Genomic DNA, 56,767 nt, shown 5'->3' with positions numbered 1-56,767 from the left:
TCGCCGACATTGAGCCAGACCGGTTCCGGCTTGATGAACATTCCCACTCCCGGAGGCGTACCCGTTGAGATGATGTCGCCGGGTAGCAACGTCATGTAGCGACTCACATACGAGACCAACGTCTTCACACTGAAGATCATCGTCCGCGTATTACCGGTCTGCCTGCGGCGGCCGTTGACGTCGAGCCACAATCGAAGGTTTTGCGGATCGACGACCTCGTCGGCGGTTACCAGCCAGGATCCGACCGGTCCGAAGCTATCGCAGCCCTTACCCTTATCCCATTGCGACGACTGCATCTGAAACGCGCGTTCGGTGATGTCATTGAGGACGCAATATCCGGCAACGTGCGATAACGCATCCGCTTCAGCGACATTGTTCGCACGACTGCCGATGACGATACCAAGCTCCACCTCCCAGTCGAGCTTGGTCGACCCCAAGGGTTGGATCGTGTCGTCGTTCGGACCGCACAGCGCAGAGGTGGCCTTCAGAAAGACAATTGGTTCGGACGGCACCGCGAGCCCGGCTTCCACTGCGTGGTCTGAATAGTTCAACCCAATGCAAATGTATTTGGACGTACCTGTAAATGGCACACCAAAACGCTGGCTTTCGTTGACTACTGGCAGCGAAGCCGGATCGACCTTCGCAAGTCGCGTTAACCCTTGCGGCCCCAGCACCGTCGGATCGATGTCTCGACAAATACCAGAGAGATCACGCAAGCGTCCTTCCGCATCGATTAAACCGGGCTTTTCAGCGCCGGCCACTCCAAAGCGACAAAGCTTCATTTTGTATCCTCTACTCGTTGATCAGAGCGTCTCAAAAGACGCTTGAGCCAGCCAATATCTGGTCCACGTAGCGATCCGGGAGCGCCACGTAGCGATATGCACTGGCACGCATGTCGGCAATCGCCAACGAAAGGCGTTCGCTCAGGCCACTACCCTTCATGTGCCGCATCAGTTCGCACCGGGCCGGTGCACTCACCATTTTCTTGCAGCACTTCCTTGATGAACTCGTTCTCAAGCACCTGCTCGGCCAGCAACTTCTTCAGTCGCGCGTTCTCTGTCTCCAGGTCCTTCAGCCGGTCGGCTTTCGGTACGCTCACGCCGCCGAACTTGCTGCGCCACAGGTAATAGGAAGCTTTACTGAAGCCATGCAGCCAGCACAAATCCTTCACCTGCATACCGGCTTCCACCTCACGCAGGAAGCCGATGATCTGCTCATCGGTAAAACGCTTCTTCACGCCCAATCTTCTTTGGCCGGGGGATCGGACTTCAAATCGCCGTGCTACTCAAAACCGGGGCACGTCAACTTAATCTTCGAAGAACATGAAGAGCGGATCTTCGTGATAATAATTGGGCACGTCCGCAGCACCCGCTTGGCCTGCCGGCGACGCCATGGCGTCGATGGCGGCTTGGCGGCTTTCGAATTCGCCGGACCAATACCAGAAAAATTCGCCGAAGCCGCCGTCCAGTCCACAGACACGCCCATACTTAAAGTCGCCAATGCCATACAGTTTGGCGGTCATCGGCCCATGAATTGCCCGGTAATACTTCTCGAAATGTTCCGGATCTTTGGGTTGCTTATAAAGAACGATGAGGCGGGTCATGGATATCTCCTTCGAACACTAGACTTTCTTTGTCTTTGTAAGGTCGCGACACTCACTCACTTCCAAGGCAATCATTTTGAATGTCGCGTTGTGCAACGTGCACTAAGCCTTCGATTGTGCCGATCTTGTTGAGTCGGCCTCTTGTCGTGGGCGTATGTTAGAAATGTCGGAGGAAAGTCGCATGCACGTGCGCGCAGACTTTCTTGGATGCGGCTGCACAAACGCAAAGCCCCTCGGCAACGTTGGCAAAGCCTGCATCTCGCAACGGACTACCCAAGGATGCGAAATCGGCTGTTGAAGGCGTTGTTGCGGGTCGGGGCCAATGCCTGATACTCCGGCGAGTCATACCAAGCCAATGCCGCATCCTTATTGGGGAAGACGAGGACCGTGCCGGTCTCGAAGGCAGATCTTCCATGTAATAGGTGCCACGGCGCCGCACCCACCAAGAGTTCCCCACCGAAGCGCTTCAGCGTGGGGCCGACGCTTGCGCGATAGCGAGCGAGCGCTTCAACATCCTTCATGGTTAATTCGACAACGATATAGGCCGACACTTTCTTTTCCTCTGATGAGATGACGTACGCGACGCGATGCTTTCGCCGACGGTGGGTGGCTCGGATTGATGGAGTTCAGAGCTCGACGTCAGCGAAGTTGCGCGACAATGGCATCGACGAATTGCGGGATGTCGTAAATAAAGCGACTGGTGATGACGTTCTCATCGACCACCACAGGTTGGTCCAACACCGTCGCCCCCGCGTTGGCCATGTCTTCCATCATCGGCCAGTAACCCGTCGCCTTCCGGCCTTTCGTCAGCTTCGCACTGAGAAAAACCTGTGAGCCGTGACATATCGCGCCCATGGGTTTACCTGTCGCTTGAAATTTTTGTAGGAAGGACAAAACGGCGTGGTTGGCACGTAGCTGATCCGGATTCCATGCACCGCCAGGCACATAGATCGCGTCGTAGTCGTCGACGGCCACCTCTTCGACGCGGGCATCGATGGGGATCCAGCCGGAATTGGTGGTGAACTGGATGGCCAGGACATGGGTCTTGGCTATCTCGGGGAACTGGATGCCGAATGTCGGCGCATATTCGATGTGATTGGGAGAGACGAGGTGGCAAATGGCACTGCGCGCCTCGAACCATTTCCTTGGAATAGAAACTTCGGTTTCTTCGACACCGTGCGTCGCGATGATCCCGATGCGTTTGCCTTTGAACCGAGTTGGGTCGTCCGGCTTCTCGGTCATAAATTTCAGAAGATGTTCGTTGCCCTGGGCCGTCGCCAGAAAGTGGATATTTATTTTTGGGAAGGACGGCAAGTCATCGTATTGATGAAGCGTTTCGACGACTTCCCGCGGTGTTTGATGTGTCATGAAGAGGCCACCTCAGGTTGAAATGTGTCACCAAAAAATCGGTGATGAAGGACGAGTCGCAGCGAACGTTCGCGCGGCCCGTCTCTAAGATTCAAATTTCTTCCGATCTGCATTCATCGCGAGATCTCACCTCAGTCAGGTTGTTGATCCCCAGCTGCGCCATGCCGCGCAAGATGTCGTCTTTGAATATCGAAAGTGCCTTGCTTGCTCCAGCCGACCCAGCGGCCCCCGCCCCATACACGAAAGACCGACCCGAAAACACGAACTCGGCGCCGAGCGACAGGGCGCGTAGCACGTCTTCACCACTGCGTATTCCGCTGTCCAACATCACCGTTAGCTTGTTGCCGAAGGCCTGCGCGATGGCGGGCAGAACGTCGATCGAAGCCGGCGCTGCATCGAACTGGCGCCCGCCATGATTGGAAACGACGATGCCATCGGCACCGATATCGACGGCGGCCTGTGCGGCATGGCTGTCCATGACGCCCTTGATCACCAGCTTGCCAGGCCACGCATCGCGTACCCTCTTCAGTAATTCGGGGTCCAACTGATCGGTAATGTGATTGGCGACATAAGCGGCGAGTGAGGGTGCCGATGCACCCGTCGGCCCGTATTTGGTCAAGCTTTCGAAGCGCGGGTAACCCGCGAGTGCCGAGCCAAGAAGCCACGCGGGATGACTAAGGACGTCGACAATGGTCGCGAGATTCGGGCGTAGAGGAAGTTGGAAGCCGTTTCGGATATCGCGAACGCGTTTGCTTTGGATCGGCACGTCAACCGTGACGAGCAGAACTTTCACGCCCGCTGCATGAGCCCGACGGAGCAGGTCAAAGGTGACCTCCTGATCGCGCGCGACATAGAGCTGAAACCAGAGGTTGCCGCCCGCAATCGTGGCGATCTTCTCGATACTGGTCGTTCCGACGGTCGACAAACCGTACGGAACATTTGCGTTTGCGGCGGCCGCGGCCAGCATCTGGTCCGTGCCGGGCCAAATGGCATTGGCTAGTCCGACTGGGGAGATGCCAATGGGTAAATCGTAGGCCTGACCAAATACCGAGGTCGCAGCCGATCGCGACCGCACATCGCGCATGTATTGCGGCACGAGTGTGACCCGATCGAGCGCCTCGCGGTTTCGCCTTAACGCAACCTCCCCGCCCGTGCCGCTTTCGAGATAACCCAGCGTGATATCTGGAATGCGGCGCCGCGCAACGTCCGCCAAGTCTTCGATCGTGGCAATTCTGTCGAGTCGACCTCTTGTCATGGGTGCATGCTAGAAACGCCGAACCCAAGTCGCATGCACGTCCGTGCAGACTCTTTTGGATGTGACTGCACAGACAAAAAGCCTTCCGGCAACGTTGGCAAGGCTAGCTTCCGGCTATACAGTGACCCATTGGCCAAAGTGCGAAAAGGTGCTGCTCGAAGGACGTATCTGCCATGACAACCCTAGCTACCGCGACACGGCGTACGTATGTCGATCGGGAGTCTCTCAATCACGCCTTGAGTTCCGATCTGGTCGGCTGGACCGTTTCTGAGACGCGCGAAGTGCCTCTTCTCACGCACGTTGTGCCACATCGTCTGGGCGATATCCGCCTCATCGAGCTATCCGGCAATCCACTAGGAGCCATGCGCGGTCCCGCGGAGATATCCGGGGACGGCGACTCATATTTGGGCGTTTTATATCAACGATCCGGCTCGACCCTGTGCACGATAGACGACGATCGTGTGCTCGTCGCTCCTGGCGAAATCTGCGTCTGGCACAGTGAGCGCCCGGTGTCGTTCGAGATGCCTGAGGAATTCGACAAGCTGTGCATGATCGTCCCGATCGCACGTTTTGAAAGCGTGTTGTACAACGCAGAGACCTACGCTGGTTTGCGCTTGCCTGCTGACAGTAATCTAGCCACGCTTTTGGGTTCTTACTTGTCAACGCTGACCACTAGCGTGATGACACGAAACGGCGACACGTCTTCCGATGCTGTTGACGTGACACTGGAATTGTTGGGCGCGGCATTCAGGGCGCAACGCCGCTCGTCAGCCATATCACCCCGCGATCAGCTATTTGCCCGCATCAGCCGTTACATCGAATCGCACCTTGAGGATGCCCATCTATCGCCGACGAAGATTGCCGACGAGAATGGCATCTCGGTTCGTTATCTCTATACGCTCTTCAGCGCACGCGACCTTACCGTATCAGGGTGGGTGCAACAGCGACGTCTCCTGCGTTGCCGAGCGGACCTTGACGCAGCGGATAGCACGGCCTCCATCACCGAGATCGCCCATCGATGGGGTCTCAACGATTCGGCGCATTTCAGCCGATTGTTCAAAGCCTCTTTCGGAATGTCGCCGACACATTATCGGTCGTCGCGGCGGTTGGGCGCATTCGAGGAGTAATTGCACTCTTCGCCCTTGAAGCAACATTGTCGGCCTCCGTGGAAGGCGATCAGAAATCCTTTTCCTTCGCTCATTTACCGTTGGGGACCGATTGGCCGCTGGGTCGACGCAATTGAACGCGTGTCGCCGCAGCCCGGTGCGGCACCGATCTAAACAATAGCCTGGAATCCGGAAAATACGCCCACGCTCACCGGGGTTCTCGCCCACCCTCGCCAACCAACTCGATACGCCAACCCTCGGGGCTTGCAGCAGGACGCGGCAATGCTTTGCTGTGGGTACATAAGCAGCACCGCTCTTTAGCACTTCCAACGAGCACGACTTGGTGGTCGATTGCACAGACTATGGTGTTAGACCGGGCCAAATCTGCGACTTCGTCCGACCGGTAACCTATTGACTCGAAAGGATGTGCACAGACTATGCGATCTGTTAGCACGCATAGTTTGTGTCGGCAGCCCGCTAAACACACAAACTATGGGTTCCTAAAAGGTACGAACTATGGAGTTCTGTCCATCTGGGCGGAACTCCATAGTTTGTACCGATTGAATCAACTATGGAGTTCCTGTAGCGCACAAACTTTGGAGTACGCCGTGCCGTGGACAAAAGCCTGCTAAAGCATAAGCACCCAGGAGTCCTCGGAATCGATTTTGGTAGTTATCACTGCTAGGCACGCCCTTCAATTACGCTTCGAAAACGCTCGTTAACGCACGAATTGGCCGCCGGGTCCGGATTTCTTCAAAAGTCGATTGACAGCGTCCGCTGCGGGGAAATTGGATTCCAGGCAATTAGGCGCGGCCTGTGCAATCGATTCACCCGCGATTTGCTTCACAGGGGTTGCTAGAAAGGCGTGCATCTCGCCCTGCTGCGGCCCGCTGCATACGATTGCCATGCCTCCGATTTGTCCGCGGTTATTGATCTTGGCGGCGAAGGTCGCGAACAGGTTGGAACTGGCAGGGAACAGCGTGTTGAGGTCGGCCATCACGCCGTTCTGCCAGATGAAGGCGTGAGACCAGTAGAAGTTGGCGTTCCACTCACCTCCCACTACTTGGCCCTCGTTGTTGTTGCCGAAAGCTATGCCCGCGGCATCCCCCGGCAACAGTCCGAGCACTGTGGTGAGTTTGGTGGTGCCTGTGCCTTTGACAATCTGCCAAATCGCGCCAGTTTGGGTAGTTCCGTCAGCACTACCGACGGTTCCAACAATTTGGCCCTGGTTGTTGATGTTCTCAGCGAAGCCGCCGGTTCCGAGGTCCGCAAGCGCAGACGCAGTGCCGTTTTCCCACAATATGCCGTGAATGGGCCCGCTGCAGTTCCCCGAGTAGCCGACGGCCTGACCACGATCGTTGATCCAAAATGCGAACCCGTCTGGATCATGATCCACCGTAGGCAGAGCGTGGGCGTTGCCGTTTTCCCATAACACCGGCAATTGAACCCGATTATTGATGGTACCCGTCTGGCATGAGGGGTCCACGGCACCGTTTTCTGCCATTCCAACGATTTGTCCAAGGTTATTAATCGCGCTCGCCTCCCCGTTATTTCCGCCTAGTGTTGGGAGGGCGCTCATATGGAAGGACTGCCAAAGAAACGGAAGACACGTAAGGTGAGTGCCGAATCCGCAAATGTCTTCGCCGTTCGGGTCTGGGACAGCCGTTTCGGAATCACCCACTACCTGCGCGAGGTCGTTGATCTCGCCAAAGTTCATCCAACTGTTCGGTCCTCCAAGCGTGCCGAGATCGACATAGTGTCCGTCGACGTTTATCAGTGCGCGTCCGTTTAAAGGTACCCCGGATAACGAATCCCCCTGCCCCGGTAGAAAGTTCCCAGCCATGATCTCCGACCAGCCCTCATCGTTGACGGACATGATCATCGAATAATTGTCATTCTTCGGAACGCCCAGATCGGTAACTTGGTAGCTCACCTGAGCGAAGGCATTGCCAAAGCAAGTCAGAGCAAAAATCGTAGCGAACGGTTTCAAGATATTGCGTAGCTGCTTGAACATGTTCATATTTTTGCCTCCCACGAAGTTTCAGTCCCAACCCCCAGGTTCCTGACAACGCAGCGTTGCACGCGAGCGCCAGCTGGACGGATCTCGCCCACGGCAACCAGTACAGTGGTACAACTGGTTAGATTATGCAACTGGTTTTAAAGTCGTAGAATGGGGCGGGGATGTCCATTCAAGTTGGAAGCAGCGTGCGCACGAGCCATAGATCCGAATGCGTCATCAACCAAACGCTCGAAGTGCTTGGCGATCAATGGACTTTGCTCGTCATCCGCGACATCGTTTTCGTTAACCGAAGGCATTTCCGCGAACTCCTGACCAAATCTTTGGAGGGTGTCGCATCGAATATCCTTGCCGACCGACTTCGAAAGCTTGTCCAGCAAGGGATCATCACCAAGTCCGATGACCCGACCCATAAACAGAAAGCGATTTATAGCCTTACGGAGAAAGGCATCGCACTGGTTCCTCTTCTGTTGGAAATGGCTGCATGGGGACACGAGTATTTGCCCGAGTCTGAGTTATGCGGTCTGGCTCGCACCTTGAAAGAAGGTGGGCCTGAAATGCGCGCAGAATTTATGAATGAACTTCGGAAAGCACATCTTCCGGCATCAGGATGAGCTGCTGACCTACTGCCGGCTTCACAGACTGGTACGCCTCCGCTTTCGTAGGCGGCTATCTTCTTCCCCTTGATCCGCATACGTAGGCTGCGTCGCTTGGCGGCGGCTGATTGCACAAACTATGGTGCTAAATCTGGCCAAATTCGCGACTTCGCTCATGCGACAGTTATTGATCTGAAAGTCCATGCACAAATTATGGGGTGCTAAAACGTACGGACTATGGAGTTCGGTCCACGTGCGGGCAGAACTCCATGGTTTGTGCCGGACGTACAAACAATGGAGAACGGCCTATGTACAAACTTTGGGGCACGCCAAGGCACTCGCACCACTACTATCCTGAAGACTCTCGAGCGGAGGCTTCCCATGGCAAAGCTTGTGTTCGGATTGATGCAATCCCTGGATGGCTATGTCGACCATCTGAAATTAGGGCCTCCCGGGCCATTGGTCTCTCGCCACTTCATAGAGCACGTGCGCAACCTGACGGGCCTGGTGTACGGACGCCGTACGTACGAGATCATGCGTTATTGGGACGAGGACCAGCCTGATTGGGACACGGAGGATCACGACTTTGCGGCGGTGTGGCGAAGCCTACCGAAGTTGGTCGTGTCGCGCTCGCTGAAATCAGTCGGCCCCAACGCCATCCTTGTTACCGGTGACATCGAGGCGGCGATTCGGAGACTGAAGGCCGAGCGCTCCGGGGAGATCGATGTCGCCGGCCCGGACCTGGCGCGAAGCCTGGCCGACCTTGGTCTTATCGACGAGTATCGACTCTACCTCCGCCCTGTCGTGCTTGGTCATGGCAAGCCATTCTTCTCGGGCCCTCGGCCGGCGCTGCGCCTGGTGGCCAGCGATTTAATCGGCGAGGACGTAATCAGGTTGACATACGCTCCTGCTTAAAGGCGCAGCGCGTCCGACGGATGACGCCGACGCATCGGGTATCGCAAGAGCAAACACCCAGGCTTTCATAACCATCCCCCATGGCTAATGTCGTTTCTTAATTTGGCACCGAATTATCGCGAAATACGGGATGGCGGTATGTCCACCTCGGGTGGAAGTGGACATTAGTTTTCGTGCGATCAGAATGGCCTTGATGGTCTATGAGCGCAGGGTTCGACTCATTGATTTACAGACCATGAGGCCTTTTCAGGCTCCCGTTTCGCATTAGGCCATGCGATAACTGGCTGATTTCCAATAATGTGCGCAGACTATGCGATCTGTTCGCACGCATAGTTTGTGTCGGCTGCTTGCTATACACACCAACTATGGGTTCCTAAAAGGTACGGACTATGGAGCTCTGTCCAGTTGTGGACACAACGCTGTGGCTAAATCCCCAGCGTTCGCAGGAGCGATGCCGATACGCACCAAACTACGATCACCAGCGCAGGCCAGCGTGCTGCCACGAGCAAGGTAAAAGCAATCAATGCGATAGCAAAGTCTTTGGCATCCTTAATCGCGCTCACCCAAACGGGATCATAAAGCGCGTATGCCAAGAGGCCCACGACGGCGGCATTCACGCCAGCGAGCATGCGCGCCGCGCCATTTCTGTTTCCTAAAATTCGCCAGAACGGCAACGCTCCACTGACCAATAGAAGCCCAGGTAGAAAGATCGCCAATAGACTGACCGTTGCACCGATCCATCCGCCCGATCCGCCATTCAGGCGTTCACCCAGAAACGCGGACAGCGTGAACATCGGCCCGGGAACTGCCTGGGCTGCGCCATAGCCTGTCAGGAAAGTGTCGTTACTTACCCAGCCGGGATCGACGATTGCTTGTTTGAGGAGCGGCAGGACCACATGGCCACCTCCGAATACCAGCGCGCCCGTACGGTAAAAAGCCGCTGCCACTTGGCCCAGCGGCGGCAGGTACGATGTCGCGCTCAATACGACGGCGAGCAGCACTACGTAGGCTGCTATGCATACGCCTCCAAGCCGATGGCCGTAGTGCAATGCAAACGTTTCGCCTTGATGCGCTGTTACGCCACGACATAACCGAGGCCCCAATAGTGCACCTCCCGCAACAATGACGAGCTGCATCCATGCAGTACCGCTGACGGCGACCAAGCCTGCCGCCCCTGCCGCCATCAAAGCCCGTGGGCGATCCGGCGTCAGGGATTTCGCCATACCAGCGACGCCTTGAGCGACGACAGCGACCGCAACAAGCTTTAGTCCATGCACCAAGCCTTGCCCCCATGGCCCGGCGAGATGGCCGCTAAATGCGGCGAACACAAAAAGAAGCAAGGCGGACGGCAACGTAAAGCAGATGAAGGCGGCTATCGCTCCGAGCCACCCAGCTCGCAACAGACCAAGCGAAAAACCTAGTTGGCTGCTCGCCGGCCCAGGCAGGAACTGGCACAGCGCAAAGAGTTGACCGAAGTGTTCCTCGTCCAGCCAGCGGCGGCGCTCAACAAACTCACGACGGAAGTAGCCCACGTGCGCGATCGGACCACCAAACGAGGTGAGGCCTAATTTCAGGAAGGCGATAGCAACCTCGACCGCATGACCGGGACGCTTGTTATTCGATGGGGTGGCGACATTGGTGCGCAGCATGGACTGATCTGGCGCAGTCATACGCAGTCAAATAACGCCATGAATCCGAAATCCATGTGCAATTGCATGTGGCAATGAAACAGCGATAGACCTTTTTGAACCGCAGTGAAGTCAATGTCCATCGACTGATAACCACCCAGCATGGCGACGTCCTTGACGACGCCGCCCATGGGCAATCCGGCAATACGGGTAATCTCGAAGCTATGTCGATGCAGATGCATCGGGTGGATGTCGTCGCTCGCATTGTGCATGCGCAATCGATAACGCTTGCCTTGGTGAAGCTGGAACATCGCCTTCATCGTTTTCATGTCGAAGGCAACATCGTTGATTGTCCAGCGATTGAAGCCTTCGTCGGCTGCGTTCTGCTTGGCGAAGGTCATTTCGATCACTTCATCGGGGGTAGCTGCCACAGCAGCGTTCGGCAACGCGAAGCGTCGGTAATCCCACGCGAATGGTGAAGGCTTGACCCACTGCGGTTTGCCGCGATGTTCGGCGTACTCGACCACAATACCCATGCCACGACCGCGGTCATCGTCAGCCAGATCACCCAGTATCCATGTGCCCGGATGCTTCATCTCGACAATGGCGCTGATACGCTCGGCGGTGCCGAGCCACAACACAGGGACTTCTGCCGGATGCGGCACCGGGTTGCCATCAAGCGCGACCACCTTGAAGGTGTGACCGGGCAACGCGAGGCTGCGGATTTCAGTCGCGCTCCCATTAAGGATGTGGAATAACACGCGCTCGCCGGATTTCACCCGGATCGGATCGCCATGACCAAGCATGCGGCCATTGATCGTGAAAGCCTGATAACCCACTTCGTAGCCATGTGGCTGCCCCTGTGCCAGGGAGGCTTTCATCGCGGTCTCACCGCGCTCTTCTAGGGAACGATCACGATCGCTGGGATGGAGAAAGTCCATCGCCATATCACCGCCCTTGCTAAAGAACGGATCGAATTCCTTCAGCGTGAGAAACACCTCGCGATCGTACGCTCCCGGCTCATGACGAGACTCGATATAGACGGGACCGACGAGTCCGCTGTATTGCCCGATCGAGAGGTCACTGCCTGCGACAAGATGCGTGTGATAGAAGCGAAATCCGGAAGGCCCCGGAATGAACGATAGTCGGCGCATTCCTCGCGCAGGAATATAGGGCGTGCCTTCTTCCGCAGCGCCATCCATATCGGCCGAGAGGAACTGGCCATGCCAATGCAATTGCTCGTCTCTATCCGTGTTGTTGAACACATCGACCACGACACGCTGACCCTCTTTGAGCCTTACCAGAGGGCCCGGAAACTGGTCGTTATAAGTGGCGGTGGAGACGATGTGGTCCGGCGAGAGTTCAACCAGACTTCGGCCGATACGTAGCGTGTAGTCCGCCTTGCCGGCAAGCACCACTTGCTCTGCAGTGCTTTGCTCAGTGGTGGCCGGCAGCAATGAAGGCATAGCGCCGCCTAACGTGACCAGACTGCCCAGCTTCAGGAACTCGCGACGATCCATAGACATGGCCAGTCATTCTCAATGAAGTTTCGGTCGTTGAAACGTTGACGCGTGTGCGCTCTGTCATTCGTATCCACACGACGCATCGAGCAGGCGCTTCCCTAAGTCTCACCAGTAAGAAAGATGACACTACTCAACGGCAGCAGGACCGCTCCTGCTGTTTCGGTGGACATGGCACGGTGCCATAGGAACAGAACACACAACAGTCGCCCGGCTTTGGCCGCAGGAGTTCGCCGCACCCTTGGCAGTCATATAGAAACCAGCACGCGTCGGTGGGCATCGTTTCCATGGATCGATGCCCACAGAAGGGACACGTCACACTGCTTTGCAAAATCGGCTCGGACATGGATATTTTCTCTTAGCCTGTGAAACTGACCACGGCCGGCAGCCACACGGCCCATCCTCGCAAACTCGCTGTTACGCTCCGCATGCAACGGTTCGACATCTTATGCTGCACTTCTTAGCGAAGCGCAGCCGCCACTGCCTCATCAATCTGCAGCGCGAAGCGCGTTTCAACATCGGGCACCGCATAGCCAATCGACAGTTCCAGATATGCGTCGCCGAGCACCAAATTAATGAATGTCGCCGCCCGCAATGCAGCCGTCGATTCGTCAAATCGCTTTCGCAGAATTTTGGCAGCGAAGGCACGCACGACCTTTGCACCATTTTCGTAAAACACCTGGCCGAGTTCCGGAAGACGCTCGGCCTCAGCAACGATGGCCCGGTAAAGCCGCAGGTTATCCGGCGCGATAAGGATTTGCGCCAACAACCATCCCAACGCGCGCAATTCGACGTCGGGCGAGCCATCGGATTGCGCGTCCTGAGGGGCGGCAAGAAGTGCACCCACCTGAGCGCACATTGAGGTCACCAGACCAACGAAGAGTGCCTCCTTGGACCTGAAGTGGCGGTAGACCGTCTGTTTGCCGACGCCGGCGGCCGAGGCGACATCGTCCATCTTCGCCAGAGCGAAACTCTGGCGCAAAAAAACGGTTTTCGCGCCGTCGAGGATGGCAGACCGCTTGCGGCGTTGCAGCGGGCTAAGGCCGGGGGGAGAGGAAGCGTCCATAAGGGCTAATTAACAGATCGTCGCGGAGTTGACAAGACTGGCCAGTCTCGTTTAGATTCGCCAAAACGAGACTGATTGGTCTCGTTTGTGATTAATCAACTTCGCGAGCAATCGCTGGGAGAACGCTTTGAAACTATTCATTACAGGTGGTACTGGCTACATCGGCCAAGCCGTCGCGCGCAAGGCAATCAGCCTCGGCCATCAGGTGACGGCGCTGGTGCGCCAGGACAGGTCGGCGGCCGCCAGCGAGCTGGCACGTCTCGGTGTGAAACTGCATTCCGGCGACCTGCGTGAGCCACAGTCTTTCGCTGCGACTGCCGGTGCCGCTGATGGCGTGGTGCACACCGCGTCGACCGCCGATGCTTCCGCCGCGGCGGCTGATGAGGCTGCGGTTGTAGCGATGCTTACGCATCTGCATCCGGGCGCGGCGTTTGTCTATACGTCGGGCACCTGGGTCTATGGCAATACGGAGGGGGAGTCCGCGACTGAAACATCGGCGCTGAATCCGACACCACTCATCGCCTGGCGGCCGGCAGTGGAGCAGCATGTGCAGGCGTTGGCAGCAAGCCGTTCAATCGCCGCAGTGATCCTCAGGCCGGCGATGGTGCACGGCTACGGCGGCGGTGTTTTCGGCATGCTCGCCGGCATGGCCCGGCAAACCGGCAACGTGCGGGTCGTCGGCGATGGTCGCAATCACTGGCCCGCCGTTCACGTCGATGATCTCGCGACGGCTTACCTGAGCGCGGTGGTGCGGGCATTAAGCGGGGACGGTCAAGTTACAGGACAGATCTTCAACGTAGTCGCGGAAGATGCCGTTGCCGTTGCCGAAATGGGTGAAGCGATCCGGGCCTCGGTCGGCGCCGATCGCGTCGAACCTTGGCCGCTCGACGATGCTCGCCAATCGCTTGGACCGTTCGCTGATGCGCTGGCGCTCGACCAGAAAGTAAACGGCCAGCATGCCCGGCGAGTGCTTGCGTGGAAACCCCATGGCCCCGGCTTGATTGCGGACCTCTCCGCTCAAAACCACTTTCAGCAAATCAACGGAGCATGACGATGGCGTGGAACAGTGTGTCTTTCGAATTGATCCTCGCGATGATCGTAGCGGCTCTGTTCGCAGTTGCCGGGGTGATCAACCTCGCAAGACCCGGCGCGGTGAAGCGCGACTTCGCACGCTGGGGTTATCCGGCATGGTTTCAGTTGCTCTGTGGCGCTCTCGAGCTGCTCAGTGCGGCACTTCTTCTTGGACAACAAACCAGAGTCTTAGGCCTAACGCTGGCTGGCGCCATCATGATCGGCGCGCTCTTCACGTTGCTACGAAACCGGGAGCCGTTCGGGCATCTCGCTCCGGCGCTGATCTTCTCGGCTCTCATTGTGGTTACTGTGGTGGTTCGCTTTTTCTAGCGACGACTGGCCTTTGGTAGTGAACTGCCCACTGGGCAGATGAATGGCAAAGCTGGTCAGTTCATTCGCCCGAGTGGTTGCGCGCCCGAGATAGCAATTCCCGGCAACGGCAATAAATTTATCCAGCACAACTTGTGTGGCAACGACGCGGCGTCTGACTTAGCACTGGTCACTACCGATGGCCTGTTCAGCCCGAGCCGGAATCAACGTACAGCTCGACCGGGATCCGCAAGTAACCCGGTTCTTCCACCCGCAGTCGATCAGTCAACCCGTTTTGACGGATTTGTCAGGATGGCGCTCGCGATAACGTGAAAAAGATGATCGGCCCGCGGTGCGAATGCGGGTTGGCCCTCGAGCCAGCCGAGCGCCGACATCAGGGCGAACAGGTCGTCCCCATTCATATCGGCGCGCGCCGTGCCTTCGGCCTGAGCACGGAGCAGTAATCGCGCGCCCACTGCATGCACGGTTGCGCATGAAGCGAAAAGCGCAGAGTCCGGGTCCGCGTGGGCGCTCGCGATCAAATCGACGACGCCGCGATAGCTATGGACGAATGCCACCCCTTCGCGAAACCAGGACACGAGCGCTTCGTCTGGTGAATTCGACGTTTCGAGTTCGTCTGCCTTCTGCGCCAGTGCGTCCAGATTCGTACACATCAACGCTTCGAACAAAGCTTCTCGCGTCGGGAAATGACGAAGCAGCGTGGCCAACCCGACGTCGGCCCGGCGGGCGATATCTCGCATGGACGCATCGACGCCATGCTCGGTGACGATGTCACGCGCGACGGCAAGTAGATGACTGTAATTTTTTCTGGCGTCGGCTCGCATGGGTTGCCTTGACAAGCGGATCACTGATCCATATATTTGGATCAGTGATCCGCTTGCTGTGAATCAGGATCTGGATCGGTGATCCACAAGATACAGCGCCCTTGTCCCCATGGGAACAGAGACGCTGTCCGACGCGACGAAAGGTGAAAAGTCATGGGAAAGCTTGAAGGTAAGGTTGCAGTCATCACGGGCGGCTCGAGCGGCATGGCCCTGGCAAGCGCCAAGCGGTTCGTGGAAGAAGGCGCCTACGTTTTCATCACGGGCCGGAGGCAGGAGGCACTCGATGAGGCCGTCAAGCTGATTGGCCGGAACGTGACCGGCGTGCGCGGCGACGCGACCAATCTCGACGACCTCGACCGCCTGTTCGATACAGTCAAGCGGGAAAAGGGCAGGATCGACGTCCTGTACGCGAGCGCCGGCATCGGCGAAGCCGTCCCACTGGGCGAGATTACCGAGCAGCATTTCGATGCGACCTTCGGCCTGAATACGCGCGGCACGCTGTTTACAGTTCAGAAGGCGTTGCCGCTGTTCAACGATGGCGGATCGATCTTCATGACCGGGTCGGTTGCTTCGGTGAAAGGTTTTCCTGGCTACGGCGTGTATGCGGCGAGCAAGGCGGCATTGCGCTCATTCGCACGCACATGGCTCAACGAACTGAAGGGCAGAAATATCCGGGTGAACGTGCTGAGCCCGGGGCCGATCGCCACACCGATGCAGGACCAGGTTCTCACCGAGGAGGCGAAGCAGATGTTCGAATCCCTGATCCCGCGGGGAAAGATGGGGCGTCCTGAGGAAATTGCGGGGGCCGCGCTGTTTCTTGCTTCAGACGATTCGAGCTTCGTGAATGGGGTGGAGCTGTCTGTCGACGGCGGCTTCTCGGCCATCTGACATCGCGCCGAAAAGCGTGCGGGTGCCTCGCACTCCGGCAAGACGCCCATCACGCCTGGACCATTCCGGGCAACCCACTTCAACACCGATCGGAAAGGCAACATGAGCTACGCAATTGTAGGTTTCGGCACGGTCGGCCAGGCGCTCGCCCGCATGTTCGCCCGCAAGGGCATCGAAGTGGCCGTAGCAAGCAGGCGTCAGCCTGAAGCGCTAGCGCCGCAGGCAAACGCGATCGGCCCGACGATCGTTCCCAAGACCTTGGAAGACGCGCTCGAAGCCGACATCGTCATGCTGGCTGTCCTGTACGGGCAGCACCGAGATGTCGCGAAGGCACGGGCAAGCTGGAAGGGCAAGATCGTGATCGACGTGACCAACACTCTCGACGATTTGGGCGGCGTTCCTTCTTCTTCGGTCATAGCCCAGGCCCTGCCCGGCGCTCAATTGGTCAAAGCGTTCAACCATCTGCCTGCCCGCGTCCTCGCGGAAGACCCGGCTATCCACGACGGACGACGGGTTGTATTCCTGTCGAGCGACGATGAAAGCGCGACCGCAACGGTCGCCGCCCTGGTCGAGCGGCTCGGCTATGCGCCGGTTAATCTCGGCAAGATCGCGGAAGGCGGTCTGCTCGTGCAGGCGCGGAACGGGATCTGGGGGCCACTGGTCTTCCAGGACCTGTTCAAGAAAGGGCAGTGATCGATGTTCGACGATGTGATGTAAACAACGGTACCGTTTTTTCCCGACGGAGTATCTCTTCCGTAGTCATGGTCGCTACTGAACTTGAGCACGTCTTCTCAACCCCTTCACGCCACTCCTGGCGCGACTGCCTCGCGTTTTGCTGGCAGAAGTGCTAGCAGGACGACTCCGATCACAAGGGCTACGATCACATCAGTAAAGTTCCGGTGGACACCGTGATTCCAGGCTTCCACGGTTTCAATAGCCATCACCGTGCCGTGGGAGATATTCCACCAAGCTGCCAGAGCAATCATCGAGCGATGCTCAGAGGGTCTCCTTGCGGCGATGAGCAGAAAGACCCCAACCGGAATAAAGAAGCTCAGAAACATCGGCTCGATCTCGTTCTTCTGCTCCAAAAGCCAGCGGGAATGCCAGAGATCCAAATATAGAAAATAAATCAGGGCCAGATTGAGCAGCCCCACGATCACCAAGACGATCTGTGTCAGGCGTTCTCTCATCACGTTGACCTCATTTAAGCGAATCTTGTTGCGAGCGCAGCAGCGGCTCACGCAGAGGGTTTTTGAGAAATTCGGTGGTTACGAAGAAGTGGTCCCAGCTTCCGGTTGGCGGACGATCCGCTCCGAACTAATTTCTGGCTTCACCCCTGACCAGGTCCACGCCTGCCAGATGATGACCAAGGTGGCTACCGTTTCGATCGTCCCGAAGAATAAGTACTCAGGAAAAGCGGGCGGCCTGCCCCATCCGACCAGAGGCGGAACGAAGGTCAGGAAACCGTTTACAACGGTCATAACGCTACCCGCGATGATATTCACCAACCGGTTCGCTCTAAACGGAAGCAGCCGACACGCCAGAATCATCGCGATGGGTATTTCCATCAAGACCGCTGAACCCAGCAGAGCCCATTGGGTGAGATGTGGAGCTCCGTCCGCTGGATTTGTCGAACCAACAATAGCGAACAGGGCAACAACGTCCGCATACAGATAGTTGAGTAACGCGAAGATCCACAATAAAGACAACCGCTCCTTTGCGTAAGGCATGTCAACCTCCCACGGAAGAGCAATACAGGATCTGAGTTGAGCTCCCAGTCAGCCCGGCGCGATCAGCGGCCTGGACACGTAAATCAGAGGCAGGCCCACCGAACACTGGAATAAAGTGCGCCTGCGCTTCGCGCCGCCCTTAGTCTAGCCAGTTTGGCACCGTCAGGCTTTTTAACGCTCAAAACCGGGCTTTGCGCACTGTTCTCGAAACAACGGCACCAGGTTGAGTTTCGCGCAAGGCCTCCGAAAATAAGTGGCCCGACTCGTCCGCCTGCAGTTCATTAGTCAACCCGGTACTGAAGTATCCCCACGTTTTCCGGGTCGTCATTCCCGCGGAAGCGGGAATGACGGCGACGCAAGATTGATCTTTTTTGCGATACGTATCCCTTTGTCTGAACCGCAAAAAAGTGGGGACACCTCAGAACCCGGTACCGTTTTTAGCCATGGCTTCCGATTGGAACAGTCGCTCCGATCAGCACTAGCCTCCGGTTATCGCCCCAATCCATACAACATTGCCCTTCCCGTCACGCCCCACTCTCAAGCAAAAAACACGGCCATCAAGGTTGGCGGTCGAGAAATCGATGGCTCGATCCCTGGGCGTATATCGACGTGCATCACATACCAAGGGCCTAGCCGCAGACAGGCGGAATCGTTTCCCCGTGCGAGTTTCCGTGAAGTAACACAGCAACGAGCCTCGGCCCTTTTTGTTGGACCATGTCTTGAAGTCCAGACGGCCTTCCCAAGTGCCTTCAGGAACTTCGAGCCATTCGTATGCGCCTGGATCAAACCCGGCATCTGTGGCCTCACTAAGAGTGCAAGCATGGCGCACCGCCGTATAGAACGGCGGCGGTCTGTCTATGTATGCCTGCGGTGCGTAGTCGACGAATTCCATCCTCGCCCCCTTCTAAACCACGCGAAAGCGGCTAAAACATGCACGCGACAAGGTGAAGGATATGTGAGGACACAGGGCCGGGCTGTTAGTCCTCTGATTTAGTCTGGCACTGAATTACGGGGAGTCGACACGTGGACGCCCAGGAAAAAGTGTTCTGATCCCCTTAAGTTTCGTTAGAGCAAGCGATCTGCTCGATTTGACAATACATATTTTCCCCAAGGCAACACGAGATATGTCTCCTCATGGACGGTGGCATGTAGATCGAAGGGCACCGCATAGTAGCCAACAGTTACAAATGGCCACCTGACCGCGGAACCAACCTTGAACTGACTTGCAGGAACAATTTGACCACCAAAACCAAGCCCTTTTGCACCGGATGCGATTGCTCGTTGCCTTGCTTCTTGCTCGATAGATGACCGCGCAAGATCGGCAGTGATGTAGCCCAAGATTGCCAGCCCGATCAAAACGGCAACTGAGACACCTGCTACTTTTTTCCAGCGTGAGGTCAGTAGTGCTAACGCCTGAGTTAAGTGGCATGCGGTACGCGCGTCCGCTTTGACGAATAGTTAGGCAGCAGGTGCAAGCGGCTGAATCAGGGTAACTGAGGATATTGTGGAATTGCCTGACTAAGGCAAACCCACGGTTGCGCGCTGGCCGTCCAAATGTCCAGCATCGGCTGAAACTCCGAAGCATCATCCAGCGTAGGAAAGCGAACGGACATGAATCCCGGGTTGACATCGCCGCGCGTGAACAATGGCGAACCGCATTGAGGGCAGAAGCTGCGAATCGCGAGACCGCCACTGCCCGCGCGAACCGAGTACGTTTTAGGCGTACCAGTGATCTCTATGCCCGAGTCCGCGACGATGAAGCCCGAAGCGAATGGGGCACCGCTGGAACGCTGACAATCCAGACAGTGGCAATTGAGCATCGCGACGGGCGTACGTGAGCACACGTAACGAATCGCCCCACATGCGCACCCGCCGGAAAATGGAGTAGTCATATCGAAACTTCCTTTGCTGCCTAGCGGCTGAGTTAAGCGGCGCGCGGTACGCGCGTGTGTTTGGATGAGTTGTTAGGCCCCCTCATAGCGACCCAACCCACAATGTGGACATTTCCTGCCCAGCGTAAGGCTGAGGCGCTGGTTGACGTGGAACCGATGGTTGCAGCGAGGACAACGGAACCATACAAACCATGACATTGCCAAATAACTACAAACAACCCATACAATTGCAGGAATAAGCGAAAGCGTTTGATTTGCAGCCCTTGCGCCGACGAGTGCAGCAATGGGGGCTAAAGCCAAAGGAATGAGCACCGCCAGCCACTGGCGTCGTCGATAGTCTGCCCAATTTGATCTGTAGGATGATATTTCCTGCATAGGACCTGCCGCCTGAGTTAAGCGGCAGGCAGCGCGCCCATCCGCTTGGACGAATAGTTAGAGCCTGCCGCGACGCTTAAACCAAAGCCAGACGGCTACACCAGCAAGCACAACAGAAACTAGAAAGACGGAGTAACCAGCAATAAGAAGTTGCGAAGCACTACGACAATACTGCTCTGGCGATGAAAGGCTGCTTGGTCCGCAATGGGCAAAATGCAGTGATGCGGTGCTAAACGCGACTACAACCATAAGTGCCGCGATGAAACCGAGCGCCAATGAGATTGTGAAGAAAAACCAGGTTGGTATTCGAGCCATGGTCATAGGACGCTAACTACCTAATAGACGGACGAGGACGTCCGGTTATGCATCCTCGCCGTCTTTCTGAGCGCGGCCGATGAACGACTGATTTCTCGCAACTCTATCGACCCGGCACCCGGCTAACAATCCGTCGCGGAAAAGGGCCGGGCCGGAAAGGGGCCACCGCCCTTACACCACAAATCTAAACGCCGCACCGTCGCGAACGACCTGGCCAGCAGTGGGCGCGGCGAAGTGCGTGCCGATCACAAGGATGGTCTGGTCGGCCCATTCGGCGAACAGGCGCGCGCGGGTGAGCGCAGCGGTGTTCGGATCGTTGTCGCCGAGCACCCAGTCGGGGTGCGCCATCTGACAGGGGTGGTGGGCCATGTCGCCGGTGATCACCGCCCGCCCACCCTCGGACTCGATCATCACGCTGACGTGGCCCGGCGTGTGACCGATGGATGGTATGAGCCGGATCTCCGGCGAGATCACATGGTCCAGCTCCACCAGCTGGACGAGGCCAGCGTCGAAGATCGGCTTGACGCTATCGCTGAGCATCGCCTGCTGCTCTTCGTCATCGTAGGCTTTCCAGAAGTCGTACTCGCGCCGGCCGAGGAGGTAGCGCGCCTTCGGGAAGGTCGGTATCCACTTGCCGTTCTCGAGCATCGTGTTCCAGCCGACGTGGTCGACGTGCAGGTGCGTGCATACCACGGCGTCGACGCCGTCGCGCGACCAGCCCACCTCGCCAAGATGCTGCAGGAACGGCGTCGCCAACGGCAGGCCGCCGGTGATCTCGCGCGGCCGGTCGTTCCCGACGCAGGTATCGACGACCAGCTTCAGCCCCGGCGCGTCGACCAGCAGCGCGTGAACGCTGAGCTTCAGGATGCTGTCGTCCTCGCTGACGAAGTGTGGATAGAGCCACGGCAACTTGCGCAGCTCCGCGGCCGTGGCCTGTGGCATGAACTCGGTCGGTACCGGCAAATCCATCTCAACGATACGAGTGATCTTCACCCGGCCCACTTGCCAGCTCAACATAGCGCGCACCCCTCTTCGCTCATGGTTCGGCTTGCCAGAAGTCTAGGAGCCCGCGGCTCAGGTTTCATCCGATGCTTCGCCGTCGCCAAGCTCGTTGCGCGGTGCCCTAAAACCGGTCTATTCGCTACGACGACGAATGGCGAAATCTGAACTCGACAAGGTGTCCATAAAAATTTTGTTTCCTTCGTGTCGAGCATGGATTGACTCAAGCGGAGATCGCCGACGTGGGCCAGGAAAAAAACGGTCCGGGTTCTGATGTGTCCCCACGCTTCCTCGCCGTCATTCCCGCGAACGCGGGAATCCATGTTGCTTTAACAGCAAGAGCAAGATGAATCCCCGCTTTCGCAGGGAATGACGGCGAAAGCGGGGATCCATCTTATTAGAACGGCAAAATGTGGCGCTACCTCAATACCAGCGCGACGTCGATCCGGCGCTAGAGATCAAGTTCGATATCGGTGACGGGGCGTGCGCAGCATATGAGTTCATTGCCATTGGCGGGCACGTCAATGGGCTCCGGGTCGTAGCGAATTCGGCCGCCGATAAGCGCGGTCTCACAGTTATGGCATACACCGGTACGGCATGCCCATCGGACTGGAATGTCACAGGCCTCGGCGAACTCCAGCAAGCTTTGGAATGTGTCGGACCAAGGTACGGTCAAACCGCTTCGACTGAAGGAAATGATCGGCCCATCCCCTTGAACCCCATCCGGTGGATGGGGACTCCTACCCGGGCCTGCGACGATGCCGGGCGTCATCGACGCCTCGCTCCCGAAAGTCTCGGTATGGATATTCGCGCTCACGACTCCCATGCCTTTCAGGCCAGCCATGAGACCAGACATGAAGTTCGACGGGCCGCATAGATAGAAGTGTGCCTTGGCCGGCACACCCAGCCGTTGCATCGACACGGCGCTGATATGTTCTGTGGCATCAAAATCACGCCCAGGTCGATCTTCGGGGCGAGGCTGGCTGTAGGCGACAAGCACATGGACCTTGGGCAGCGCTTCAAGCAAATGGCGTACTTCCGCAGCAAAAGGATGCTCGGCGCCGTTGCGCGCACCATGAATCCAATACACATCACGATCGGTGACGCCATCCGCCACCAGCTGATGAAGCATGCCGAGCACTGGCGTGACGCCGATGCCGGCACTCAAGAAGACGATCGGCGCATTGTCACTCCGCAGCGTAAATGTTCCGCGCGGCGCACTGACTTCAAGCACATCGCCCGCGTGAACGCTGTTATGTATGTAGCGACTCCCGTCACCGGAACTGAGCTTTACGCTGACGCGATACACGCCTCCTTCGCCGATGTTGGAGATGGAGTAATTCCGGGTCAGCGTGCCGCTGCCGTTGGCACCAGGAAGACGCAGCACCACAAACGATCCCGCGGCGGGCGGAGCGAGAGCAGGTGGCTCATTGGCGACCAGCAGCAGCGACTTCACGTCATGGCTCTCATTGACGACACTGATCACTTTAAGCGCGCGGAATCCCTTCCATGCCAGCGGTGGAAGCACGGGCCCAAGCCCGGCGTTGCCTGGTGACCCCGAGTTCGCCAGCAGCGCTTCGAAGGCACGTTTCCATCCTGGGCTCAGCGCTGGTTCGTTCGCGACACGACGGACAAGGTCCTCAGGATGATCTGGCAAGTAGAGCAACGCATCGGTTTCGGCGACGGTTATCGCCTCACGTCCTTGCGCGACACGAATGATTTCATCGCCGGCGCCGATCTCTCCCTCCTCGATGACGCGAAAATAAAATCCGGGCCTTCGATGCGACACGAGCAGTGCGGGCATACGTGGCTCGTTCATCCGCAAACCCAGGCGATAGCATGTGACACGCGGCGCCGATACTTCGAACAGCGCACCGCCAATGCGGTACCTGTCACCGATGCACACCTGATCATCAGCAAGCCCATCGACCGTCAGATTCTCTCCGAACATCCCGTATTCGGGGAGACTTCGGTGCAGGATCTCCTCCCAATATCGGTAGGAAGCGACCTGATAGACCATGGCGGCTCGATGCAGGCCACCATGGCCGTGACGATCTCCTTGAGCATCGCCGTCAATATTGATACGCCGCGCCATCACCCGCCCGGTCACCGGGCGCTTCCAGATAGCGGTACGAATGATTTTTCCCCGCCACTCCACGTCTGCTGGAAGACCGACATTGACAGAAACGACGTGGCTCATGGCTCTGGTCTCCGCGAGCATCAACGCAAGGCAGATCAGCACATGCTACGCACTTCCCGTCTCATTGGTGGCATCGAGGCCTAAACGGATCGATCTGGATACGTACGCATAATTTGTGCCGGTGGCTTATCAAGGACACAAACCACGGACCACTAAAGCATGCACATCTGGATGTCACGCCGGCTGTCGTTCCGCCGCGATACGACGATGAAACGCCAGCAAGCCATCGAGCGTACCGTTGGGGTCCTCAATCTGCGGGTAATGGCCGATGCCCGGCAACAGCACGGTATCGGCATGCGGCACCAGTTCGCGGTAACGCTTCACCATGTGCTCACCTGATACAGGATCTGCGGGACCGTTAATCAGGCGCAGTGGTACCTGGGTGGCTTGCAGGGCGCCCACCCAGCGTTCGCGGTTCGCGTGGCGTTCGGCGATGTACCCGATCAACTTGTGGGCGATGCGCTGTCCGTGCTGGTGCGAACACAGTTGCCAGAACTGGTGCATCTCGGCTGCGTCCAGGCGGTTGTCCCGGCCGAACAACGGCGCGAAGCTGCGGGCAAAGCTTCGCTCATTGATCATCGCCGCCAGCAGCGGCCCCAACGGCGTGAGCAGCAGCTTTTGTACCGGGCGCGCACGATGGGTTTCCGGAAATAGGCCGCCATTGAGCAAACAGACGGACTGCAACTCAAGCGAGCGGTCACCGGCGGCACGACGCTGCTCGTAGCGTGCCAATAATTCCTGGGCGACGGTGACCCCATAGTCGTGGGCTAAAATGTGATAGTGCGTGACACCCTCAGCGTAAAGCAGGCTCTCGTGCAAATCGGCCTGGTCGTAGATGGAATAGTTGTAGTGACGCGGCTTGTCAGACCACCCGAAGCCGATCATGTCTGGAGCGATCACTCGCGAGAAATGCCGGCACAGCTCCATCCACAACGCGTGCCAGTCCCAGGAGGCAGTAGGGAAGCCGTGGATGCACACCAGCACGCCTCCCTCACCGCCGCCATCAGACTGCCAGAAGATAGGATGACCGCGGTGCGAAAACTGCCGACCAGTCGCTCTCCAGGATTCGAACGTCTGTGTCATGCCGAGGCCCCACTAAGCGCATCCAAAGTTAACGCACTCACCACGCGTGCCCCGAGCTTGACGCTCGACCGCACCACGACGTGACATCGAAGTTGATGCATGGTCACGAGTGGCTGGGCACCTGATAAACATGCAGCGATCCCGTTCGGATCAAAAGATACAGCTTGTCCTGCACGAAAGCGGCCGATCAAGAGGAAAAACACATCTGGGCCCAATCACCGCAAACCCTTGATTACCTTTTTGACTCACACGCCGATCTTTTCCGGGTGCTTCAGCAGATACGCGCGCATTTCATCCGTTTGCGTCTTCCACTGTGGATCGTCGCCGAAATGGTCAATGAAGTAGTGAATGGTGTCGTAGACACCCGGGAGGTTGTGGTCCATTTGATTGCAGGAACGAATGATGTAACCAGCCGGCCTTTCCGGATAGCGGCTTATTAGGATATCGGCTATCGCTTCAGCCTTATTGGGCTGATGTCCCGCGTGGTTGTACAGGTCGCCAAGGCCACCCAGGGCATCCAAGTCGTACGGATCGCGTTTGAGCACTGTCAGAAATGCACTTTCAGCCTCTTTAACGTGGCCGGTATACATATAGACCTTGCCCAGCTGTGCACCGATCGCATTGTTGCCGGGAAAACGTTGCGATGCCTGGACAATGCTCTGGATAGAGCCATCAATGTCACCGACTTTACGCATGGTGTAGTCGCGCCAAACCAGTGCGTCCATATTGGTTGCGTCGAAGCGCAGCACTTCGGAATAAAGCTCGGTCGCCAAGCGGAATTCGCCCTGGTTGTAAGCCTCGTCGGCGAGATCGGTAAGCCTAAAATGAGTCACGTTCTTGGCAGCGGCAAGTTTCAGTTGCCGGACAACATCGAACGGACGAACCATGTCGGCCGAGGTCAATCGATAGACCGGCGGCGCGTTAACGATCATCCGCAGCAGTGGGTTGCGCGGGATCAGAGGTTCAATTTCTCTAACCTGCTCATCTTCGCCACCGAAAGCATTGCCCCATTTGGGCTGTGCCTGGTTCATCATCTGCGTGCGGATCCGGAAATTTGCGGGATCGACCATCAGACCGCGTTCGGCAGCCTGGATCATATAACCATCATCCCCGTCCAGAGCTCCGGCCCAGATCATGTCGCTATAAACCACGGTCATCGCAGGTTGCAGTGCTGCGGCGCGATCCAGATCCTGGCGTGCCAACGCCAATAGCTGGCGCATGTCCGTAACCTGGGTGTCATTGAGATCGCTGTCCCAGCCGGTGCCCCGTGCCTCAGAAGCTGCATCGAGATATTGCATACCGCTAGCCGCCAGCGCAAAAGGACTGCTGGGTACCAGCTGTTTCCATCTGTCGATGATCTTTCGCGTGTCCGGGCTGGCATGATCAAAACCGGCGCTAATCAGCGCCTCGTCGAACACCCCAGGCTGTTTGGGGTCATGCAGTTGCGTATCCAGATAGCCCTGAAAAAAGTGCTCCACTTCGTCTGCTTTACCCTGTTGCAACATCGCGTCGATATCGGATAGCTGCAAACTTCTACGATTGAGGAGCTGGCAATAGGCTGCGGTGGTTTCTTCGCTCCAATCGCTACCCGGGGGATTCGGGTAGCTCAGGCAGCGCTGGAGCGGATCGGCGATGCCATCCGCCTTATGGACTGCGGCCATAAAAACATCGTAGTCCGCAGTTGACCGCCTGGCCTGGTTGGCGTTTTGCCGACCGGACCAGATGGGGATCAGCAAGACCGTCGCCACCGCGATCAGTACCAGGCACAGCAGTAACTTCCAATCGTTAGACCGGCTAATGCGACCCGACTGAGCTGCTCTCTCGCGATTCGAATAATCCATAAATCCCCTGTCTTCGTCCCAGAATATTTACCGGACCAGCAACGCCATCTTAAATCGCGGCTCGTTTCCCCTATTTACCGAAATAGCATTCGATCCGATCAGCAATTATCAAAAAAGCCAGGCTGAATTTCCAGCCCAGGCGGGCAGTGACCGGCCAAACACAGGACGGCACTTGGAAGCCTTATAAACCTGGAACTATTATCTTGCCACCACACGTAACCGAGACATCCACTATTTTGACGCCAAGCACATCAACGTGACCGCCTGCGTAATTAGTCATCGCCTTCTTTTGCGACGCCCTCGCTCGTCTTCGCCGAAGGCATATATCTCAACTTGCTTCTTACGATTAGTAAAGCAATCACCGTCAATACGAGATATACAAAAGAAGGGACACGCCAGCCCAAGTACGTTTTAATCACATATGCAACTCCCTGAATAATTGCGCCCGCGAGTAAAATCGCTGGAATTACTTTGAAGTAGGAATGCCACAGCCTTCCCCAGTCATATTTCGGCCAGTTTTTTTGCATCTACAATCCTGCCCCTTTTCCAGCACTTTCGGCGTGATACCGCCGGTTGTGGGTTGTGCCGTCCAGCAGTCCCGCCAATCTGCCCGTAGCAGCGGACTTGCCCGCCGCAGCCCAAGTTGCGGCGGCAGTCACACGAAAAACTGTTACGGTGTGACCGGGACATCCACTGATTGAACGCCAAGCGCAATACAGGAGCAAGCCTGCATCCAGGCTCGCCCCCACTTACAACTAAACCCCTGGTACGTCTCCCCTCGTCGACTTCAGCAACTCAGCATCGACCGGGCACAAGGACGGTGTAACCCGCACACGACATCCAGAACGCCATGCCCTGCATGCCTTAAGCAAACCATGACGCCAACCTCACTTCTACGCATCGGCGCTCCAAGCTACCCTCAAGGCTTTGGACTGGAGATCTTCCATGGCCAAGCTCGTCTACGAATTGAACGTCTCCCTGGATGGCTACATCGACCACCAGGCATTCGGGCCGGTTAACCCCGTGCTCTTTCGTCACTTCATCGAGCGAGTGCGCGGCCTGACCGGCATGGTGTACGGGCGCGGCATGTATGAGGTCATGCGTTATTGGGACGAAGAGCATGCCGACTGGGATGCGGATCGACGCGAGTACGCGGCGGTGTGGCGGAGCCAACGGAAGTGGGTCGTATCGCGCTCGCTGAAGTCGGTCGGCCCCAACGCCACCCTTGTCGCCGATGACGCCGAGGCGGTGATACGGGGGCTGAAGGCCGAGCTCGCCGGGGAGATCGAAGTCGCCGGAACAGATCTGGCGCGAAGCCTGGGCGAGCCTGGCCTGATCGATGAATATCGACTCTACGTCCACCCGGTCGTGGTGGGTCACGGCAAGCCATTCTTCGCGGGGCCTCGGCCGCGGCTGCGCCTTGTGGCTAGTGATTTAATCGTCGAGGACGTGATCAGGTTGACGTACGCTCCCGCTTAGCGGCGCGACGCACGCGACCAGCTCATCAAGGCCCAAGCACCCGAGGCCCGGGATAACCGGAGGCCGGATATACGTGAGCAGGCGACATCGACGTCAAAGCGCCCGATGCTTGCACCCGCACTCATGTCACTCGCGAGAGCCAATCCACTATCCCCTGCACGGAACGAAAGTCGTCGACGCTACGTGTAGGGATATGGGGATACGCACCGGCAGCCATGTCGGCGAGTGCGCGACCAGGACCGAGTTCCAGAAAGGCGACGGCACCGGCCTCGACGCAGCCGTCCAGGCACCTTGCCCATTGGATGGGTTGGGATATCTGCAAGGCCAGCTTGTTCACATCGTTCTTGGCATCCAATACGGAATCGCCATCGATCCCGCTGAATAGTCGAGTACCCGTCGTTGGCGAAGGTTGAAGGTGGATGCCGGCCAAAATATGACTAAAGGCGACAGATGCGTCTGCAAGCAAGTAGGTATGCGAAGGCACGTTTACGGGAATGGATACGACCCGCGCGGCACCGAGGCGACGTGCCTCTTCGGCCATAGCTTCCAGCGCTGTGCGTCGGCCACCCAATACCCAGGCATCGGCCGGATTGCAGATGGCGATGGCTGCTTCTCGGCCTACGCACAATTGTTCGATGCCTGCCTCACCCAATCCTCGAATGAAGAGCATGCCTTCGTCGCCGTGACTCGCCGCATCCATCACGCCGGCACGCGCGGCGACAAGATCGAGTGTTTCGGTGGTGCCGATCAAACCGGCCACGCCCCATGCCGCCACTTCGCCCACGCTATAACCAGCTACGCAACGTGGCCTTGGAAAAACATCGTTGAGTACTGCGATGGCGGACAGTGCCTGTAGCGTGCAGAGCAACTGCGCCGTCCGATTAGCATGAAGGACGTCACGCTCCGCACGCTTTACCAGAATACGTGGATCCTCACCGAGCAGCGTTGCAGCATGCGCAAAGAGCGCGGCAACCTGAGGGGCGTTGCCCGTCAGATCGAACATGCCAGCGTGCTGGCCGCCTTGTCCTGAGCAAAGAATAGCGAGTGCCATAACGTGCTCTCCTCACCCCAGGGCTACGCACCAGCCGTTGCGAGCGTCAACATGGACACGGTCATTAGAACAATCATTCCCGTGATGGCGGCAGGTACACCCAACACAAGGCCATCGCGAAAGCCAGCAACGTCCGAACCAGGTTGGCGATGAGACACGCGTGCCATCAGGGCGATGTTGATCACGGCAGTACTCCTACGTCCAGCTCGTTCACAAAGAGGCTCATGGCAAGTAGATCTGCAGCACCACCTGGACTGAGTCGACGTTCGACAAACGCGTTATGGATGGCTTCGGCGCGACAAAGCCATTCTTCGTGTCCGACACCGCCATGATTGAGAAACTCCCGCGCGGCTTGCTGCGCAAAGCGCAGACCGTCCAGACCGCCGCGATGCAAAAGGTTGGTGTCTTCGAGGACGGCGATCAGTGCAAAACACGCTTGAACACGCGCGGCTTCCGCATTGCCCGGTGCCAGGCGCGCCACAGCGCGCAGCGCCGGAAGACCGATCTGATAGACACAGTGAAATCCTTGAGCAGCTTCCTGTCGGGCGCCACCTGCACCATAGCGTGATCCAGCCATTTCGCCGTGGCTATCGGGAAGTCGTGGCCCGGCAACGATCTCCCTGCCCCATCGACGGCTGACGTGGACGCCTAACGGTGTTTGCGAATCGGCATGACCGGCTTCGCGAAACCCGGCAGCAGCGCAAAGCAATCCGATCCCGAAAATCGCGCCGCGATGCGTATTCACGCCGCCAGTTGCATGGAGCATGGCGCGTTCGGCACGCAAACCGATCTTGCGCAATACCGACATGGACTCGTCATGCATGCCCGCATCGACCATTTCTGCAAAATAGGGTCGAAGGACGGATGCGCTTCGCCGGAACATATCGGCATCCATGTCGGTGTGGCTTCCTGTATCGACATGACTCACCAGACCAGGCTTGGGCCACGTTTCGATTTCCAATCGCAGGCAGCGTTCGGCCAATGCCGCAATGCGCTCCTGAAACGAACGAACACGTGGATTGTTGTCGATCGAAACATTCGGCACTGCGAAGGCTTGCGTATTCATGACGAAGTTCCGATGAAAGACTCACGCGTACAAAGAATCACGTCATTGGCCGTCTTGAGTACCAACTCCGCGGCCGCGGCATGCAATTCACGCCAGTTCACGCCCGCGCCGTCCGCACGTACCAATTCGCCGTCGAGCCGCATTGGAGCGTGCGATTCAATCTCAGCGAGATCCGCGAGAAACATGTGGATCACATCGAGACCTGGAAGGGTCCAAATGATGTCGAGGTCAGAGCGCGGGCTCAGGTACACCAGGCCGGTCAATCGCTGCCATGCAAGACTGCCGAACACACGAGCCTGCACGCCGTCTTTCTTTGCAAGCGCCATCAATTGCCGCAGGCTGGGGTGCCACGCGGGTGGCGCTGTATGGAAACAATCGGCCAAGGTGGGCAAGCGTTCCGATGCAATGATGTCTTCGGCGCGCATCTGTATCGAAATGCGCCGCTTGCCGGCCGAGGGCGGCAGCGGCAGGCCCAGCGGCAAGCCCTCACCGTCGCCCGGTGAGGGGCGTCGCACAATGAGCGGCCAACCGCGACGCGCCCAGTCATGCAGCAAAGGCTCATTGGCCAAATCATCCCGCGACGCGAGCAAGGCATCCCACGCCGCGGGAAGAACGCGGACCAGCTGATGCCGTTGCAGCGGCTGGTCAGACCGAGGCGCGGGCAAGTTCATAGACACGCTCGGCGATGTCGGCAGCTTTCGGACGACCGTTGCGTTCCTTGCCAAGTTTGTCACGCGAGTCTTCGCGCTCGGCCGGCGCGGACAGCACGCTCTGCAATTGATCGGCGAGCGAACCAGCGGTGTCCAGCGTGATCGCTACCGCACCGGTCTGCGCCAGGTTATCCAGACCCGGCGCAAAGACCGGCGTGGACTTGGCCTTTTCCTGCAACACGTCGATGGATAGCTTGGTCACGCGTGACATGGATGGCAGATCCATCACCGCTGGCTCAGCACCAGGGAGCGCGACCAGGATTTGTGTTGCCAGTGCTGTTGCGATGAATGCGCCCGCGGCGGTGTGACCGTAAAGTAATCCGATCGTGCGGTGACCAAGCTTGTCCGCCAGGATCAGGCACTTCGCCAGATGCGCCAGGAACTCGTTGAGACCAAGCAACTCGTCGCGCTTGCTCATGCGCTGACTGTCGCTGTCGATCAAGACCAGGATCGGTTCGTTGCCGCCCGGCTTGATGACGTCCAGCACGTGGCCGGCAAGGAGCGCCGCTTCTTCGACGCCAACCGGGGTTCGACCATCCACGCCGATCACCGCCACGGACCCGCCATCCGGAAGCGGGCCGCGTCCGGAGATCAAGCCACGCTCAAGTACTACGTCATGGCCATGGGGAAACAGGGATGCAAGAATGTTATCGAGCGTCATGACGGGGCTCCTGAAGATCATTGGCGAGAGCGGCAAACTCTCGGTAGTGCAATGCGGGAAGGTTTTCCGGTTCGGCCGCCCCGAGTGACCGCCAGATATCGACGGCATCCGAACAATGACCAAAGCGTTCGATACGCTGGGCGAGGCGGCTTTGCTCTGACTCCAGCGTGCTCAGACTCATGCTTGGCGCATGCTCGATGAGGTAGCGGGCCGCGTCACGAAAACTTGCCATCGTGTCGTCGGCGAACACTTCCGCACCGCCGATCAGGCGCCGATGTTTGCCGCCCATGGTGCGCCATACCAGCGCACGATCCTTGGAATCGAACTCCTCCACACCGCGATTGGTTTCGATCACTTCCGGGCCCGAGACGCTGATGCGCCCCTGCTCCGATACCGCCAGGGCCGAGCAACAGCCGGCAATCAAACCGCCGCCGCCGTAGCATCCAGCACGGCCGCCCACCAACCCCACCACCGGCACACCCACGAGGCGCGCCTCGATCAACGCGCGCATGATCTCGGCGATCGCCAATTCACCCGCGTTGGCTTCCTGCAGGCGCACGCCGCCGGTATCGAACAGGATAAGTACCGGCACCGAAGCCATGTCACGCGCGGCGCGCAGCAGTCCGGTCAGTTTGGCGCCGTGTATCTCGCCAAACGCACCGCCCATGAAACGACCCTCTTGCGCGGCAACCAGAACGGGCTTACCACCAAGCCGACCGTAACCGACGATCATTCCATCGTCGAACTGCTCCGGCAGGTCGAACAGCGGTAGATGCGGGCTGGTCTCACGCCATTCGGGACCGATGAATTCGTTGAAGCTGTTCGCGTCGAGAAGATGCTCCACGCGCTGCCTGGCCGATGCCTCGTACCAACTGGACGTTGATACGGACGCATCGTCATGATCTTTCGATGTCTCCGATACCACGGCGATCATGTGCGTTCTCCTTCGATAGCGCTGACGGCTTGCGCCAATCGCAGCGCAACCGTGTCGGGCCGCGCTCCGCCGTCATTGATGGAAAATTTCAGGCCGCCCGGGGAACGACGTTCCACGAAGTCGGCAACCACTGCCTGCCAGATTTCACCGAAGCCCTCAGCGGCCGTGCGGATATCCACCTCACACTCGCTATCGGGAAGCACGCGTTCTGCGAGCACCTCCAAGTTACCGGAAGCGACTACGCCGACGATGACCTGGCGCTTTGAGCCCTTTGCGCGCTGCGGCGCCTTATGGCGATAATTCAATGTTTCCATGATCGTGTCTCCTCACCAATTGCGGAATTTGGAAGGCGGTGCGTACAGATCGCCGGACCACCGGACCAGATCCTTGATGGAACGTGCTGCCAGCAAGCGGCGATCGGCATCCAGCGGATCGATACCGAGATCTTCCGGGCGTCGAATCACGCCACGTTCCCTCAGTTGCTGCACCAGCTTCCTGTCGCGCCCTCGCCCTACATCGGTATAACCGGCAACACCGCGGATGGCGTGTTCCCGCTCATCGTTGTTCCGGCAGAGCAGCAGATTGGCGATGCCCTCCTCGGTCACGATGTGGGTCACGTCGTCGCCATAGACCATCACCGGTGCGAGATCGAGCTTGAGCTTGGTCGCAAGTTTGAGCGCATCCAGGTTTTCCACGAACAGCGGAACGTTCTTGTCGCCAAACGTTTCACCGATTTGCACGACGAGCTTGCGTCCTCGGCGCAAAGCGGCGGGGCTATCGGGATCGGCTTCCTTGCCCGCCTGCAGCCAGGGCTGGCTGGGATGGCGCCGACCGCGCGCATCGCTGCCCATGTTCGGCGCCCCGCCAAAGCCGGCCACGCGATCGGCCGTGACGGTTGAGGAGTTGCCCTGCAAATCGATCTGCAGCGTGGAACCGATGAACATGTCGCAGGCATACAGGCCGGCGACCTGCGAGAACGCACGGTTGGAACGCAACGACCCGTCGGGGCCGGTGAAGAAGACGTCCGGACGAGCACGTATGTAGTCGTCCATGCCGACTTCCGAACCAAAACTGTGGACCTGCTTCACCCAGCCCGATTCGATCGCTGGGATCAAGGTGGGATGGGGATTAAGCGCCCAATGGCTGGCTACTTTTCCTTTCAGCCCCAGCCGCTCGCCATAGGTCGGCAGCAACAGCTCGATCGCGGCGGTGTTGAAACCGATGCCGTGATTGAGGCGCTGCACGCCATACGGCGCGTAAATGCCCTTGATGGCCAGCATGGCGGTGAGGATCTGTGTTTCGGTGATGGCGCCGGGATCACGCGTAAACAGCGGCTCCACATAAAACGGTTTGTCGCTCTCGATAACAAAGTCCACCCAGTCACCGGGGATGTCGACACGCGGAACTTTGTCGACAATCTCATTCACTTGCGCAATGACGATCCCGTCCTTGAAGGCGGTGGCTTCGACGATGGCGGGCGTGTCCTCGGTGTTCGGTCCCGTGTAGAGATTGCCTTCGCGGTCGGCGCTGACCGCGACGATCAGCGCCACCTGCGGCGTGAGATCCACGTAATAGCGCGCGAACAGTTCCAGATACGTGTGTACCGCACCAAGCTCGATCTTGCCGCCGAACAGCAGTTTGGCGATGCGCTGGGACTGCGGGCCCGAGTATGCGTAATCCAGACGCCTGGCGATGCCCAGCTCGAAGAGATCAAGATGCTCGGGAAGCACCACCCCCGATTGCACCATGTGCAGGTCGTGGATTTTCTCTCTATTTACCGCCGCCAGCGCTGTCGCCAGAAGATCGGCCTGCTTCTGATTGTCGCCTTCCAGGCAGACGCGATCGCCGGGCCGAATGACGGCTTCAAGCAAGGCGGTAGCATCCTTCTTCGCAACACGCTTGCCTTGCGCGTACGGTGCTCCGGCCCGTTTTCTCGATTCGCGCAGACGCTGCGCGTTGTCCCAGGTGGTCATCGGAAATTCTCCGCTTTTTCGAGTCAGCTCGCTTCCGTCTGGAAGCGAGCGCGTTTTCGATCTGCAGTTGAATAGCGCCGTACGTTTCGCAGCTCCACCAACCGCCAACACCGTTATTTAGTGCGGGGCGTGGGTGGCGGCTTCTTCGATCAGCGCGGCGACTTCTTTCGGATGCGATTCGTACACGGAGTGGCTCGCACCGGGCACTTCAATCGTGGTGCTGTGCGCACGCTTGGCGTACATCCGCTCCAGATCCGGATTGATGATGCGATCATCCATCGCCACGGCATACCAGCTGGGCTTGTCTTTCCAGGCCGGGTGACCGGCCGGCGTGTCGAATACCGATGCCGCCGTCAGCTCTTGTGCATTCGCTTCGAACTCAGCCTGCTTCAGCGGTAGATCCGCTGCGAAGTCAGCCGGGTAACGGGACGGCTCGAGATAGAGAAAGCCATCTGCGGTCTTCTTGACGTCGTGGGTTTTGCTGGTTGCGTTCGGGTAGAGCTTGGTGTTGCCCACTTCGGTTTCACCCTGATCCAGCGCATGCGCGGCGATATAGACCAGTCCGACCACCTTCGGATCGTTGCCGACGTCCGTAATGATCGCGCCGCCATAACTGTGGCCAACGAGAATGGTCGGGCCATCCTGCATGTCGACGATTCGCTTTACGGCGGTCACGTCGGCACCAAACGATGTCAGGGGATGTTCGGCAATGGAAACGTGGTAGCCGTCTTTGACGAGGATGTCATAAACCGGCTTCCAGCCACTGCCGTTAACCCATGCACCGTGCACCAGCACGATGTTATGGATGGGTGTTTCGGCCATCACTGCGGCCGGCGCCGCAACGGTTCCTGCGAACAGGGCGACGGATAACAGGATGCGCTTACTGATTTTACTCTTCACGGGGTAGATCCTCGGGGATTGGGGTCGGACGATGCGCTATGCTCAGCGCTCGGTAGAAACATCCTAACCCCATGTTCTCCATCGATTTATGAAGTTATTAGCGGCGATTTAGAGGTATTTGCAATGCGACCCCTGCCCACCGAACTTCTTCGCAGTTTCGTCATCGTGGCCGAAACGGCGAACTTCACTGTCGCGTCCGAGCGCATATGCCTCTCGCAATCCACGGTCAGCCAGCACATTCGCCGACTCGAAGATTTGGTGGGTGTGGCCTTGTTCGAACGCGACACGCGCAACGTACGTTTGTCCCGTCATGGCGAGGCGCTGCATCGCTATGCCGTGCAGATTCTGAAGCTGATGGATGAGGCCATGACCACCGTATCCGGGCCGCCTCTGAACGGCACGGTGCGGCTGGGGCTTCCCGAGGATTTCGCGCTCAGCCGATTGGCGCCGAGTCTCGCCAGCTTCGCCCAGCGCAATCGGGACGTGGAGCTGGTGATAAACACCGGTTTGAGCGGCGATCTATTCCGTGAGCTCGACGAAAACAAGCACGATCTGGTGTTTGCGAAACGCCTGGTGGGTAGTCAGCGCGGTTATGTCGTCAGTCGTGAACCGCTCTACTGGTGCGGCAGTCCGACGTCCCCGCTGACGGGCAGCGAATCCATTCTTCCGCTCGCCGTACATCCTGAGCCAAGCGTCACGCGCACCCGCATCCTGGAGACGCTAAGGGCTGCCGGCCGATCCTACCGATTCGCAGTGGTAAGCAGCAGCATTGCGGTTATCCAGGCAGCCGTCAGCGCAGGATTGGGTATCAGCGCCTTTCGAGGGGACGTCATTCCGGAGGGGCTTATCCGTCTGACCGGCGACTTGCCCGATCTTGGCTTCCTGGAATACGTCATCGACCGCAAGGAGACGATTTCCCAGGCTGCTGCGGCAGTCGAACTCATTATTGCGGACAACGCAAGGCAGCCCTGAGTCCGGCATGCCGTGTCTCGTGTCTGCTGCCGACCCGAGCCGCAGCACAGCGTAAACAGCGGGACGGCACACAAACTTTGGCGTCTACACGAGTACAGTCGCGCCATTGACCGGCGATTTCAGGAATGACGATGGTTGACCGTATTGGCAATCCGAATCTCCGTTCCAAGATCATGCCGGCGGACGACGCGGCCGCAAAAATCGTGCCGGGCATGACGGTTGGCATGAGCGGTTTCACCGGCGCCGGCTATCCAAAGCAAGTTCCTCTGGCGTTGGCCGCCATGATTGAAGCCGCTCACCTGCGGGGCGAGTACTTCAAGCTCAAAGTATTGACCGGCGCCTCGACCGCACCCGAACTCGATGGCGCATTGGCCAAGGCCGGCGGTATCGACTTTCGATTGCCCTATCAGTCGGATCCCGAGCTGCGCGCCCGCATCAATCGAGGCGAGATCGAGTACATGGATATCCATCTCGGCCAGGTGGCGCAGTACGCCTGGTTTGGATTTCTGGGCAAGCTGGATATGGCCGTGATCGAGGTCTCCGCCATTCTGGAAGACGGACGGCTTGTTCCATCCACCTCCGTCGGCAACAACAAGACATGGCTCGACCTGGCCGACCAGGTCATCATTGAAGTGAATGCGGCGCAGCCCATCGGGCTGGATGGCATGCACGACATTTATTACGGCACGGCGCTTCCGCCGAATCGCAAACCGATTCCTCTGGTGCGTCCCGGTGACCGCATCGGCGAGCCCTATTTGCGGGTTGACCCTTCGAAGGTCGTGGCCGTTGTCGAAACCCAGGCGCCTGATCGTTTAGGTCATTTTGCACCGGTGGATGAGGCATCCCGCAGGATCGCCGAGCATCTGGTGGAATTCTTTCGCCATGAAATTCGCCAAGGGCGACTTGGCCCGAACCTGTTGCCGCTGCAGTCGGGGGTTGGAAACATCGCCAACGCCGTGTTGAGCGGACTGCGCAGCGGAGGCTTCGAAGGATTGACCGGTTTCACCGAAGTCATTCAAGACGGCATGCTGGATCTGATCCGAACCGACACCATCCAGATGGTTTCCGCCACCGCGCTTTCTCTAAGCCCCGAGGGCGTCAAGGAATTTGCACAAAACATCGACCATTACCGAAGCCGCATCGTGCTGCGGCCGCAGGAGATGTCCAATCACGCCGAACTGATTCGACGACTGGGCTGTCTCGCCATCAACGGCATGGTCGAGGCCGACATCTACGGCAACGTCAACTCAACCCATGTCGCAGGTACGTCCATCATCAACGGCATTGGCGGCTCCGGCGACTTCGCCCGCAACAGTTTTCTCTCGTGCTTTGTCACCCCGAGCACCGCCAAGAACGGGGCGATTTCCTGCATCGTTCCGATGGCCAGCCATGTCGACCACACCGAGCACGACGTGGCCATTGTCGTTACGGAGCAGGGCCTTGCGGATCTTCGCGGCCTGTCGCCCAAGCAGAGAGCAAGGGTGATTATCGACAACTGCGCCCATCCCGAATATCGCCCCTTGCTTGAGGATTACTTTTTGCGTGCGTGCCGCGATAGCCGGGGGAAGCACACGCCACACCTCCTTAACGAAGCACTCGCATGGCATGAACGCTTTCTCTTGAAGGGCGATATGCGTGCGTGACCGAGGCTGGCGGCACGTGTTCAAAGTGAAGTCAACGCATCACCGCAACCTCGCCAAGGAGTTCCTGACGTGATCCGACGAATGATTGTCGCCGTGGCCTTTTCTCTGATCAGCATCGGCGCCCTTGCCCAAGCAACGGCAAGCGATGGCCATGCCAGCCAGACCGCCGAACTTCTCGCCATCGTCCATGCCGGCAAGCTGGTTGATCTGACGCATTCGTTCAGTGCGACCACGCCGGTGTGGAGCGGCTTCGGCCAGGCGATCATCACGCCCGCGAAAGATCCGAAGACCGGTCAGCCCTACACCATCGACAAGGACGGGTTCCGGGCAAACTACTTCTCGATGGTGGGCCAATACGGAACGCATGTCGATCCGCCCGCGCACTTTGCTGCCAACGGCGCCACCATCGACGCCATTCCGTTGAACCAGATGATCCTGCCCTTGGTGGTTTTCGATATCACCGGCCTGCTGCACCAAGACCCCGCGCATGCGTTGAGCGTCAATGACATTCTGGATTGGGAAAAAGTGCATGGCCGCGTCCCGTCCGGCTCGTTCGCCGCACTGCGCACCGACATGTCCAAGGATTGGGATAGCAACCCGGCGCGATTCAAGCGCTCGCCCTTCCCCGCCTGGTCGCTGGCGGCCGTGCGCTTCTTGATCGAACAACGCGGTGTCGTGGCGATCGGCCACGAAGCGCTCGATACCGACATCACGCCGCGCATGGATTCGGAGACCTGGCTGCTACAGCACGGTCATTACCAGATCGAAGCCATGGCGCATCTCGATGAAGTGCCCGCGACCGGCGCGGTGCTTATCGCCATGTGGCCCAAGGTGAAAAACGGCGAAGGATTCCCCGCGCGTGTCATGGCGGTGGTGCCGGCGGATGCTTCGCCAGTGCATTGATGTCGCGTTAGCACACTCATCTCAATGTGTGCTCGCAATGCTTCGATTAATTCGCGTTGATGCAATCCGTGTCAGCTTGCGTCGTCGATATATTCGTCAGTGATAACTGACGCCTTTGCGCGCACACAAAGTATCAACGAAATCCTACATGACACCTGTAGCCGCACTTCGATAAAGTGGCGGGGTCATCGGCGCACTTCAGAAACGCGTCAACGCCGATGACCCAGGCAGCAATGCTTGAAGGCGCAGATCGTGAGAGGTACCAGCTCCCACGACCCGCTAAACCACAATCAACATCGAGAGTGTTAATCATGGCCTCCGTTAATCATACGGCACGCACGCACGCTCCGGTTCGCAACGAACCCCGCACTTCATCCACTGCATCGATCGACGGCACGCTCTATCCGCTGAGTTTGGCGCGGGAACGGCGGCTGACCCACGTCCAGCGACTGGCCGGCACGGCGCTCGCCGCGACGGTGATCGAAGGGATGCTGAAAACGCATCGTGCCTTCCAGCAAAAACATCAAAACGGCGAGAAAAGCGGCCTTTTTCCGCTCGATCCGGCCCAGCTCAACGGCCTGAACGCCGCCCTCTACTTCCTGCGTCACTACGTCGACACGCTCCGCTCTGAGCAGGGTGGATAACCCGCGCGTGTCCGTATGACGGCCCTTTGCGGCACGCTGCCCCCACGGGGCGTGCCGCCTTTTTCGGAAATGTTCGAAGTTCGATGCCCATCGATGCTTCGGCATCGCGGCGGCCGTCGTTCATCCCGCCACTGAAGCCAGCGATGGCGCGTACATCGCGGTCGCACCCATGCGCATCACACAGACGCATAGCAACACGTGCAAGAGAGATCTCATGCCAGCAAAAACCCATACCTCGCCGTATACCAGCGAGCCGTACTACCGCCTCCCCGAATCCGCGCTGGTCGAGCTGGGCCGGATTCGCGACGAATTGGACATGCTCGCCGAACTCATCCTGTGCGCCTGCTCGTGCGATGAAAGCATGCACATGATCTCGTTGGCGTTTTCGCAGTACTTCCTGGAGATGTCCGTGGGCATCGCTGAAGCCATGGATGCGTGCGGCGTATCGGCCGATCACGTGGATCCGATGGGCCATTCGCGTCATTAACAATGGAGTGATGCCATGAATCAAGCAAAGCGGGCAGGTTTGCCGGGGCCCGGCTATCTGCTGACCAGAGAAGGTCGCCGTCAACTGGAAATGTTGCGCGATCAGTTTTACCTGATGGCCGAGATTGCCTTTGTCACCACGCAAAGTGAAGAGGACCAACCTCTGCATATCACCCGCTCGTTGCTCGGCATGTGTTACGAAAACCATGCCAGGCAGTTGCACGAGATCCTGGATGCCGTCAAACCCACTTGAAATTCCGTTGGGTTACGCTTCGCTAACCCAACCTACCCCAACCGACCCCAACGTACACCGACCATCAGGCCAAGGAGTGGCCCATGCGCTATAGACGCGCCAAGACGCCGGGTGGCACCTACTTCTTCACCGTCAATCTCGCCGACCGCAGCAGCGCACTTCTTACCAAACGCGTCGATGCGTTACGCGCCGCCGTTCGACACATCAAGAAACATCACCCCTTTCACATCCTTGCCTGGGTCGTGCTGCCCGACCACATGCACGCCATCTGGACCATGCCGGATCACGATGCGGATTACTCAAAACGCTGGCGGCTCATCAAACACCGCTTCTCAAGCTCCATCGAACGACAAGAAACCATCGGTCAATCCAGACAGCGCAAACATGAACGCGGCATCTGGCAGCGTCGCTTCTGGGAACATCAAATAAGAGACGAACAAGACCTCCAGAATCATCTCGACTACGTACACATCAACCCGGTCAAACATGGTCACGTAGCCCGCGCCAGCGATTGGCCCTACTCATCCATACATCGATACATACGGCAAGGGCACCTCTCCCCCGATTGGGCATGCGACCCCAAAAGCATCAACCCAAACGGCGAACCACCCCCATAAAACAAACCTTGGCGCAGGTCGGGTAGGTTGGGTAGGTTGGGTTAGCGCAGCGTAACCCAACGGTGCTCCATCGAAGCGACAAACATCGTTGGGTTACGCTGCGCTAACCCAACCTACGCCTGTCTGCGTAGTTCGCACATCCATACCGCTGGGGATACGCCAGCAGATCGTCGACGTACTTGAAGCGCATGTCGACGTCCGCAAAGGAAAGAGGTCGCCACTGGGCATCCGCCGTGCCTTTATTTCCCGCCAGATGTGTAGGTTGGGTTAGCGCAGCGTAACCCAACGGAATTCGGTCGAAGCGATAAACATTACGCATGTCGCGGGTCAGCTTGCGTAGTTCGCACATCCATACCGCCGGGGATGCGCCAGCAGATCGTCGACATACTTGAAGCGCTTGTCGACGCCCGCAAAAGCGAGCGGGCGCCACTGGGCATCCGCGCCTAGCTCGATGGTCAGCGCGCCGCCATCACGACGAACTTCATGCCACGCCACCAACTCGGCAAAGTCTTCTGCCGAGGAGGCGGTTGAATACAGACTTACGAACGGACTCTTTGACAAGGCGTCGTAGACGGTGGCGGCTTTTTCAATCCCGAAGGGCTTGCCGGTTCGAAAGTAGGTTTCATTTAATACCGTCGACGCGAGTGAGGGCACCAGCTTGTGCGCCTCAATCCATATGCCTGCGGTGAACAGCGAGTTTTTATCGTCAGTGATGTGGCAGGTGCGATCCACCACGTGGGTCGACTCGTGCAACAGCACATAGTGAAGCGCGTCGACGCCCTGCCCATCCATCGTCACCGTCGTCTCGCCACCGCTGCTTGAGAAATCCCGTCGCTCTTTGGTCGTCAGGAAGGTCGACAGCGATTCGTTGATAAGGCTCGCGCGAAGGGTGATGTCATAGTGACCGGCGTGTTCGCCCGGCGATGTCAGCCCTGTGCCTTCGCCGGGGATCCCATCGACGAAGGCGAGGTGATCCAGCTTGTCCAGCAGCACGCGCTGATGGAGGGCGGGAAGCGCGACCAGCGCGCGCTCGACTTTCAGCCGCTCGTCACTCGTCAGCGTGTGCGGTTTCACTTCGAGCATGCCCGCCTGTTCGAAGGTTTTGATGGCAAGCGGTGAGGGTGGCCCCACCCGCTCCATCAATAGTTCGACTTCTTTATCCGGCGCATTGTTTTGAATGGGGTTTGCCGCGAGAAGTAATGGCGGGTGCAAGAGGATCGCACCTACCAGCCAGGCCATCGCAACGCCGCGAATTGAAATAATTGAAAGATTCATGGATGTCGAGGAGTGTCGGATGGCATACCCGAAGTGGGCGCAATCATGCGCCGACGCTCCCGCACGCGAAAGGGCCATCCGGCACTACGCTGCCGACTTCAACGTTCTACTGTCGGCGTCAACTCCAGCGTCACTACCTCGAACGGCGCCAGCTTGATGGCGCTCACCTGATCGGCGTCCAGCTGCTGCGGCACATTGTCGCCACCGGTTTTCCAGACATCACGTACCTGGAAATGGCGCGCAGCGCCCTGGGGCAGTTCCAGCTGGCGTTGCAGGTCGATCTCCGCCAGGCGTGGATGGTTGTCCGGATTGCGGAAGGTGATGATGGCCTTCTGCGGTGACCATGCGGCCCAACCATAGACGTCCAGGCGCGCCGGATCGCCGCCGATCCAGTGCGTGTCGCGCAGTACGTCGGCGTTGGCGCGCGACCACTTGGCCGCCTCAGCCAGCGTATCCCAGTCCTGTTCGCTCAACAGGGCCGGGGTGATGTACATCTCTTGCAGTTGCGTACCGGTAGCGAAGTACGAATGCACTTCGTTGGGGAAGTCGTGGCCCGGATCGGTGCTCAGCCGCTTGTTCATCTGCGCGTAGATGATGCCGTGGAGCATCAAGGAGTTGAGCGGAAACAACGGTCCCTTCTGCACGATGTTGTGGTACGTCTGCGCATCGCGATAGGTGATCCAGCGCTCGCGGTCCGGGCCGACGCCCGTGAGGTAGCTGTCCTCGCCGCCGCGCCAGATGGAATCGGCGTAGCGCAGCCAGAACGGCGACGCCCAGGTGCCGGTGGTGAGGTTGATAAAGGTGTCGGGCTGGTCGGCGCGGATATCCTGGATCAAGGCGATCGCCGCGTCGAAATCGCTGCCGAAGCGGCTACCCGGAAACACGCTGTCGGCATTGCCGGTGCCATCGAACTTGAACTGATTGATGCCATCCTGGTTGAGCAGGTTCATCACCACGCTGTGGAAGCGCTGGTAATACCTGGGCCCCGACAGGGCAAAACCATCATTGATGATTTCATAGCCCGCCGCCCGGCCGTTCTTTACGCGCGCTTCTTTTGGCGCGGCATAACCACCCCATGGTGACAGCCAGATACCCGGGGCCGCGCCATACTTCGCCGCGGCCTCTTTCAGCGGCACGAAGCCCTGCGGGAAGTTCTTGCTGAAATTCCAGCTGCCCGAAAGATCGTCCCAGCCATCGTCGAACAGGAAGGAATCGAGTTTCACGCCACGCTTGACGCTCAGTTCCTCACCGATCGCATGGATGCGATCAAGCGCCTGCGCCTGCGTATAGGGCGTGAGATAGCCGATGTCGTACCACGAGTTGTAATTGAGGAAGGGGCGATAGGGATGCGCGCGTTCGCGTTCGACATACGTGGCGAAATCGCGCCGCAATTGCCCATCGCGGGCGACGCCGACGACTGCGGAATACGCGATCGACTGGCCCTTGCGCAACGGCAGGCTGCGCTTGATGTACAGCTTCACGCGCGGGCCGTGCACCTCGCTTACCGAGAGCGGATTCTCGAAACCCACATAGTAATTTCCAAACACGACCGGCGAGCCGTTCACGTCACCATCCACCACGGCGTCATCGGCGTGGTTGGTATCGAGCAGTTGCACTTGCGTGATCGCTTCATCCTGCTTCAACGCGGTGATCGTGACCAGTTCGCGCAGATAGGCCGAACCGTCGCGCTGTTGCAGCTGCCAGTCGATGCGAAAACGGCCGTCGGCATCGCGGAAGCTGGCGGCGGCGTCCTGTCCTGCAAAGTGCTCGGCAAGGCGTGAGGCCTTGGCGTCGGCGATCAAATCACGTTTGCCGGGCGTGCCGGCCAGCAGCATGTCTGCCGGCGTGATGGTCGTGCCATCGGCGAGCACGAGCGCGAACGGCGCGGCGATGCTGAGTGGCGGACCGCCGGCCTGGTTGGCGATGACCATGTCACCCAGGTGGCCGTCGGCGATTTTCCATGAAGCGGAAATCGCCCCGTTGCCGAGGCTCGACGCGTCTTTGCCGAGCTTCAGAACAGCGGCGTCGGTTCCGCTCGCAAACGCCGCCGTGCCAGCAGCCAATCCAAGGGTGACGGCCACCATGGCAAGTACGGAACAGACGTGCACACGTCGTCCGTGTGTGCCGCGATCGCCAAGTAAACAAGCTACATGCATGGAGAGATCTCGTCTGTCGGTGGGATGAAACGCCCCACCCTATTCAATGCACCGCCGACATGTCGCTGGTGGCCGGCACCAGCGCCACCCGTTCAAACACGTACAACGGGCCATCGGCGGGCGTCTGGTAGATCAGGCACATGGCATGTTCACCGTGCGGCGGTTGCTTCAACGTCACTTCCAGCGAGAACTGGCGCGGGCTGCGCGTCGGATCCGGCAGCGGCAGCGTCGCCAGCAACGGGCCGTCGCAACGATCCCAATGCACGACCAGTTCGCCGAACCGCGTACTGCTCGGATGCAACACCTGGTGGCGGGTTTCGTAGGTCAACAGGAAATTGTTTTCCAGCCGCACAATATCGACGTGGAGCGCCCCTACGCCATCCATTCGCGTGGCCGGAAGCTGCTGGCAGCTGTCATATAGATTGACGGCGTAGACCGGCTGCGTGGACACGGCGTCGGGTGTCGGCTGCTCGCGCTGGCGGAAATCGCTGCCGGGGCAATTCACCAGTTCATCGCCGTTGAAACTGAGCAGGCTGGCCCGGTCCAGCACGCGTTCGCGTGCTGCGGCCAAGACGCTGCCGTCGGCGGCAAAAGTGGCGGCACGCGCGGTGGCCGGCAGCTTGAGCGTGAACGGCGCGCGATACAACGGCGCGTGCAGATCGGGCGTGCTGCCATCCACGGTGTAGTGGATTGCGCCGTAGCCGGCCTGGTTGGACAACGTTACCTGCGCACTGCCGTCGCGCAGCGCCTGATTGCGATCGACGTCGATGTAGGGCGCAAAGGCGCTATCGGCGTAGCCAATGTCCTGCACGCGATAGCGCGCGAGCTGCGGTACCAGGCGATTCAGAAAATCGGTCCATTGGCGCGACGCGGCGGGCGACCACACCACTTCGCTCAACGCATCCAGCCGCGGGAACGTCGCATGCTCCACGTGCACCATCGCGTTGGTGATCTCGGTCCACACGTTCGCCTGCGCACCCAGCACGTGTTTGGCCTGCCCCGCATCGAGTGCCTTCGGCACCGGCTCGTAGGTGTACACGCTCTCCAGGCTGATCGCCGGGAGGCGGCCGGCATACTTGTCGGTGTGCTCGCTTTGCACATAGTCGAAATACAGCTGCGGCGACGGCGACAGCACCGCGTCGTGCCCTGCCTTGGCGGCCGCGACCGCGCCATCGATGCCGCGCCAGGACATCACGGTGGCGTCGGCCGGCACGTTGTCGCCTTCAAGAATCTCGTCCCAGCCGACCAGCTTGCGCCCGTGCGCGGCGAGATAGCTGCCGATGCGGCCGATAAACCAGCCCTGCAGCGCATCCTCGTTCTTGATGCCCAGCGCGCGCATCTTCGCTTGCACCGCAGGTGAGTTTTTCCATTGCTGCTTGGCCGCTTCGTCGCCGCCGACATGGATATATGTCGAAGGGAACAAGGCCATCACTTCATCGAGCACGTTGTCGATGAACTGGAAGGTCGCATCGTCCACGTTGTAGAGCCAGGGATGCACGCCCCACTGCACCGACACCGCCGGACGCTGGCCGGTAACGCCGATCTGCGGATAGGCGGCAATCGCCGCCATCGCGTGGCCGGGCATGTCGATCTCCGGCACGATGGTGATGTGCCGCGCCGCGGCGAACGCGACGACCTGGCGAATCTGTTCCTGCGTGTAGAAACCGCCGTAGCGCAACGGCTCGCCGTCGTGGCCGGCGTCGGGCGGCGTGCGCCACGCGCCGATGCGGGTGAGCTCGGGGTAACGCTTGATCTCGATGCGCCAGCCCTGGTCATCGGTCAGATGCCAGTGGAAGACATTGAGTTTGTGCTGGGCCATCTGGTCGAGCAGGGTTTCAACCTCGGCCACCGACTGGAAGTGGCGGGCCGAATCCAGCATCAGGCCGCGCCAGCGGAAGCGTGGCCAATCGCGGATATGTATGGCTGGCACGCGCACAGCGCCATGCTGCGCATCGGGTGTCAGCAATTGCCAGAGCGTGATTGCGCCATAGAACAGACCGGCGTCGTCGCGGGCGACGATGCGAATACCCTGCGGCGTGACGTCCAGGGCGTAACCTTCCTGCTCCGCCACCGGCGCCTGTGGATCGCGCTGCAGAACGATGGCGTGCGCCGGGCCAGCTGCCGACGTCACGTGCAGGGACAGACCGCGCGTGCGGGAAAGCAGTCCGGCCAGGTAATCGGCCGTCTGCCGGGTCGAAACATCATGGTCGCTGACGACAATCGGCGTATCGGCACGCACCTCGAAGCTGCCCTCGGCGTAAGCAAACTGCGCGGGCAACGGAATCAACGGCGGTGTGGGCGGCGACGCGGCCAGCACGACTGACGCCACGCTGCAAAGGGACAGGCAGAAGAGAAGGCGTGCGATGTTCATGGCGCGTCGGGTCGGCAACATCAGAGGGCGTTATTGGAAATGAATGAGGCGGTCCATTCGAACCGCCCTGGTGGCTGCTTGGCAAGATGTCGATCAGGCATGTCCGCGCGTTTCCCGACTTGCTGTGTTGCCGGTTGACGCCGGCCGTCCATGGCCTGCGTCAACCGGCGCTACTCAGCGTTGCGTTAGAACGAATAACGGATGCGTGCGTAGTAATACCCGCCGTCCCAGCCGGCCTGCGAGTTCAAGAGGTCATACTGCTGACCTTCCACCGCCACGATGTACGGGATGCGCGACGGATACTTGTTGAACGCGTTGTTGGCACCGACCGCCACCTGCAGATGCTTGTTGATGCTGTAGCTGACATCGAAGTCGGTGGTGTACATCGGCGCGTTGTGCTGGTTGTAGAAGTCGGTGATCGACCACGCATCCGGCCCCGACGAATAGGTCAGCTGGTCGCTGGTGGAGCCCCAGCGGTTTTCATGCACGGTCACGCTCCAGTTGCCCACGTGCCAGGCGGGACCGAAGATCACGCGGCTGCGCGGCGTCGACGAGGTGAGATAACTGATCTGCTGCAGGTTCAGCTCCGGCTCGCCGGACGCATTGGTCGCCACGTTGGTGACGCGGGTATCGTTGATGTTCGCCGAGAAGTTCCAGTCCACCTTGCCGAAGCTGCCGTAATCGGAGTGGTAGACGCTGGTTATATCTGCGCCGCGGGTGCGGGTGTCAGCGCCGTTGGTGAAGTACCACACGCTGACATTGCCCGCCGGGATGCCGGGAACGGAAATGCCGGCGTCGGCCAAGGCATTCAGCGCGGTCTCGCCGGACTCCGAACCACCGGCGACGATGCGGTGACGGATATCGATCTGGTACGCATCCACCGTGATGTTCCAGTTATCCAGCGGATTCAGCACCAGACCGACGTTGAGGTTGGTCGACTGCTCCGGCTTCAGCGGTTGCGCACCCAGCGCGGCGGCGGCCGGCGAGTTGGGCGCCAGCTGGCCGGTGGCGCTGAACGCACCCACGGCGAGCGTTGAGAAGTGTTCCTCGGCCAGCGATGGTGCATGGAAGCCGGTACTGGCGCTGGCGCGCACGGCGATCTTCGGCGTGAAGTCGTAGCGGGTGGAGAACTTCTCGTTGCGGGTCGCGCCGAAATCGCTGTAGTGCTCATAGCGACCGGACAAATCGGCCTGCCACTGATCGGTGATGTGCGTGGCGAAGTCGACGTAGGCGCCGAAGACATTGCGCTCCCACGATCCGGCATTGAGCGGATTGAAGCCGGTCTCCGACGAGGGACCGCCGTCTTCATACGAATACACGTCGCCTGACTGGATCTGGTAGGTCTCGCGCCGCTGCTCGAAGCCGAAGGAGAAGTTCAGCGGCTGGGCGAACATCGACAGCTGGAACGGCTTGGTGAAGTCGAGGTTGGTGGTCAGCTGCGAATTGCTGACTGGACCCAGATCGAAACTGGTCGGCGAGTCGGTGACCGATTCATTGATCGAGTGGATCAGGCCGAGGTTGTTGCGATCGCCACCGTAGGTGGTACTCAGATCGGCATCCCAGCCGTAGAAGTTGCTGTCCTTCACGCCACCGGTGATCGAGTAATCGTTTTCGTCGTCGGTGAAGATGGGGGTGAAGCCGCCCGGATAGACGGTGGGTTCCACGAAGGGCGGACGATAGTTCTCGTAGGATTCGGCGTAGCGATGACCGAAGGTGCCGAAGGCATACGCTTCCACGTCATTGGTGAAGTCATAGCCGGCATTGAAGCCGAACAGCTGGCGCGTGCTGGCCGTATCGCCCGTGGTCAGGTTCCGGTACGCCGGACCGATCGGGAACGGTGGGCTGTAGCCATGTGCCGCAACATACGGAGCAGCCGGGCCATAGCCGTAGGCGCCATCCGCGTAATCCGGACCGGTGCGGATGGTGTGGTTGATGCGGTCGTATTCGGCGCTCAGGTCCAGGAATCCGTTTTCGCCCAGCGTCGTCGCCAGGCTGGCGGTTTCGGTGCTGCGGAAACCATCACCCTGGTAGGTCTGTCCGTTGGTGCTCGACACCGAGCCGCCCGTGGTCTGGTCCTTGAGGATGATGTTGATCACGCCGGCGATCGCGTCCGAACCGTACTGTGCCGCCGCGCCATCACGCAGGATTTCGATGTGGTCGATCAGATCGGTGGGGATCATGTCCAGATCCACGCCGGTCGAACCCTGATCCAGGCCGCCGTCCTCCACCATGTTCGCCGAACCATGGCGACGCTTGCCGTTGACCAGCACCAGCACATGGTCGGGACTGAGGCCGTCCATCTGCAGGGCGTCGGTGAGTTCCGCGTTGTCGGAGCCGAAGGAGGTGCGGGTAATCGACGGCTGCAGTTCGATCAGCGCGTCGCGCAGGTTGGTCTGGCCGGTGGCCTGCAAGGTGGCGCCACTGACCACCTGTACCGGGGTCGTGCTTTTGCCGACCGTGGTTTGCACGCGGGAGCCGGTCACCACGACCGCATCGAGTTCTGTCGCATTAGCCGAGCTGGGTGGCGTGCTTGCAGCCGGTGATGGTGCAGCCGTGTTATTCGCCGGACCCGGTGCCGTCGTGCTCTGCGCCCAGGCAACCCCCGTTGCCTGGACCAGCGCCAGTGCGATGGCCGACGCAATCAATGATCGGTTGATACAGCTTTTCATCGTAGAAACTTCCTCCCCGGTGGTATCGGTTTTATGTGACGTGTGCTGGTCGAAAGCCGGGTTCAGCCGGCTTGTTCAACCGCCGCGTCTTGCTTGTAAGGTGAATGTCCAGTTCTGGATGCCGAGTCGCTGGATGACCTGCCCACTCGCCGCTCTCCACCAAGCTGGCGAATAAGGCTTTGCCATGGATCAACTCGACGGACGGCTGCTCGATGCGAACAGCGCCGCCTTGGCGGGCAGCGCACGGTGCACATGCAGTGCAGGGAAAGGCTTGTCTACCGCCCCGACGGCGGCGCAGGTACGAACCAACATCCCAATCTCCCCAGCCGAACAACATTGGATTCAGGTGTTACGTCGCAGGGGCTTCTTCGGCTTGGCGGGTACCGGCCCAAGCATGAGGCCTCGACGGCAGTTATCCTTCGTATTGTTACGTTTTCTATCATTGCGTGAAAGACATGTCAACAATCAACAGAAATGCTAATTTTTTCTCCGTTGCTAGACTTCGCATTCTTTCGTTGATAGTACAATTCCCTACCGACCGGCCATCCCATGCCCAGCCACCCTTCCGACGCTTACGCGCATGCCCTGTCACACGCCCTCAGGTTCCGTGCGGCAAGAGGGGGCGGAAGGCGCAAAGTTCGGGGAGGGTGTGGGGTGGTGGCCTGCACGGCCACGCGTGATCAAATCTTTCTTCTGATACCCATGCACATTTCTTTGCGTCGATCGAAAAGACTCGACAGCTTCAAGGGCGGCCACCGGGCATGAGCAAGGCACATCACTATTACGGCTTCGATATCGGCGGCACCAAGATCGAGCTGGCCTGCTACGACGACGAACTGCGCCTTGTGCACCAGTGGCGAATCCCCACCCCGACCCAGGATCTGGGGCAGTTCCTGGATGCCGTGGTGGCGCTGGTTCACCAGGCCGATGCGCAGGTCGGCGAACAGGGCCATATCGGGGTTGGCTTGCCGGGCATCGTCGACCCGGTCAGTGGCCGCCATCTGAGTGCCAATGTGCCGGCGCTGACCAACCAGAACCTGGCCGCCCTGCTGACCGAACGCCTGCAACGCCCGATCGCGATCGGCAACGATTGCCAATGCTTCGCGCTTTCCGAAGCCAACGGCGGCGCGGCCGCGGATGCGCCCACGATGTTCGGCCTGATCCTCGGCACCGGCATGGGCGGCGGCTATTGCGTGGAGCAACGCCTGATTCGCGGCATGAACGGCACGCTGGGTGATGTGGGCCATGTGCCGGTTCCAGCCGTGACGCTCGATCGCTATCGGCTGCCGGTGCTGGATTGTCCGTGCGGCCTGCGCGGCTGCATCGAGCGATACGCCTCCGGCAGCGGCATCAGCGCCATCCATGCGCATTTCACCGGGCAACGGCTCGATGCCGTACAGATCGTCTGCCAGGCCAGCGACGGCAACGCAGCGGCCCGGCACACCCTGGACGTGCATATCGCGGTACTCGCGCACGGCATCGCGACGCTAATCCTGCATCTGGATCCGCATGCCATCGTGCTCGGCGGCGGCCTGTCCAAGCTGGATCAGCTCTATACCCGCTTGCCCGCGCTGATTGCCACGCATCTGTTTGCGGGTCCGCGCACGCCTCCCATTCTTCGTCCAGTCTTCGGTGATGCCAGCGGTACCCGCGGCGCAGCGATTCTGGCGCGTCAAAATCACTGAGGTGCAGGCCATGTTGCGGCAAGTGTATGGACGAGTTTTCACGCCCGCAGGCTGGCTCATGGGCGCGGTGGCATTCGACGGGCGGATTCGCGAACTGCAGTCGCTGCCGTACGAAGAGCTGGTCCGCAAAGCCGGCACTTCAAATCTCCCCGTGATCCTGCCGGGCTTCATCGACCTGCACGTGCACGGTGCGCGCGGCGTCGATGTGATGGAAGGTGGCGACAGCGCGCAGACGATTGCCCGCGCCCATGCGCGGCATGGCACCACCGCGCTGTTGGCGACCACCATGACCGACAGCATCGAGCGCATCACCCAAGCCTTGCACGGCATCGAGCGCGTCAAGGCCGCGCCGGCTCCGGACGCGGCGCGCGTGCTGGGTACGCATCTGGAAGGCCCCTTCATCAGCGCCCAACGCCTCGGCGCCCAGCCCAATTGCGTCGCGACCGCCACGCTGCAGCAGGTGGAGTCGCTGCACGCGATCACGCCGATCCGGGTGCTGACGATGGCGCCGGAAATCCCCGGGCACATGGAGCTCATTCCCGCACTGACCGCGCTCGGCATCCGCGTGCAGATCGGGCACAGCGCCGCCGACTACGACCAGACCGTCGCCGCACTGCGCGCGGGAGCGGCGGGATTCACCCACCTGTTCAATGGCATGACAGGCGTCAATCACCGCGAACCCGGTGTCGCCACAGCGGCCCTGGCTCATGGCGAATACGCGGAACTGATTCCGGATCTCGCGCACGTTCATCCGGGTGCGATGCATGCGGCGCTGCGTTCGATTCCGCGCCTGTATTGCATCACCGATGCCACCGCGGCCACCGACATGCCGGATGGGACCTATCGCCTGGGCACGCAGAGTGTCCATAAATGCGCCGGTTGCGTGCGGCTCGCGAATGGCGACTCGCTCGCCGGCAGTGCGCTCACGATGGATCAGGCGTTGCGCAATCTGATTTCGATTGGGTTGGATGTGGGTGATGCGTCGAATCGGTTGTCGCGTTATCCCGCGGAATATTTGGGCGTCGATGATCGCGGTGTGATTCGTTCTGGGGCGTGTGCGGACTTGGTGGTGCTTGATGAGCAATATGCGTTGAGCCAGGTGTTTGTCGAAGGGCATGCGGTGTAGCGCTTTGCTCCCTCTCCCCTTCGGGGAGAGGGTTGGGGTGAGGGGCTGCGCTTGCCTCGAACTTCGTGGCTACAGCGTTGTGTCTTCTTAGATGCGCTCACGCTGCGCATCTACATCTTCGCGAGGTTGACCCCTCACCCCAGCCCTCTCCCCGAAGGGGAGAGGGGGAAGAGCGTTGCGCCCCGTGCTTTTGCTCCCTCTCCCCTCCGGGGAGAGGGTTGGGGTGAGGGGCCGCGCTTGCCTCGAACTTTGTGGCTACAGCGTTGTGTCTCTTGGATGCACTCACGCTGCGCATCCACTTCTTCGCGAGGTTGACCCCTCACCCCAGCCCTCTCCCCGGAGGGGAGAGGGGGAAGAGCGTGGCGCCTCGTGCTTTTGCTCCCTCTCCCCTTTGGGGAGAGGGTTGGGGTGAGGGGCTGCGCTTGCCTCGAACGTCATGGCTACAGCGTCATGTCTTAGATGCGCTCACGCTGCGCATCTACATCTTCGCGAGGTTGACCCCTCACCCCAGCCCTCTCCCCGGAGGGGAGAGGGAGCAAAGCTAAATCTGCATACAAGCTTCCGCATACTGCCGCACAACATACGTCACCCCCGCACGCAGGATCTCACCCGCCGAGTTCACCAATCGCCCGGCACGAATCTCATCATGCTGGCGCGGCAGGTACTGACTAAGCAGCGCCAGCGGCAACGCACCCTTTTGCGCTAACCCATCCAGGTTGCGCAACAGCCTGTCGCAGGTTTCGCGAATCCTCGGGTGCCCCCAGTAGTAGCGCACGCGATCGCTCAAGCTGTATTGCAGATCCAGCGCCAGACGGCTTTCGTCGGTGTAGTACTTGCTCCAGTACTTCGGCTCGGCACGCATCACCTCAAGCACAACGCGACGCAACTGTGAGCGCTGCGCGTCCGCCACCAGTTCGTCCTCGATGAAAGACAGCGCCCACAAGGTTTCTCGCAGCGCGTAAGTGACGCCCGGACCCACCTTGAGTATCGCGAAATGACCGCGCACCAGCGCGGCCAGCGCTGCGGGGGTCTGGTAATCGGTGGAGTGCGCCTCGTAGACCAGGCCGGGAAAGGCTTCAAGCGCGGCACTGAGCGCACGCGCCTTGTCGGGTTGGTAGTCGACGACATCGTGATGGTCGAACTCGACCCCAGGCTGCACGACCAGACCGACCACACGCTGCCACGCCTCGTCGAGGCCCCGCTCGGCGAAAGCACTGCGGTGCGCTTCCACCGTTGCCGCCATCGCCTCGGGACGCGTGACCTGCAGTCCGTCCAGTTCTTCTTTCGCTCCGCCCGGCACCGGTACTTCGGTGCCGACGATGTACACCGGCGCTTCACCGCCGCTGCGCCGCCAGGCGCGCTCGGCGACGGCGGCCAGGCGCGCGGCGCGTGCGGCCACTTCGGCGTCGGAGAGCACCTGCGGATCGTCGGCGCAGGACATCGAACAGTCGAGATGGATTTTGCGGAAGCCTGCGGTGACGTAGTCGTCGATCAGCGTTTCCGACTTCACCATCGCCACGCCCGCGGACTCGCCCTGCCAGCAGTTCGGCCCCAGGTGATCGCCACCGAGCAGCACGCGCTCGCGCGGCAGTCCGGCCTGGTCCGCGCGGTCCATCACAAAGGCGTGGAAATCGACCGGGCGCATGCCGGTGTAGCCGCCGAACTGGTTGACCTGGTTCGAAGTCGCCTCGATCAGCACCGACTGGCCGCTGTCGCGGCCATGGCGAAGCGCGGCATCCAGCACCACCGGATGCGCCGAACAGATCGAGCTGATACCGACGGCCTGGCCGGAGCGATGCCGTGCAACGATGTCGAGCAATGCTTTCATGGAATCCTGGAACCTGTGTTTCGTTTCACGGCAGGCCGATCGGTGGAGCTAGCCTTCGTGGATCGCAAAGTCCTCGACCACCCGGGTCAGCACTCCCAGTGACGGGGTATCCGGTTTGCCGCCCTGCGACAGGCAGCGGAAGAACGCCAGCAACTGGCCAACGGCGATACCCGCCAGCAAGCTCGGTATCTCTTCGTGCGCTTGCGCCGCCAGGCCATCCAGTTCGATCGCCACATCGTCGGGACCGACCAGATCGGCGGGAATGCCCTCGCCTATCAGCAACTTCGCCATGCCCAGCCGTTTGCGCGAGAGTTCGCGCAGCAGGTCGACTTCAAAGGCGCGCACGGCCGGATCGGGCGATAGCAATCCGTAGACGAGTGTCGTTGGATGCACGCCGGACATCGGCCCATGCCGCAGGCCGAGGAAGGTCTCCGCCATCGTCAGCACCTGGCCGCCGGTCATCTCCAGCATCTTCAGCGCGCATTCGTGCGCGGCGCCGAGTGCGCCGCCGCTGCCGAGATAGACCGCCGTGGAGAAGTCGCGTCCGGCCAGTTGCTCCAGCGCATCGGCATGCTGCGCGAAGATGCGCTGCACGACCGTCGCCGCTCGCTCGATGGCGGCGGGCGTTACTTCGCCAGAGCGTCCCTGCACCAGGCCGGTACCGGCCAGCAACAGATTGGTGAAGCTGCTGGTCATTACCAGACTGCGGTCGTTGGTGCGCTCGTCGAGCACCAGCACCGTCACCCGCGGATCGTCTGCATAGCGGGTGGCGAGCTTGCCGCGGGCGTTGCAGGTGATAACCAGATGACGCCAGGCCGGCGCCTCGACCAGCAATCGGCTCACCACGCCCGCGCTCTCCGGGCTGTCGCCGGAACGTGCCAGCGAGATCAGCAGACCCGGTTGCTGTGGCAACACGCTGCGCCAATGCGTAAGCAACGTGCCGGCGGCGATCGCCTGCACCGGCACGCCCAAACCTAGTTGCAGGGTGGGCGCCAGGCATTCACCGATGTACATGGAACTGCCCGAACCGGTGAGCACCACCTGGCTGAGCATGGGGGTCAGCGTGCGGGTGATGATCTGCAGCGCCGCCACCCCTCTCGACATGCCGGCGGTATCACGCCAGGTGGCGGGCTGTTGCAGGATCTCGCGCAGGGTGTCGGCGTAGCCAAGCTCCCGCTGTTTCGCCAGCGGGCGCGCCTGCAGCTCGGTCAACGCTGCATTTGTTTTCGTTTCCTTGCCGACGCTTGACATTATTCCCCAATCCGTCCAAATTCGAAGCCGTAAGGTTACGAAATACGGTATTCGAAATCAAATTTACTTACAATATCATTCGAAATCTTCTAAAACCCTGCCAAGGCCACTTGGACCCAAGTCCATGCCATGGCGGGCACAGGACAGCAGCCGCTGGATCGGGGTCAGCAACATGACCCGATCAACGTCTCGTTCACCGATTAAGTTCCCCTCGCCGGCCGCGGCACCCAAGGGCTCATTCGAGTTCGCCGCGGCCGGTGGCTTTTCCCCATCGCGCCGGATCTTCAGTCCGGCCGATTCATTACCCATGTGGCGCTGCGCCAGGCGATCTGACACGGAATATCCGGCAACGTATACCATGGCGACGCAACTCGACTCCTCGACCAACGCGCATGACAAAAGCCCAAGCCGACCTCCCACACTCGCGCCGTCTGTTGGTCGAAGAACGCCGACGTCTGATCGTCAGTTTTGTGGAGGAACACGGCCGCGCTACCGTCGAGGAACTGGCGACACAGTTCGGCACATCCGCCGTCACCATTCGCGGCGACCTGGAGGCACTGGCGCAGGTTTCCGCCATTACCCGCTCGCACGGTGGTGCGCTACCCGTCGGCCAGATCACCACGGCGAACGACACGCCGCTAAACATCAAGGAAACCCGCTGGCATGCGCAGAAGCTGCGCATCGGCCAGGCGGCAGCCAAGCTGATCCGCGACGGCGAGACGATCATCCTCGACTCCGGTTCGACCACCGTGGAAATCGCGCGGCAGATCCGGCACATGAAGTTCGAATCGCTGACGGTGGTGACCAATGCGCTGAACATCGTGCTGGAACTGTCCGGGTTGCCGAACGTGCGGGTGATGATGCTGGGTGGCTTGCTGCGCCCGACCTCGTATTCGCTGGTGGGTCCGGATGCCGAGCAGACCTTGTCGCGACTGTCCGCCGACCGGCTGTTCCTCGGCGTCGACGGCCTCGACCCGGCGGTGGGCGTGACCACGCCCGATCCGTTGGAAGCCTCGCTCAATGCGCTGATGATCCGCGTCTCGCGCGAAACCATTGCCGTGCTGGATGGCAGCAAGCTCGGCCAGCGCAGCCTGTCGGTGATCACGCCGGTGAACAAGTTGCATCAGGTGATCACCGATTCCAGCGCGCCAGCGGCAGCGGTCGAAAAGCTGCGCCAGGCGGGGGTCGAGGTGACGCTCGTCTAGGCGATCCAGGCGCCATCGTTGCGCCTGCTTCGATCACGCTCACGCAAGCGGATCACGCTGCACGGCAGCGGTGTTGTCTGACGCACCAGATTCAACCAGGGGGAGAGGTTCATTCATGTCGTCCGTCACGCTAGCCGGCGAAGCGCCGCGCTCATCCAGCCTGCTGCCGATGACGATCATCGGCGTGCTGTTTTTCATCATGGGCTTCTTCACCTGGCTCAACGGCCCGCTGATTTCGTTCGTGAAGGTGGCTTTTACGCTGGATGACATCAACGCGTTCCTGGTGC

55 protein-coding genes and 1 pseudogene (1 of these 56 cut by a window edge) are annotated in these 56,767 nt (G+C 59.5%); 18 read left to right on the top strand and 38 right to left on the bottom strand.

Features of this window, described 5'->3' with window-relative positions; translation table 11 throughout:
• The 6 genes and pseudogenes from ISP19_RS02000 to ISP19_RS01975 all read right to left on the bottom strand — a co-directional run.
• Positions 1 to 782, bottom strand: partial view of a fumarylacetoacetate hydrolase family protein gene (locus tag ISP19_RS02000; RefSeq protein ID WP_204679154.1) — the 5' portion only. It extends 67 nt beyond the left edge of the window; 782 of the gene's 849 nt are visible here — the first part of the coding sequence; the start codon lies at positions 780 to 782; its stop codon lies off the left edge, out of view.
• A 61-nt stretch (positions 783 to 843) separates the two neighbouring features.
• A pseudogene (locus ISP19_RS01995) lies at positions 844 to 1,177 on the bottom strand (transposase); the annotation flags it as partial.
• 129 nt (positions 1,178 to 1,306) lie between these two features.
• A complete protein-coding gene (locus ISP19_RS01990) occupies positions 1,307 to 1,603 on the bottom strand; it encodes an EthD family reductase (protein WP_204679152.1) in 297 nt (98 codons plus the stop codon).
• Between the two features lie 269 nt (positions 1,604 to 1,872).
• Positions 1,873 to 2,154: a DUF1330 domain-containing protein gene (locus tag ISP19_RS01985; protein WP_204679150.1), complete on the bottom strand. Its 282-nt coding sequence runs from the start codon at positions 2,152 to 2,154 to the stop codon at positions 1,873 to 1,875.
• Between the two features lie 88 nt (positions 2,155 to 2,242).
• A complete protein-coding gene (locus ISP19_RS01980) occupies positions 2,243 to 2,971 on the bottom strand; it encodes a DJ-1/PfpI family protein (protein WP_204679148.1) in 729 nt (242 codons plus the stop codon).
• A gap of 91 nt (positions 2,972 to 3,062) precedes the next feature.
• Complete coding sequence (locus ISP19_RS01975) at positions 3,063 to 4,226, bottom strand: alpha-hydroxy acid oxidase (RefSeq protein WP_204679139.1); 1,164 nt, start codon at positions 4,224 to 4,226, stop codon at positions 3,063 to 3,065.
• 173 nt (positions 4,227 to 4,399) lie between these two features.
• On the opposite strand from ISP19_RS01975, the gene ISP19_RS01970 reads away from it, so the two are divergent.
• Positions 4,400 to 5,353, top strand: coding sequence for a helix-turn-helix domain-containing protein (locus ISP19_RS01970; protein WP_204679137.1), 954 nt, complete (start codon positions 4,400 to 4,402; stop codon positions 5,351 to 5,353).
• 697 nt (positions 5,354 to 6,050) lie between these two features.
• On the opposite strand, the gene ISP19_RS01965 is transcribed toward ISP19_RS01970, so the two are convergent.
• Positions 6,051 to 7,352, bottom strand: coding sequence for a hypothetical protein (locus ISP19_RS01965; RefSeq protein WP_204679135.1), 1,302 nt, complete (start codon positions 7,350 to 7,352; stop codon positions 6,051 to 6,053).
• 161 nt (positions 7,353 to 7,513) lie between these two features.
• Between ISP19_RS01965 and ISP19_RS01960 the strand changes: the two genes are divergently transcribed.
• Positions 7,514 to 7,963 carry a winged helix-turn-helix transcriptional regulator gene (locus tag ISP19_RS01960; protein WP_204679133.1) on the top strand — a complete coding sequence of 150 codons (450 nt, stop codon included), beginning with the start codon at positions 7,514 to 7,516 and terminating at the stop codon, positions 7,961 to 7,963.
• A gap of 363 nt (positions 7,964 to 8,326) precedes the next feature.
• A complete protein-coding gene (locus ISP19_RS01955) occupies positions 8,327 to 8,860 on the top strand; it encodes a dihydrofolate reductase family protein (RefSeq protein WP_204679130.1) in 534 nt (177 codons plus the stop codon).
• Between the two features lie 425 nt (positions 8,861 to 9,285).
• Here ISP19_RS01955 and chrA read toward each other — a convergent pair whose 3' ends face one another.
• The 4 genes from chrA to ISP19_RS01940 all read right to left on the bottom strand — a co-directional run bounded on the left by chrA (position 9,286) and on the right by ISP19_RS01940 (position 13,074).
• Positions 9,286 to 10,509 carry a chromate efflux transporter gene (chrA, locus tag ISP19_RS01950; protein WP_204679128.1) on the bottom strand — a complete coding sequence of 408 codons (1,224 nt, stop codon included), beginning with the start codon at positions 10,507 to 10,509 and terminating at the stop codon, positions 9,286 to 9,288.
• 17 nt (positions 10,510 to 10,526) lie between these two features.
• Positions 10,527 to 12,014 carry a multicopper oxidase family protein gene (locus ISP19_RS01945; protein WP_204679119.1) on the bottom strand — a complete coding sequence of 496 codons (1,488 nt, stop codon included), beginning with the start codon at positions 12,012 to 12,014 and terminating at the stop codon, positions 10,527 to 10,529.
• Positions 12,015 to 12,141: 127 nt separating this feature from the next.
• The gene (locus tag ISP19_RS21215; RefSeq protein WP_239556388.1) at positions 12,142 to 12,354 is read right to left on the bottom strand and encodes a GDCCVxC domain-containing (seleno)protein; all 213 of its coding nucleotides are present in this window, start codon (positions 12,352 to 12,354) and stop codon (positions 12,142 to 12,144) included.
• A gap of 114 nt (positions 12,355 to 12,468) precedes the next feature.
• Positions 12,469 to 13,074: a TetR/AcrR family transcriptional regulator gene (locus tag ISP19_RS01940; RefSeq protein ID WP_204679111.1), complete on the bottom strand. Its 606-nt coding sequence runs from the start codon at positions 13,072 to 13,074 to the stop codon at positions 12,469 to 12,471.
• 127 nt (positions 13,075 to 13,201) lie between these two features.
• On the opposite strand from ISP19_RS01940, the gene ISP19_RS01935 reads away from it, so the two are divergent.
• Both ISP19_RS01935 and ISP19_RS01930 read left to right on the top strand, forming a co-directional pair.
• A complete protein-coding gene (locus ISP19_RS01935) occupies positions 13,202 to 14,125 on the top strand; it encodes an NAD-dependent epimerase/dehydratase family protein (protein WP_204679109.1) in 924 nt (307 codons plus the stop codon).
• 2 nt (positions 14,126 to 14,127) lie between these two features.
• Entirely contained in the window at positions 14,128 to 14,475 is a 348-nt protein-coding gene (locus ISP19_RS01930) for a DoxX family protein (RefSeq protein ID WP_204679107.1), read from the top strand.
• Between the two features lie 260 nt (positions 14,476 to 14,735).
• Here the strand turns inward: ISP19_RS01930 and ISP19_RS01925 are convergent, their stop codons facing one another.
• On the bottom strand, positions 14,736 to 15,299 hold the full coding sequence (locus ISP19_RS01925) for a TetR/AcrR family transcriptional regulator (protein ID WP_204679098.1): 564 nt from the start codon (positions 15,297 to 15,299) through the stop codon (positions 14,736 to 14,738).
• 153 nt (positions 15,300 to 15,452) lie between these two features.
• Here ISP19_RS01925 and ISP19_RS01920 point away from each other — a divergent pair, with 153 nt between their 5' ends.
• Together ISP19_RS01920 and ISP19_RS01915 are read left to right on the top strand one after the other, a co-directional pair.
• Entirely contained in the window at positions 15,453 to 16,187 is a 735-nt protein-coding gene (locus ISP19_RS01920; protein ID WP_204679096.1) for an SDR family NAD(P)-dependent oxidoreductase, read from the top strand.
• A gap of 102 nt (positions 16,188 to 16,289) precedes the next feature.
• A complete protein-coding gene (locus ISP19_RS01915; protein WP_204679094.1) occupies positions 16,290 to 16,880 on the top strand; it encodes an NADPH-dependent F420 reductase in 591 nt (196 codons plus the stop codon).
• 107 nt (positions 16,881 to 16,987) lie between these two features.
• Here ISP19_RS01915 and ISP19_RS01910 read toward each other — a convergent pair whose 3' ends face one another.
• The 9 genes from ISP19_RS01910 to ISP19_RS01870 form a co-directional block, all read right to left on the bottom strand.
• The gene (locus ISP19_RS01910; RefSeq protein WP_204679092.1) at positions 16,988 to 17,377 is read right to left on the bottom strand and encodes a DUF6632 domain-containing protein; all 390 of its coding nucleotides are present in this window, start codon (positions 17,375 to 17,377) and stop codon (positions 16,988 to 16,990) included.
• Between the two features lie 78 nt (positions 17,378 to 17,455).
• Positions 17,456 to 17,917, bottom strand: coding sequence for a DUF6326 family protein (locus ISP19_RS01905; RefSeq protein ID WP_204679090.1), 462 nt, complete (start codon positions 17,915 to 17,917; stop codon positions 17,456 to 17,458).
• Between the two features lie 1,065 nt (positions 17,918 to 18,982).
• Positions 18,983 to 19,255 (bottom strand): hypothetical protein, encoded by a 273-nt coding sequence (locus ISP19_RS01900; RefSeq protein ID WP_204679088.1) that lies wholly within the window; start codon positions 19,253 to 19,255, stop codon positions 18,983 to 18,985.
• Positions 19,256 to 19,401: 146 nt separating this feature from the next.
• On the bottom strand, positions 19,402 to 19,809 hold the full coding sequence (locus ISP19_RS01895; protein ID WP_204679086.1) for a GFA family protein: 408 nt from the start codon (positions 19,807 to 19,809) through the stop codon (positions 19,402 to 19,404).
• 861 nt (positions 19,810 to 20,670) lie between these two features.
• Positions 20,671 to 21,516: an MBL fold metallo-hydrolase gene (locus tag ISP19_RS01890; protein ID WP_204679084.1), complete on the bottom strand. Its 846-nt coding sequence runs from the start codon at positions 21,514 to 21,516 to the stop codon at positions 20,671 to 20,673.
• 433 nt (positions 21,517 to 21,949) lie between these two features.
• A complete protein-coding gene (locus tag ISP19_RS01885) occupies positions 21,950 to 23,698 on the bottom strand; it encodes an MOSC and FAD-binding oxidoreductase domain-containing protein (RefSeq protein ID WP_204679083.1) in 1,749 nt (582 codons plus the stop codon).
• A gap of 174 nt (positions 23,699 to 23,872) precedes the next feature.
• Positions 23,873 to 24,781: an alpha/beta fold hydrolase gene (locus ISP19_RS01880; protein ID WP_204679081.1), complete on the bottom strand. Its 909-nt coding sequence runs from the start codon at positions 24,779 to 24,781 to the stop codon at positions 23,873 to 23,875.
• A gap of 245 nt (positions 24,782 to 25,026) precedes the next feature.
• Positions 25,027 to 26,622, bottom strand: coding sequence for a tetratricopeptide repeat protein (locus ISP19_RS01875; RefSeq protein WP_204679078.1), 1,596 nt, complete (start codon positions 26,620 to 26,622; stop codon positions 25,027 to 25,029).
• Between the two features lie 272 nt (positions 26,623 to 26,894).
• On the bottom strand, positions 26,895 to 27,149 hold the full coding sequence (locus ISP19_RS01870) for a hypothetical protein (RefSeq protein ID WP_204679076.1): 255 nt from the start codon (positions 27,147 to 27,149) through the stop codon (positions 26,895 to 26,897).
• A gap of 418 nt (positions 27,150 to 27,567) precedes the next feature.
• On the opposite strand from ISP19_RS01870, the gene ISP19_RS01865 reads away from it, so the two are divergent.
• Positions 27,568 to 28,101 carry a dihydrofolate reductase family protein gene (locus tag ISP19_RS01865; RefSeq protein WP_204679074.1) on the top strand — a complete coding sequence of 178 codons (534 nt, stop codon included), beginning with the start codon at positions 27,568 to 27,570 and terminating at the stop codon, positions 28,099 to 28,101.
• A gap of 121 nt (positions 28,102 to 28,222) precedes the next feature.
• On the opposite strand, the gene mdcH is transcribed toward ISP19_RS01865, so the two are convergent.
• The 9 genes from mdcH to ISP19_RS01820 form a co-directional block, all read right to left on the bottom strand.
• Positions 28,223 to 29,152, bottom strand: a complete 930-nt coding sequence (gene mdcH / locus ISP19_RS01860) for a malonate decarboxylase subunit epsilon (protein ID WP_204679072.1) — start codon at positions 29,150 to 29,152, stop codon at positions 28,223 to 28,225.
• 23 nt (positions 29,153 to 29,175) lie between these two features.
• Positions 29,176 to 29,337, bottom strand: a complete 162-nt coding sequence (locus ISP19_RS01855) for a hypothetical protein (RefSeq protein ID WP_204679070.1) — start codon at positions 29,335 to 29,337, stop codon at positions 29,176 to 29,178.
• A complete protein-coding gene (gene mdcB / locus ISP19_RS01850; protein ID WP_204679068.1) occupies positions 29,334 to 30,218 on the bottom strand; it encodes a triphosphoribosyl-dephospho-CoA synthase MdcB in 885 nt (294 codons plus the stop codon). The genes ISP19_RS01855 and mdcB overlap by 4 nt, the downstream gene beginning before the upstream one ends.
• Complete coding sequence (gene mdcG, locus ISP19_RS01845) at positions 30,215 to 30,889, bottom strand: malonate decarboxylase holo-[acyl-carrier-protein] synthase (RefSeq protein ID WP_204679066.1); 675 nt, start codon at positions 30,887 to 30,889, stop codon at positions 30,215 to 30,217. The genes mdcB and mdcG overlap by 4 nt, the downstream gene beginning before the upstream one ends.
• Complete coding sequence (mdcE, locus tag ISP19_RS01840; RefSeq protein WP_204679065.1) at positions 30,864 to 31,589, bottom strand: biotin-independent malonate decarboxylase subunit gamma; 726 nt, start codon at positions 31,587 to 31,589, stop codon at positions 30,864 to 30,866. Before mdcE ends, mdcG begins: the two co-directional genes overlap by 26 nt.
• Positions 31,576 to 32,523, bottom strand: coding sequence for a biotin-independent malonate decarboxylase subunit beta (locus tag ISP19_RS01835; protein ID WP_204679063.1), 948 nt, complete (start codon positions 32,521 to 32,523; stop codon positions 31,576 to 31,578). The genes mdcE and ISP19_RS01835 overlap by 14 nt, the downstream gene beginning before the upstream one ends.
• Entirely contained in the window at positions 32,520 to 32,837 is a 318-nt protein-coding gene (mdcC, locus tag ISP19_RS01830) for a malonate decarboxylase acyl carrier protein (protein ID WP_204679054.1), read from the bottom strand. The genes ISP19_RS01835 and mdcC overlap by 4 nt, the downstream gene beginning before the upstream one ends.
• A 12-nt stretch (positions 32,838 to 32,849) precedes the next feature.
• The gene (mdcA, locus tag ISP19_RS01825) at positions 32,850 to 34,496 is read right to left on the bottom strand and encodes a malonate decarboxylase subunit alpha (RefSeq protein ID WP_204679052.1); all 1,647 of its coding nucleotides are present in this window, start codon (positions 34,494 to 34,496) and stop codon (positions 32,850 to 32,852) included.
• Between the two features lie 117 nt (positions 34,497 to 34,613).
• Positions 34,614 to 35,396, bottom strand: coding sequence for an alpha/beta hydrolase (locus tag ISP19_RS01820; RefSeq protein ID WP_204679050.1), 783 nt, complete (start codon positions 35,394 to 35,396; stop codon positions 34,614 to 34,616).
• 123 nt (positions 35,397 to 35,519) lie between these two features.
• Between ISP19_RS01820 and ISP19_RS01815 the strand changes: the two genes are divergently transcribed.
• The 7 genes from ISP19_RS01815 to ISP19_RS01785 all read left to right on the top strand — a co-directional run bounded on the left by ISP19_RS01815 (position 35,520) and on the right by ISP19_RS01785 (position 40,914).
• A complete protein-coding gene (locus tag ISP19_RS01815) occupies positions 35,520 to 36,368 on the top strand; it encodes a LysR family transcriptional regulator (protein WP_204679048.1) in 849 nt (282 codons plus the stop codon).
• A 131-nt stretch (positions 36,369 to 36,499) separates the two neighbouring features.
• Positions 36,500 to 38,011 (top strand): succinyl-CoA:acetate CoA-transferase ScpC, encoded by a 1,512-nt coding sequence (gene scpC, locus ISP19_RS01810; protein ID WP_204679046.1) that lies wholly within the window; start codon positions 36,500 to 36,502, stop codon positions 38,009 to 38,011.
• A gap of 69 nt (positions 38,012 to 38,080) precedes the next feature.
• Positions 38,081 to 38,914, top strand: coding sequence for a cyclase family protein (locus ISP19_RS01805; protein ID WP_204679044.1), 834 nt, complete (start codon positions 38,081 to 38,083; stop codon positions 38,912 to 38,914).
• A gap of 311 nt (positions 38,915 to 39,225) precedes the next feature.
• Positions 39,226 to 39,558: a hypothetical protein gene (locus tag ISP19_RS01800; RefSeq protein WP_204679043.1), complete on the top strand. Its 333-nt coding sequence runs from the start codon at positions 39,226 to 39,228 to the stop codon at positions 39,556 to 39,558.
• Positions 39,559 to 39,772: 214 nt separating this feature from the next.
• Positions 39,773 to 40,045: an XAC0095 family protein gene (locus ISP19_RS01795; RefSeq protein ID WP_204679041.1), complete on the top strand. Its 273-nt coding sequence runs from the start codon at positions 39,773 to 39,775 to the stop codon at positions 40,043 to 40,045.
• Between the two features lie 15 nt (positions 40,046 to 40,060).
• Entirely contained in the window at positions 40,061 to 40,297 is a 237-nt protein-coding gene (locus ISP19_RS01790) for an XAC0095 family protein (RefSeq protein WP_204679039.1), read from the top strand.
• Positions 40,298 to 40,380: 83 nt separating this feature from the next.
• A complete protein-coding gene (locus ISP19_RS01785) occupies positions 40,381 to 40,914 on the top strand; it encodes an REP-associated tyrosine transposase (protein ID WP_204679037.1) in 534 nt (177 codons plus the stop codon).
• A gap of 327 nt (positions 40,915 to 41,241) precedes the next feature.
• Here ISP19_RS01785 and ISP19_RS01780 read toward each other — a convergent pair whose 3' ends face one another.
• The 5 genes from ISP19_RS01780 to ISP19_RS21385 form a co-directional block, all read right to left on the bottom strand.
• The gene (locus ISP19_RS01780) at positions 41,242 to 42,189 is read right to left on the bottom strand and encodes a hypothetical protein (protein ID WP_204679035.1); all 948 of its coding nucleotides are present in this window, start codon (positions 42,187 to 42,189) and stop codon (positions 41,242 to 41,244) included.
• A gap of 98 nt (positions 42,190 to 42,287) precedes the next feature.
• On the bottom strand, positions 42,288 to 44,345 hold the full coding sequence (locus ISP19_RS01775; RefSeq protein ID WP_204679032.1) for an alpha-galactosidase: 2,058 nt from the start codon (positions 44,343 to 44,345) through the stop codon (positions 42,288 to 42,290).
• Positions 44,346 to 44,388: 43 nt separating this feature from the next.
• Positions 44,389 to 46,716 carry a beta-N-acetylhexosaminidase gene (locus ISP19_RS01770; protein ID WP_204679030.1) on the bottom strand — a complete coding sequence of 776 codons (2,328 nt, stop codon included), beginning with the start codon at positions 46,714 to 46,716 and terminating at the stop codon, positions 44,389 to 44,391.
• A gap of 185 nt (positions 46,717 to 46,901) precedes the next feature.
• Positions 46,902 to 49,385: a TonB-dependent receptor plug domain-containing protein gene (locus ISP19_RS01765; protein WP_204679028.1), complete on the bottom strand. Its 2,484-nt coding sequence runs from the start codon at positions 49,383 to 49,385 to the stop codon at positions 46,902 to 46,904.
• 189 nt (positions 49,386 to 49,574) lie between these two features.
• Positions 49,575 to 49,697 carry a hypothetical protein gene (locus ISP19_RS21385; RefSeq protein WP_275577094.1) on the bottom strand — a complete coding sequence of 41 codons (123 nt, stop codon included), beginning with the start codon at positions 49,695 to 49,697 and terminating at the stop codon, positions 49,575 to 49,577.
• A 449-nt stretch (positions 49,698 to 50,146) separates the two neighbouring features.
• Here ISP19_RS21385 and ISP19_RS01760 point away from each other — a divergent pair, with 449 nt between their 5' ends.
• Entirely contained in the window at positions 50,147 to 51,070 is a 924-nt protein-coding gene (locus ISP19_RS01760; protein WP_204679026.1) for an ROK family protein, read from the top strand.
• Positions 51,071 to 51,080: 10 nt separating this feature from the next.
• A complete protein-coding gene (gene nagA, locus ISP19_RS01755; protein WP_204679024.1) occupies positions 51,081 to 52,196 on the top strand; it encodes an N-acetylglucosamine-6-phosphate deacetylase in 1,116 nt (371 codons plus the stop codon).
• A gap of 541 nt (positions 52,197 to 52,737) precedes the next feature.
• On the opposite strand, the gene ISP19_RS01750 is transcribed toward nagA, so the two are convergent.
• The 3 genes from ISP19_RS01750 to ISP19_RS01740 all read right to left on the bottom strand — a co-directional run bounded on the left by ISP19_RS01750 (position 52,738) and on the right by ISP19_RS01740 (position 55,611).
• Positions 52,738 to 54,024 (bottom strand): D-tagatose-bisphosphate aldolase, class II, non-catalytic subunit, encoded by a 1,287-nt coding sequence (locus ISP19_RS01750; protein WP_204679016.1) that lies wholly within the window; start codon positions 54,022 to 54,024, stop codon positions 52,738 to 52,740.
• 48 nt (positions 54,025 to 54,072) lie between these two features.
• Positions 54,073 to 55,275: an SIS domain-containing protein gene (locus ISP19_RS01745; RefSeq protein ID WP_239556386.1), complete on the bottom strand. Its 1,203-nt coding sequence runs from the start codon at positions 55,273 to 55,275 to the stop codon at positions 54,073 to 54,075.
• Between the two features lie 75 nt (positions 55,276 to 55,350).
• Positions 55,351 to 55,611 carry a hypothetical protein gene (locus ISP19_RS01740; RefSeq protein WP_204679010.1) on the bottom strand — a complete coding sequence of 87 codons (261 nt, stop codon included), beginning with the start codon at positions 55,609 to 55,611 and terminating at the stop codon, positions 55,351 to 55,353.
• A gap of 56 nt (positions 55,612 to 55,667) precedes the next feature.
• Between ISP19_RS01740 and ISP19_RS01735 the strand changes: the two genes are divergently transcribed.
• Positions 55,668 to 56,480, top strand: a complete 813-nt coding sequence (locus ISP19_RS01735) for a DeoR/GlpR family DNA-binding transcription regulator (RefSeq protein ID WP_204679009.1) — start codon at positions 55,668 to 55,670, stop codon at positions 56,478 to 56,480.
• Positions 56,481 to 56,767: the final 287 nt, after the last annotated feature.

The organism is Dyella flava, from assembly GCF_016904955.1.
GTDB classification, from domain to species: Bacteria; Pseudomonadota; Gammaproteobacteria; order Xanthomonadales; family Rhodanobacteraceae; genus Dyella_B; species Dyella_B flava.
This window is presented reverse-complemented; position numbering and strand designations above follow the sequence as displayed.

Excerpts from the sequence above, each read along its gene's own strand:
- ISP19_RS01990 (WP_204679152.1), bottom strand. The coding sequence starts at position 1,603 with ATGACCCGCCTCATCGTTCTTTATAAGCAACCCAAAGATCCGGAACAT.
- ISP19_RS01980 (WP_204679148.1), bottom strand. The coding sequence starts at position 2,971 with ATGACACATCAAACACCGCGGGAAGTCGTCGAAACGCTTCATCAATAC.
- ISP19_RS01975 (WP_204679139.1), bottom strand. The coding sequence starts at position 4,226 with ATGACAAGAGGTCGACTCGACAGAATTGCCACGATCGAAGACTTGGCG.
- ISP19_RS01970 (WP_204679137.1), top strand. The coding sequence starts at position 4,400 with ATGACAACCCTAGCTACCGCGACACGGCGTACGTATGTCGATCGGGAG.
- ISP19_RS01965 (WP_204679135.1), bottom strand. The coding sequence starts at position 7,352 with ATGAACATGTTCAAGCAGCTACGCAATATCTTGAAACCGTTCGCTACG.
- ISP19_RS01960 (WP_204679133.1), top strand. The coding sequence starts at position 7,514 with ATGTCCATTCAAGTTGGAAGCAGCGTGCGCACGAGCCATAGATCCGAA.
- ISP19_RS01955 (WP_204679130.1), top strand. The coding sequence starts at position 8,327 with ATGGCAAAGCTTGTGTTCGGATTGATGCAATCCCTGGATGGCTATGTC.
- chrA (WP_204679128.1), bottom strand. The coding sequence starts at position 10,509 with ATGCTGCGCACCAATGTCGCCACCCCATCGAATAACAAGCGTCCCGGT.
- ISP19_RS01945 (WP_204679119.1), bottom strand. The coding sequence starts at position 12,014 with ATGTCTATGGATCGTCGCGAGTTCCTGAAGCTGGGCAGTCTGGTCACG.
- ISP19_RS21215 (WP_239556388.1), bottom strand. The coding sequence starts at position 12,354 with ATGTCCGAGCCGATTTTGCAAAGCAGTGTGACGTGTCCCTTCTGTGGG.
- ISP19_RS01940 (WP_204679111.1), bottom strand. The coding sequence starts at position 13,074 with ATGGACGCTTCCTCTCCCCCCGGCCTTAGCCCGCTGCAACGCCGCAAG.
- ISP19_RS01930 (WP_204679107.1), top strand. The coding sequence starts at position 14,128 with ATGGCGTGGAACAGTGTGTCTTTCGAATTGATCCTCGCGATGATCGTA.
- ISP19_RS01925 (WP_204679098.1), bottom strand. The coding sequence starts at position 15,299 with ATGCGAGCCGACGCCAGAAAAAATTACAGTCATCTACTTGCCGTCGCG.
- ISP19_RS01920 (WP_204679096.1), top strand. The coding sequence starts at position 15,453 with ATGGGAAAGCTTGAAGGTAAGGTTGCAGTCATCACGGGCGGCTCGAGC.
- ISP19_RS01915 (WP_204679094.1), top strand. The coding sequence starts at position 16,290 with ATGAGCTACGCAATTGTAGGTTTCGGCACGGTCGGCCAGGCGCTCGCC.
- ISP19_RS01910 (WP_204679092.1), bottom strand. The coding sequence starts at position 17,377 with ATGAGAGAACGCCTGACACAGATCGTCTTGGTGATCGTGGGGCTGCTC.
- ISP19_RS01905 (WP_204679090.1), bottom strand. The coding sequence starts at position 17,917 with ATGCCTTACGCAAAGGAGCGGTTGTCTTTATTGTGGATCTTCGCGTTA.
- ISP19_RS01895 (WP_204679086.1), bottom strand. The coding sequence starts at position 19,809 with ATGACTACTCCATTTTCCGGCGGGTGCGCATGTGGGGCGATTCGTTAC.
- ISP19_RS01890 (WP_204679084.1), bottom strand. The coding sequence starts at position 21,516 with ATGTTGAGCTGGCAAGTGGGCCGGGTGAAGATCACTCGTATCGTTGAG.
- ISP19_RS01885 (WP_204679083.1), bottom strand. The coding sequence starts at position 23,698 with ATGAGCCACGTCGTTTCTGTCAATGTCGGTCTTCCAGCAGACGTGGAG.
- ISP19_RS01880 (WP_204679081.1), bottom strand. The coding sequence starts at position 24,781 with ATGACACAGACGTTCGAATCCTGGAGAGCGACTGGTCGGCAGTTTTCG.
- ISP19_RS01875 (WP_204679078.1), bottom strand. The coding sequence starts at position 26,622 with ATGGATTATTCGAATCGCGAGAGAGCAGCTCAGTCGGGTCGCATTAGC.
- ISP19_RS01870 (WP_204679076.1), bottom strand. The coding sequence starts at position 27,149 with ATGCAAAAAAACTGGCCGAAATATGACTGGGGAAGGCTGTGGCATTCC.
- ISP19_RS01865 (WP_204679074.1), top strand. The coding sequence starts at position 27,568 with ATGGCCAAGCTCGTCTACGAATTGAACGTCTCCCTGGATGGCTACATC.
- mdcH (WP_204679072.1), bottom strand. The coding sequence starts at position 29,152 with ATGGCACTCGCTATTCTTTGCTCAGGACAAGGCGGCCAGCACGCTGGC.
- mdcB (WP_204679068.1), bottom strand. The coding sequence starts at position 30,218 with ATGAATACGCAAGCCTTCGCAGTGCCGAATGTTTCGATCGACAACAAT.
- mdcG (WP_204679066.1), bottom strand. The coding sequence starts at position 30,889 with ATGAACTTGCCCGCGCCTCGGTCTGACCAGCCGCTGCAACGGCATCAG.
- mdcE (WP_204679065.1), bottom strand. The coding sequence starts at position 31,589 with ATGACGCTCGATAACATTCTTGCATCCCTGTTTCCCCATGGCCATGAC.
- ISP19_RS01835 (WP_204679063.1), bottom strand. The coding sequence starts at position 32,523 with ATGATCGCCGTGGTATCGGAGACATCGAAAGATCATGACGATGCGTCC.
- mdcC (WP_204679054.1), bottom strand. The coding sequence starts at position 32,837 with ATGGAAACATTGAATTATCGCCATAAGGCGCCGCAGCGCGCAAAGGGC.
- mdcA (WP_204679052.1), bottom strand. The coding sequence starts at position 34,496 with ATGACCACCTGGGACAACGCGCAGCGTCTGCGCGAATCGAGAAAACGG.
- ISP19_RS01815 (WP_204679048.1), top strand. The coding sequence starts at position 35,520 with ATGCGACCCCTGCCCACCGAACTTCTTCGCAGTTTCGTCATCGTGGCC.
- scpC (WP_204679046.1), top strand. The coding sequence starts at position 36,500 with ATGGTTGACCGTATTGGCAATCCGAATCTCCGTTCCAAGATCATGCCG.
- ISP19_RS01800 (WP_204679043.1), top strand. The coding sequence starts at position 39,226 with ATGGCCTCCGTTAATCATACGGCACGCACGCACGCTCCGGTTCGCAAC.
- ISP19_RS01795 (WP_204679041.1), top strand. The coding sequence starts at position 39,773 with ATGCCAGCAAAAACCCATACCTCGCCGTATACCAGCGAGCCGTACTAC.
- ISP19_RS01790 (WP_204679039.1), top strand. The coding sequence starts at position 40,061 with ATGAATCAAGCAAAGCGGGCAGGTTTGCCGGGGCCCGGCTATCTGCTG.
- ISP19_RS01785 (WP_204679037.1), top strand. The coding sequence starts at position 40,381 with ATGCGCTATAGACGCGCCAAGACGCCGGGTGGCACCTACTTCTTCACC.
- ISP19_RS01780 (WP_204679035.1), bottom strand. The coding sequence starts at position 42,189 with ATGAATCTTTCAATTATTTCAATTCGCGGCGTTGCGATGGCCTGGCTG.
- ISP19_RS01775 (WP_204679032.1), bottom strand. The coding sequence starts at position 44,345 with ATGCATGTAGCTTGTTTACTTGGCGATCGCGGCACACACGGACGACGT.
- ISP19_RS01770 (WP_204679030.1), bottom strand. The coding sequence starts at position 46,716 with ATGAACATCGCACGCCTTCTCTTCTGCCTGTCCCTTTGCAGCGTGGCG.
- ISP19_RS01765 (WP_204679028.1), bottom strand. The coding sequence starts at position 49,385 with ATGAAAAGCTGTATCAACCGATCATTGATTGCGTCGGCCATCGCACTG.
- ISP19_RS21385 (WP_275577094.1), bottom strand. The coding sequence starts at position 49,697 with ATGTTGGTTCGTACCTGCGCCGCCGTCGGGGCGGTAGACAAGCCTTTC.
- ISP19_RS01760 (WP_204679026.1), top strand. The coding sequence starts at position 50,147 with ATGAGCAAGGCACATCACTATTACGGCTTCGATATCGGCGGCACCAAG.
- nagA (WP_204679024.1), top strand. The coding sequence starts at position 51,081 with ATGTTGCGGCAAGTGTATGGACGAGTTTTCACGCCCGCAGGCTGGCTC.
- ISP19_RS01750 (WP_204679016.1), bottom strand. The coding sequence starts at position 54,024 with ATGAAAGCATTGCTCGACATCGTTGCACGGCATCGCTCCGGCCAGGCC.
- ISP19_RS01745 (WP_239556386.1), bottom strand. The coding sequence starts at position 55,275 with ATGTCAAGCGTCGGCAAGGAAACGAAAACAAATGCAGCGTTGACCGAG.
- ISP19_RS01735 (WP_204679009.1), top strand. The coding sequence starts at position 55,668 with ATGACAAAAGCCCAAGCCGACCTCCCACACTCGCGCCGTCTGTTGGTC.